Annotated in this window: 44 protein-coding genes; 13 read left to right on the forward strand and 31 right to left on the reverse strand. The window is 53.6% G+C overall.

Annotated features, from left to right (window positions below; genetic code table 11):
* From B5F80_RS09095 to B5F80_RS09105, 3 genes are all read right to left on the reverse strand, one after another.
* A partial coding sequence (locus B5F80_RS09095; RefSeq protein WP_204246381.1) for a malonate decarboxylase subunit alpha occupies positions 1–766 on the reverse strand: 766 nt, incomplete at its 3' end.
* Positions 767–819: 53 nt separating this feature from the next.
* Positions 820–2,235, reverse strand: coding sequence for a GntP family permease (locus B5F80_RS09100; protein ID WP_087478514.1), 1,416 nt, complete (start codon positions 2,233–2,235; stop codon positions 820–822).
* 311 nt (positions 2,236–2,546) lie between these two features.
* The gene (locus tag B5F80_RS09105) at positions 2,547–3,428 is read right to left on the reverse strand and encodes a LysR family transcriptional regulator (protein ID WP_087478515.1); all 882 of its coding nucleotides are present in this window, start codon (positions 3,426–3,428) and stop codon (positions 2,547–2,549) included.
* Between the two features lie 867 nt (positions 3,429–4,295).
* On the opposite strand from B5F80_RS09105, the gene B5F80_RS09110 reads away from it, so the two are divergent.
* The 7 genes from B5F80_RS09110 (at position 4,296) to aroD (ending at position 12,178) form a co-directional block, all read left to right on the forward strand.
* Entirely contained in the window at positions 4,296–5,849 is a 1,554-nt protein-coding gene (locus tag B5F80_RS09110) for a malonate decarboxylase subunit alpha (protein WP_087478516.1), read from the forward strand.
* Between the two features lie 30 nt (positions 5,850–5,879).
* Positions 5,880–6,788, forward strand: a complete 909-nt coding sequence (locus B5F80_RS09115; protein WP_087478517.1) for a VOC family protein — start codon at positions 5,880–5,882, stop codon at positions 6,786–6,788.
* A 27-nt stretch (positions 6,789–6,815) separates the two neighbouring features.
* Positions 6,816–7,592, forward strand: coding sequence for an acyl-CoA dehydratase activase (locus B5F80_RS09120; protein ID WP_087478518.1), 777 nt, complete (start codon positions 6,816–6,818; stop codon positions 7,590–7,592).
* A 16-nt stretch (positions 7,593–7,608) separates the two neighbouring features.
* A complete protein-coding gene (locus B5F80_RS09125) occupies positions 7,609–8,895 on the forward strand; it encodes a 2-hydroxyacyl-CoA dehydratase family protein (RefSeq protein ID WP_087478519.1) in 1,287 nt (428 codons plus the stop codon).
* Entirely contained in the window at positions 8,895–10,016 is a 1,122-nt protein-coding gene (locus tag B5F80_RS09130) for a 2-hydroxyacyl-CoA dehydratase family protein (protein WP_087478520.1), read from the forward strand. Before B5F80_RS09125 ends, B5F80_RS09130 begins: the two co-directional genes overlap by 1 nt.
* Before the next feature lie 105 nt (positions 10,017–10,121).
* Complete coding sequence (locus B5F80_RS09135; RefSeq protein ID WP_087478521.1) at positions 10,122–11,267, forward strand: acyl-CoA dehydrogenase; 1,146 nt, start codon at positions 10,122–10,124, stop codon at positions 11,265–11,267.
* 155 nt (positions 11,268–11,422) lie between these two features.
* Complete coding sequence (aroD, locus tag B5F80_RS09140) at positions 11,423–12,178, forward strand: type I 3-dehydroquinate dehydratase (RefSeq protein WP_087478522.1); 756 nt, start codon at positions 11,423–11,425, stop codon at positions 12,176–12,178.
* Here aroD and B5F80_RS09145 read toward each other — a convergent pair.
* The 5 genes from B5F80_RS09145 to B5F80_RS09165 form a co-directional block, all read right to left on the reverse strand.
* The gene (locus B5F80_RS09145) at positions 12,173–13,483 is read right to left on the reverse strand and encodes an MFS transporter (protein ID WP_087478523.1); all 1,311 of its coding nucleotides are present in this window, start codon (positions 13,481–13,483) and stop codon (positions 12,173–12,175) included. The two genes, aroD and B5F80_RS09145, sit on opposite strands and share 6 nt — an antisense overlap.
* Positions 13,484–13,649: 166 nt before the next feature.
* Positions 13,650–14,873 (reverse strand): MFS transporter, encoded by a 1,224-nt coding sequence (locus B5F80_RS09150; RefSeq protein WP_087478524.1) that lies wholly within the window; start codon positions 14,871–14,873, stop codon positions 13,650–13,652.
* An 84-nt stretch (positions 14,874–14,957) separates the two neighbouring features.
* A complete protein-coding gene (locus B5F80_RS09155; RefSeq protein ID WP_087478525.1) occupies positions 14,958–16,886 on the reverse strand; it encodes an FAD-dependent oxidoreductase in 1,929 nt (642 codons plus the stop codon).
* 22 nt (positions 16,887–16,908) lie between these two features.
* Positions 16,909–17,784: a shikimate dehydrogenase gene (aroE, locus tag B5F80_RS09160; RefSeq protein WP_087478526.1), complete on the reverse strand. Its 876-nt coding sequence runs from the start codon at positions 17,782–17,784 to the stop codon at positions 16,909–16,911.
* A gap of 40 nt (positions 17,785–17,824) precedes the next feature.
* Positions 17,825–18,667, reverse strand: coding sequence for a TIM barrel protein (locus B5F80_RS09165; RefSeq protein ID WP_087478527.1), 843 nt, complete (start codon positions 18,665–18,667; stop codon positions 17,825–17,827).
* Between the two features lie 197 nt (positions 18,668–18,864).
* Between B5F80_RS09165 and B5F80_RS09170 the strand changes: the two genes are divergently transcribed.
* On the forward strand, positions 18,865–19,749 hold the full coding sequence (locus B5F80_RS09170; protein WP_087478528.1) for a LysR family transcriptional regulator: 885 nt from the start codon (positions 18,865–18,867) through the stop codon (positions 19,747–19,749).
* Between the two features lie 302 nt (positions 19,750–20,051).
* Here B5F80_RS09170 and B5F80_RS09175 read toward each other — a convergent pair whose 3' ends face one another.
* From B5F80_RS09175 to aroF, 8 genes are read right to left on the reverse strand one after another with little or no spacing between them, the layout of a single operon-like run.
* On the reverse strand, positions 20,052–20,555 hold the full coding sequence (locus B5F80_RS09175) for a shikimate kinase (RefSeq protein WP_087478529.1): 504 nt from the start codon (positions 20,553–20,555) through the stop codon (positions 20,052–20,054).
* Positions 20,545–21,369 carry a shikimate dehydrogenase gene (gene aroE / locus B5F80_RS09180; RefSeq protein WP_087478530.1) on the reverse strand — a complete coding sequence of 275 codons (825 nt, stop codon included), beginning with the start codon at positions 21,367–21,369 and terminating at the stop codon, positions 20,545–20,547. Before aroE (B5F80_RS09180) ends, B5F80_RS09175 begins: the two co-directional genes overlap by 11 nt.
* Positions 21,347–22,219, reverse strand: coding sequence for a prephenate dehydratase (gene pheA / locus B5F80_RS09185; RefSeq protein WP_204246382.1), 873 nt, complete (start codon positions 22,217–22,219; stop codon positions 21,347–21,349). The genes aroE (B5F80_RS09180) and pheA overlap by 23 nt, the downstream gene beginning before the upstream one ends.
* 6 nt (positions 22,220–22,225) lie before the next feature.
* The gene (gene aroC, locus B5F80_RS09190) at positions 22,226–23,317 is read right to left on the reverse strand and encodes a chorismate synthase (protein ID WP_087478531.1); all 1,092 of its coding nucleotides are present in this window, start codon (positions 23,315–23,317) and stop codon (positions 22,226–22,228) included.
* A 3-nt stretch (positions 23,318–23,320) separates the two neighbouring features.
* On the reverse strand, positions 23,321–24,604 hold the full coding sequence (aroA, locus tag B5F80_RS09195) for a 3-phosphoshikimate 1-carboxyvinyltransferase (protein ID WP_087478532.1): 1,284 nt from the start codon (positions 24,602–24,604) through the stop codon (positions 23,321–23,323).
* 4 nt (positions 24,605–24,608) lie between these two features.
* Positions 24,609–25,676, reverse strand: a complete 1,068-nt coding sequence (gene aroB / locus B5F80_RS09200) for a 3-dehydroquinate synthase (protein WP_087478533.1) — start codon at positions 25,674–25,676, stop codon at positions 24,609–24,611.
* Positions 25,657–26,547 carry a prephenate dehydrogenase gene (locus B5F80_RS09205; RefSeq protein ID WP_239386344.1) on the reverse strand — a complete coding sequence of 297 codons (891 nt, stop codon included), beginning with the start codon at positions 26,545–26,547 and terminating at the stop codon, positions 25,657–25,659. Before B5F80_RS09205 ends, aroB begins: the two co-directional genes overlap by 20 nt.
* 18 nt (positions 26,548–26,565) lie before the next feature.
* A complete protein-coding gene (aroF, locus tag B5F80_RS09210; RefSeq protein WP_087478535.1) occupies positions 26,566–27,582 on the reverse strand; it encodes a 3-deoxy-7-phosphoheptulonate synthase in 1,017 nt (338 codons plus the stop codon).
* Between the two features lie 500 nt (positions 27,583–28,082).
* On the opposite strand from aroF, the gene B5F80_RS09220 reads away from it, so the two are divergent.
* Positions 28,083–29,111, forward strand: a complete 1,029-nt coding sequence (locus B5F80_RS09220; RefSeq protein ID WP_343224286.1) for a 3-deoxy-7-phosphoheptulonate synthase — start codon at positions 28,083–28,085, stop codon at positions 29,109–29,111.
* Positions 29,112–29,177: 66 nt separating this feature from the next.
* Here the strand turns inward: B5F80_RS09220 and B5F80_RS09225 are convergent, their stop codons facing one another.
* The 5 genes from B5F80_RS09225 to B5F80_RS09245 form a co-directional block, all read right to left on the reverse strand.
* Positions 29,178–29,588 (reverse strand): amino acid-binding protein, encoded by a 411-nt coding sequence (locus B5F80_RS09225; protein WP_087478538.1) that lies wholly within the window; start codon positions 29,586–29,588, stop codon positions 29,178–29,180.
* A gap of 329 nt (positions 29,589–29,917) precedes the next feature.
* Positions 29,918–30,805 (reverse strand): polysaccharide deacetylase family protein, encoded by an 888-nt coding sequence (locus tag B5F80_RS09230; protein WP_087478539.1) that lies wholly within the window; start codon positions 30,803–30,805, stop codon positions 29,918–29,920.
* A 20-nt stretch (positions 30,806–30,825) separates the two neighbouring features.
* The gene (gene yqeC / locus B5F80_RS09235) at positions 30,826–31,599 is read right to left on the reverse strand and encodes a selenium cofactor biosynthesis protein YqeC (protein ID WP_087478540.1); all 774 of its coding nucleotides are present in this window, start codon (positions 31,597–31,599) and stop codon (positions 30,826–30,828) included.
* A gap of 30 nt (positions 31,600–31,629) precedes the next feature.
* Positions 31,630–32,448 (reverse strand): FAD binding domain-containing protein, encoded by an 819-nt coding sequence (locus B5F80_RS09240; RefSeq protein ID WP_087478541.1) that lies wholly within the window; start codon positions 32,446–32,448, stop codon positions 31,630–31,632.
* Positions 32,449–32,499: 51 nt separating this feature from the next.
* Complete coding sequence (locus B5F80_RS09245) at positions 32,500–33,222, reverse strand: suppressor of fused domain protein (protein WP_232818766.1); 723 nt, start codon at positions 33,220–33,222, stop codon at positions 32,500–32,502.
* 170 nt (positions 33,223–33,392) lie between these two features.
* Here B5F80_RS09245 and B5F80_RS09250 point away from each other — a divergent pair, with 170 nt between their 5' ends.
* Positions 33,393–34,325 carry a carbon-nitrogen hydrolase family protein gene (locus B5F80_RS09250; protein WP_087478542.1) on the forward strand — a complete coding sequence of 311 codons (933 nt, stop codon included), beginning with the start codon at positions 33,393–33,395 and terminating at the stop codon, positions 34,323–34,325.
* 11 nt (positions 34,326–34,336) lie between these two features.
* Here B5F80_RS09250 and crcB read toward each other — a convergent pair whose 3' ends face one another.
* Positions 34,337–34,717 (reverse strand): fluoride efflux transporter CrcB, encoded by a 381-nt coding sequence (gene crcB / locus B5F80_RS09255; RefSeq protein ID WP_239386345.1) that lies wholly within the window; start codon positions 34,715–34,717, stop codon positions 34,337–34,339.
* A 196-nt stretch (positions 34,718–34,913) separates the two neighbouring features.
* On the opposite strand from crcB, the gene B5F80_RS09260 reads away from it, so the two are divergent.
* Positions 34,914–35,120, forward strand: a complete 207-nt coding sequence (locus B5F80_RS09260) for a hypothetical protein (protein ID WP_143747176.1) — start codon at positions 34,914–34,916, stop codon at positions 35,118–35,120.
* A gap of 109 nt (positions 35,121–35,229) precedes the next feature.
* Complete coding sequence (locus tag B5F80_RS09265; protein ID WP_198947438.1) at positions 35,230–35,835, forward strand: GNAT family N-acetyltransferase; 606 nt, start codon at positions 35,230–35,232, stop codon at positions 35,833–35,835.
* A gap of 100 nt (positions 35,836–35,935) precedes the next feature.
* Here B5F80_RS09265 and sdaAA read toward each other — a convergent pair whose 3' ends face one another.
* The 7 genes from sdaAA to B5F80_RS09300 all read right to left on the reverse strand — a co-directional run bounded on the left by sdaAA (position 35,936) and on the right by B5F80_RS09300 (position 47,833).
* Positions 35,936–36,820: an L-serine ammonia-lyase, iron-sulfur-dependent, subunit alpha gene (sdaAA, locus tag B5F80_RS09270; RefSeq protein WP_087478544.1), complete on the reverse strand. Its 885-nt coding sequence runs from the start codon at positions 36,818–36,820 to the stop codon at positions 35,936–35,938.
* Between the two features lie 11 nt (positions 36,821–36,831).
* Entirely contained in the window at positions 36,832–37,491 is a 660-nt protein-coding gene (gene sdaAB, locus B5F80_RS09275) for an L-serine ammonia-lyase, iron-sulfur-dependent subunit beta (protein ID WP_087478545.1), read from the reverse strand.
* 38 nt (positions 37,492–37,529) lie between these two features.
* Positions 37,530–41,168 carry a helicase-exonuclease AddAB subunit AddA gene (gene addA, locus B5F80_RS09280; RefSeq protein WP_087478546.1) on the reverse strand — a complete coding sequence of 1,213 codons (3,639 nt, stop codon included), beginning with the start codon at positions 41,166–41,168 and terminating at the stop codon, positions 37,530–37,532.
* Positions 41,134–44,562 (reverse strand): PD-(D/E)XK nuclease family protein, encoded by a 3,429-nt coding sequence (locus tag B5F80_RS09285; RefSeq protein ID WP_087478547.1) that lies wholly within the window; start codon positions 44,560–44,562, stop codon positions 41,134–41,136. The genes addA and B5F80_RS09285 overlap by 35 nt, the downstream gene beginning before the upstream one ends.
* Positions 44,563–44,709: 147 nt before the next feature.
* The gene (locus tag B5F80_RS09290; RefSeq protein WP_204246383.1) at positions 44,710–45,681 is read right to left on the reverse strand and encodes a 4Fe-4S cluster-binding domain-containing protein; all 972 of its coding nucleotides are present in this window, start codon (positions 45,679–45,681) and stop codon (positions 44,710–44,712) included.
* Between the two features lie 222 nt (positions 45,682–45,903).
* On the reverse strand, positions 45,904–46,653 hold the full coding sequence (locus tag B5F80_RS09295) for an IclR family transcriptional regulator (RefSeq protein ID WP_087478548.1): 750 nt from the start codon (positions 46,651–46,653) through the stop codon (positions 45,904–45,906).
* Positions 46,654–46,768: 115 nt separating this feature from the next.
* The gene (locus B5F80_RS09300; protein WP_087478549.1) at positions 46,769–47,833 is read right to left on the reverse strand and encodes an ADP-ribosylglycohydrolase family protein; all 1,065 of its coding nucleotides are present in this window, start codon (positions 47,831–47,833) and stop codon (positions 46,769–46,771) included.
* Positions 47,834–48,178: 345 nt separating this feature from the next.
* Between B5F80_RS09300 and B5F80_RS09305 the strand changes: the two genes are divergently transcribed.
* Positions 48,179–48,991 (forward strand): mechanosensitive ion channel domain-containing protein, encoded by an 813-nt coding sequence (locus B5F80_RS09305; RefSeq protein ID WP_233127944.1) that lies wholly within the window; start codon positions 48,179–48,181, stop codon positions 48,989–48,991.
* Between the two features lie 63 nt (positions 48,992–49,054).
* On the opposite strand, the gene argH is transcribed toward B5F80_RS09305, so the two are convergent.
* Positions 49,055–50,488: an argininosuccinate lyase gene (gene argH / locus B5F80_RS09310; protein WP_087478551.1), complete on the reverse strand. Its 1,434-nt coding sequence runs from the start codon at positions 50,486–50,488 to the stop codon at positions 49,055–49,057.
* Between the two features lie 15 nt (positions 50,489–50,503).
* Positions 50,504–51,736, reverse strand: a complete 1,233-nt coding sequence (locus B5F80_RS09315; RefSeq protein ID WP_087478552.1) for an argininosuccinate synthase — start codon at positions 51,734–51,736, stop codon at positions 50,504–50,506.
* Positions 51,737–51,976 lie beyond the last annotated feature (240 nt).

The following is a 51,976-nucleotide window of genomic DNA, read 5'->3' on the forward strand; positions in this document are numbered from 1 at the left end:
GGTTGTACGCATAATCCCAAGTCATCATATGGTCAGCTTCGTCAGCTTTTACGACATAGTCGACGATTACGCCGGGGATCTTAACGTCTCTCGGGTCCAGCGTATTCTTAGCTGCTACATCTTTTACCTGAACGATAACGATGCCGCCGCAGGCTTTAGCTGCTTCAGCGATAGCCAAGGCTTCGCCCGTGCCGATTTCGCCGTCCATCGTAACGTTGCCGTCTTCGTCGGCTGTCGTGCCGCGGATGATAGCTACATCAATTTTGTGCGGATGATACCAGAGCCATTCTTCGCCGCCCAATTCAATAACTTCAACGATATCTTCCTTCGTTACATCGTTGATTTTGCCGCCTTCTACACGGGGATCGACGAAGGTACGGAGACCTACTTTGGTAATCGTGCCGGGACGGCGGCCCGCGATGTCGCGGAACCATTGGGAAATCGTACCCTGCGGCAGGTTGTAGGCTTCTACCTTATTGTTGTTGATCAATTCGCCGAGACGCGGGGACAAGTTGAAATGACCGCCGATAATGCGTTTCATCAAACCTTCTTCGCCGAGGTGGTTCAGGCCGCGTTCGCCGCTGTCGCCCTGACCAGCCGCATATACGATAGACAAATCCTTCGGCGTGCCGTTGGCTTTAAACGAAGCCTGGATTTCCTTCAATACGGCTTCTGCAAGCAAGCCACCGACAAAACCGCTCGTTGCTAACATGGAACCATCTTTAATCTGCTGAACCGCTTCAGCAGCCGTTACAAATTTTGCCATGATGAGCATCTCCTCCCATTCTATACTTCAACAAACGTCTATATATAAATCGTTTAGTGGAGCCCTGTTACAGAGTAGATAAAGATGATGACGAATACAGTGAAGGTCTTCAATACCGTAATCGCAAAGATATCTTTATACGATTCTTTATGGGTCAGGCCGCAAACTGCGAGCAGCGTGATAACCGCGCCATTATGAGGCAAGGTATCCAAACCGCCGGAAGCCATGGAGGCGACGCGGTGAAGGATTTCCGGACCCATGCCGATAGACTGACCCCAAGCGAGCCAATCCTGAGCCATCAGTTCCAAAGCGATAGCCAAACCGCCGGAAGCGGAGCCTGTAATACCGGCCAGTACCGTTACGCTGACAGCTTCAGATACGAGCGGCGTGCCGCCGATATGGATGCCGATGAGGAAGTTAGCAACTTCAGCGAAGCCCGGAAGCTGGGAGATAACGTTACCATAACCAACTTCGGATGCCGTGTTCATAATAGCGAGCAGGGAGCCGATAGCACCGGCGTTGAGGATCTTGGACATGCCGTCGACCGTCTTGATTTCGCGCCAGCCGACAACCAAGGCTACCAAAATACCGCTTACGAGAGCGATGATAAGGGCCCAGATACTAGCTACGTTCTGAACCTTAGCAGCTACGAGGGGAACGCCCTTCATGGAGTGGAAGGGTTCCAAAATAGCCGGGTTCCACGTAACAAATTCCGTAACTGCGAAGTTGACGACCAATACCGTTACCAGCGGCAGGCAGGCAACATACCAGGGGAACAATCTTGCATTCGGATCGATAACCGGTTCGTTTGTCGTGTGGTTGCCGTAGCCTTCGCCCTTGGCAATCGCAGCTTTCAAACGATGGGTTACGTAGACAATACCTAAGCCGTAAATAATAGCCGAGCCGATGAAGCCGGCAAGAGGACCGGCATAGAGGTTCGTGCCGAAATATGTCGTCGGAATAACGTTCTGAATCTGCGGAGTGCCCGGCAAGGCGTCCATCGTAGCCGTAAACGCGCCGAGGGCAATGCAGACCGGGATTAAACGTTTCGGATAATTTGCTTCTTTAAAGAGAGCCGCAGCAAAGGGATATACTGCGAATACAACGACGAACAAGAGAACGCCGCCATAGGTCAGGATCGAACCTGCCAATACGATGGAGAGAATGGCTTTAGCCGGTTCTTTGCCCAAGCCATTGATGATGGCGCTGGCCAAGCCGCGGGCCAATCCAGTTTCTTCCATGACTTTACCAAAAATAGCACCTAACATGAATACCGGGAAGTACGATTTGATGTACGTTACAGCCTTGCCCATGAACAATTCGGTGTACGAAGGCATAACGTCAAGGCCAGTCAAGGTAGCCGCCAAGATAGCCATGATTGGAGCCATCATGATAACGGAGAAGCCACGGTATGCAAAGGTCATCAAGCCAATCAAGCTCAGCAGAATAACGAGAATGTTAAAATCCATATGTCTCTCATCTCCTTTACCAATATAAAGTTTTAAAAAGTGAAAACAGCAACAAATTAAGTCATGACAAATGTACGCTTTACATTTAACGAATGCATTCTATGCTTTCATGATAGCACTTTCTATGAGGCAAAGTAAAACGACGTGTCTTCATTTTTTATATGAAAATCATTCAATAATTCATATTTTCATTCATCTTTCCAGGTTAAACGTTTGATGTTTTGCATATTTGCCTTTTTGTGGCAATAAAATAATGAGTTTTTGTCCAATGAATGCAAATAATGCAATCAGACAAAAACTCATTGACAAGTTTATTTTTTTATAAACGTTTGAATCATGTCTAAAAACAGCTGCATCGGCGTGGAAATGAATTTTTCCTTGCGATAGGCCAGCGTCGGAATCCAGGGAAATTCCGGGTCGGTTAAGTGAATCTGCACGACCTTTCCATCGCAGATCTTATCGATGACCGGCTTGGGCAGAATGGTAATCCCATTGCCGCAGTTTATGGCTTCAATAAGCAGATCCCACTGCCCGCTCTCCATGACGATATTCGGGGAAAAACCAGCTTTATGGCAGTTGTTGATAATGCTGTCATGAAGCATGAACGTATTATTCAGTATATAAAAATCCTCCTGGGCTAGCTGCTTAAAGGAAATCGAATCGTATTCAGCCAGGCGGTGTCCCGGCGGCACGACGCATACGGCTTCGGACTGCAGGAAGGGGATCTGCACGAAGTCATCGTCGACAAAGGGCTGAATCAGGATACCCATATCTACGGCACCGGCTTTGACCATAGAATAGGCCGTCTGCGCCCCTACTTCAGATATCTGAAGATTAATGGCCGGATACATGGATTGATATTGATGCAGAATAGAATATACGACCGTAATGGTAACCGGCGGAACGCCTAAGGTTAGGGTTCCCCGCGCCGATTTCAGCAGCGCCGACAGCACTTCCGTTTCCGATTTATAATTCGACACGATCTTTACGGCACCATGGTAAAAGATTTCGCCGGCAGAGGTTAATTTAAACTTTTTCGCCGTCCGGTCAATTAATTCCGTATCATAGGCTCTTTCCAGCGAACGAATGGCCTTGCTGATCGTCGACTGGCTGATAAACAACGATTCGGCTGCTTTTGTAAAGCTTTGTTTTTTTACGGTTTCGATGAAATAGATAAAATGGTCTATATTCATATGTGTGTCTCCTCTCCGACAGGTTTGTCCCGAATCCTTATCTTCTGGTCACATACAAAAACTTTTACGATTTATTAGAAAAAAGGATTTCACGCCCCGATTCCATACTATATTTTTTATTATGTCATACACCAAATAGCGTTTAAAATGAAATTATATCATTATCAGCACGCTTTCAATTCATTTTGTTGCCTTTTCTGGAATTCCATGGAATTATAAATTAAATTTTTCTTTGCTTTTGGCACGACACGATTCTATTCCAAAATATCCGCCTATTTATCAGAAAAAACATAGGCTCAAAAGCCCAAGCCGCCTATTTATCTTCTTAAATATTATAAACACAGCCTGTCGCAAGCAAATCGATATACTTTTTTCATTCTGACCATTCAAAAAAAGAAAGAAATATAATGCTAGCATACTGGGCGTTCTCATACCGCCGCACCACATATATCCACCAGCAGCGCAGCATATTTGTACAAAATTAATATAATATATAGAAAAGATTCACGTACTACAGAACAACGTTACGAACGCCTTATCCCATCTTTCATACAGGCAAAAAGCAGCGTTATTTCTTTATTCGCCGCTATATTCGTCTTTTCCTTCCCTTCATTGCATATCGTTATTGACTAAAGATTCCATACTTCTCCTTATCTATTCCTTGACGTTATTGATTTTTCCATAGTATAATTCTCTCAAGTAATTAAACATGTGATTTTTTTATCAATTGTTTTCTAACTTTGTTTTTTATAATTCTTATAAAGAATTATATTTTCCAATAAATAGTTCTCTATAAGAATTCTAATATAGCAATAGTTCTGTATTTTATGGGATTTAAGACAAAAAGGGGAAGGGGAATTTTATGTTATGAAAAAAGTGAAAGTTATCACATCATCTCAAGCAGCCGAATTGGTCAAAGATAACGATACCATAACGTCTATCGGCTTCGTCAGCTGCGCTCATCCCGAGGCTTTGACCAAAGCCTTGGAAAAACGATTTTTAGAAACAGGCTCTCCTAAAAATCTGACGTATATGTACGCCGCATCGCAGGGAAAACGCGATGGCCGCGGCGGCGAGCATCTCGCCCACGAAGGATTATTGAAGCGTATTATTATCGGTCACTACCAAACGGTGCCGGCAATCGGCAAATTGGCCGTAGAAAACAAAATCGAAGCGTATAACTGCTCTCAGGGCACGCTGGTTCATTGGTTCCGCGCATTGGCCGGCCACAAAATCGGCGTTTTCACCGATATTGGTCTCGGTACCTTCCTCGATCCTCGTCAAGGCGGCGGCAAGCTCAATGACGTTACAAAGGAAGACATTGTAAAACTGTTGGAAATCGAAGGACAGGAACAGCTTTTCTACCCGACATTCCCAATCAACGTCGCCTTCCTGCGCGGTACATATGCCGACGAATGCGGCAATATTACGATGGAAGAAGAAGTAGCTCCGTTGGAAAATACGTCCGTAGCCCAGGCAGTTCATAACTGCGGCGGTATCGTCGTCGTTCAGGTTAAACAAATTGTCGAACACGGCAACTTGGACCCGCGCCTCGTAAAAATCCCCGGGATTTACGTCGATTACGTTGTAGTCGCCGACGAAGCCGACCATGAACAGGCTTTCGGCTGCGCATACGATCCGACGCTGTGCGGTGAACGTCGCGCCCCCTTAGGCGAAGCCAGCGAAGCGCTTCCTATGAGCGCCAAGAAAATTATCGGTCGCCGCGGCGCCTTGTTCCTGAAGGAAAACGCCATCGTCAATCTCGGCGTAGGCGCACCGGAATATGTCGCTTCCATCGCAGATGAAGAAGGCATCTCCGATACGATTACCTTAACGGTGGAAAACGGAGCCATCGGCGGCGTGCCCCAGGGCGGCGCGCAATTCGGCTCAACGCGAAACGCCGAAGCCATCATCGATCACACCTACCAATTTGATTTCTACGACGGCGGCGGTTTGGATATGGCCTTTTTAGGCTTGGCGCAATGCGATAAAACAGGCAACATCAACGTCAGCAAGTTTGGAACGAACATCGCCGGCTGCGGCGGTTTTCCCGATATTTCCCAGCAGACGCCAAACGTATTCTTCTGCGGTACCTTTACGGCCGGCGGCTTAAAAATCGCCGTAGAAGATGGCAAGGTACACATTGTACAAGAAGGTAAATCAAAGAAGTTTGTCGATGCCGTAGATCAGATTACGTTCAATGGAGCATACGCCGCCCGCCGCGGTCAGCATGTCTTCTATATTACAGAACGATGCGTCTTTGAATTGACCGAAAAAGGGTTAAAACTTATCGAAGTCGCTCCCGGCATTGACGTAGAAAAAGACATCCTCGCCCACATGGACTTTAAACCCATTATCGAAGATTACAAGATCATGGATGCCCGAATTTTCCAGGAGGGTCCGATGGGATTAAAGAATTAATTATTTAAAGATAGTAAGGAGATACTACAAATGAAACCAATGAGATTACACCATGTCGGCATCGTATTGCCGACGCTGCAGAAAGCGCATGACTTCATCGAAGCCAACGGTTTGGAAATCGACTATGCCGGATTCGTCAACGCCTATCACGCCGACTTGATTTTCACCAAAAAGGGCCCGTTCAGCAGCCCCTTGGAAATGATCATCCCTCGCGAAGGCGTGCTGACGAAGTTCAATAACGGCAAAGGCGGCATCGCTCATATCGCTTTTGAAGTCGACGACGTAGAAGCTGTCCGCCAGGAAATGGAAGCTGAATGTCCCGGCTGCATGTTGGAAAAGAAAGCCGTCTTAGGCACCGACGATATTATCGTCAATTTCCGCCGCCCCAGCACCAATCAGGGTATTCTCGTCGAATATGTTCAGACGACGGCTCCTATTACGGGCCGCGGCGTCAATCCCTTCGAATCCATGGGAGAAGATGGCAAGATCAATACGTCGTGGCATCCTATGCGACTCCACCACGTGGGCATCGTCCTCCCGACGATGGAAAAAGCCGAAGCCTTTATCAAAGCCAACGGCCTTGAAGTCGATTACGCCGGCTTCGTCGATGCCTATCACGCCGACCTCATCTTTACGAAGAAGGGCGAATTCAGCACGCCGCTGGAAATGATTATCCCCCGCGAAGGCGTCCTGACGAAATTCAACGACGGTAAAGGCGGCATCGCCCATATCGCCTTTGAAGTCGACGACGTAGAAGCCGTCCGTCAGCATATGGAAAAAGAATGCCCCGGCTGCATGCTGGAAAAGAAAGCCGTATTAGGCACTGACGATATCATCGTCAACTTCCGCCGCCCCAGCACCAATCAGGGCATCCTCGTCGAATATGTTCAGACCATCGCCCCGATCAACCGCAGCAACCCTAATCCCTTTGAAAAATAACAACGCAAGCCAGAAAGGATGAAACCCATGTATACTCTTGGAATCGACGTCGGCTCGTCGTCGTCCAAAGCCGTCATTTTAGAAAATGGAAAACATATCATATCCCACGCTGTCGTGGAAATCGGCACGGGGTCGACAGGGCCGGAACGCGTTCTGGAAGACGTCTTCTCCGGCACGGGCCTTACGATGGACGACATGGCCCATATCATTGCGACGGGCTATGGGCGCTTCAACGTCGACTGCGCCAAAGGCGAAGTCAGCGAAATCACCTGCCACGCCAAGGGAGCCCTCTTCGAATGCCCCGGCACGACGACGATTCTTGACATTGGCGGCCAGGACGTAAAAGCAATAAAACTAAATACACAGGGCCTGGTCATGCAGTTCGCCATGAACGACAAATGCGCCGCCGGCACGGGCCGCTTCCTCGATGTCATGTCCAAGGTATTGGAAATCCCTATGTCCGATATGGGCGACTGGTATTTTAAATCACAAAACCCGGCCCCTGTCAGCAGCACCTGCACGGTCTTCGCCGAATCGGAAGTCATTTCCCTGTTGTCTAAAAACGTCCCGAAGGAAGACATCGTCGCCGGCGTGCACCGCTCTATCGCCAGCAAGGCCAGCGCCTTGGTCCGCCGCGTCGGCGTCGGTCCCGACCTTACCATGACCGGCGGCGGTTCCCGCGACGCCGGCGTCGTAGACGCTATATCCAAAGAATTAGGCATTCCCGTCAATGTAGCCCTGCACCCCCAGGTAGTCGGAGCACTGGGCGCCGCATTGATTGCCTATGATAAAGTCACCAAATAACAAAGGAGAGATCTCAATGAGTGAAGAAAAAACGATTGATATTGAAAGCATGAGCGCTAAAGACGCTCTCGGCTATTTTCTGCCGAAAGTAGACGAAGACGCCCGCATCGCAAAAAAAGAAGGCCGCCTCGTCTGCTGGTCCGCTTCCGTAGCACCTCCCGAATTCTGCACCGCTATGGACATTGCTATCGTATATCCTGAAACCCATGCTGCCGGCATCGGCGCCCGTCACGGCGCGCCGGCTATGCTGGAAGTCGCTGAAAACAAAGGCTACAACCAGGATATCTGTTCGTACTGCCGCGTCAACATGGGCTACATGGAGCTCCTCAAGCAGCAGGCCCTGACAGGCGAAACGCCGGAAGCCCTGAAAAACTCCCCCGCTTCGCCGATCCCCTTGCCGGACGTCATCCTGACCTGCAACAACATCTGCAACACCTTGCTCAAATGGTATGAAAACATGGCCAAGGAACTGAACATTCCCTTAATTACCATCGACGTTCCGTTTAACCACGAATATCCCGTTACCAAACATGCCAAACAGTATATCGTCGGCGAATTCAAGCACGCCATCAAACAGCTCGAAGAATTATGCGGCCGTCCCTTCGACTATGACAAATTCTTCGAAGTACAGAAACAGACACAGCGTTCTATCGCAGCCTGGAACAAAATTGCCACGTATTTGACGTATAAACCGTCTCCCTTAAACGGCTTCGACCTGTTCAACTACATGGGCCTGGCCGTGGCGGCTCGTTCCTTAAATTACTCTGAAATCACCTTCAACAAGCTCATCAAAGAATTAGACGCTAAATTAGCCGCTAAAAAATACGCTTTTGGCGAAAACGAAAAGACCCGCGTAACCTGGGAAGGCATTGCCGTATGGATCGCGTTGGGTCATACGTTCAAAGCCTTGAAGAATCAGGGCGCGTTGATGACCGGCTCGGCATATCCCGGCATGTGGGACGTTTCGTATGAACCGGGCAACCTCGAATCTATGGCCGAAGCCTATACGCGTACGTACATCAACTGCTGTCTCGAACGCCGCGGCGAAGTCTTGGAAAGCGTAGTACGCGACGGCAAATGCGACGGCCTCATCATGCACCAGAACCGCTCCTGCAAGAACATGAGCCTCTTAAACGACGAAGGCGGCAAACGCATCCAGAAGAACCTCGGCGTCCCCTACGTCATTTTCGACGGCGACCAGACGGACCCCCGCAATTTCTCGGAAGCGCAGTTTGACACGCGTGTCGAAGCATTGTGCGAAATGATGAATGAAAAGAAAGCCAACGAAGGAGGCAATCACTAATGAGCCATATTGATGAACTGATCAGCAAATTTCAAGACGTAGCAAACCATCCGAAAAAAACGGTATTAGAATATAAAAAGAACACCGGCAAAGGCCTCGTCGGCATCATGCCTTACTATGCACCGGAAGAAATCGTATACGCCGCAGGCTATCTCCCTGTCGGCCTGTTCGGCGCACAGAAACCGCAGATTTCCGCAGCCCGCACCTATTTGCCGCCTTTCGCCTGCTCCCTCATGCAGGCCGACATGGAATTGCAGCTCAACGGCACCTACGACTGTCTCGACGCCGTTATCTTCTCCGTTCCTTGCGACACGCTCCGCTGCATGAGCCAGAAATGGCACGGCAAAGCGCCGGTCATCGTATTTACGCATCCGCAGAACCGTAAAATCGACGCTGCCGTCGACTTCCTCAAAGGGGAATACGAACACGTCCGCAGCGAATTGGAACGCATCCTGGGCGTAACCATCAGCGACATGGCTTTGCAGGAAGCCATCAAGGTATACAACGAAAACCGCCGCGTCATGCGCGAATTCTGCGACGTCGCCGCCCAGTATCCGCAGATCTTTACGCCGGTAAAACGCCATGACGTCATCAAAGCCCGCTGGTTTATGGATAAAGCCGAACACACGGCCTTAGTCCGTCAGCTCATCGACGCCGTCAAAGCCGAACCGGTACAGCCCTGGAAGGGCAAGAAGATTATTCTGTCCGGCATTATGGCCGAACCGGATGAATTCCTCGATATTTTCAGCGAATTCAACATGGCTGTCGTCGCCGACGATTTGGCTCAAGAATCCCGCCAGTACCGCAACGACGTCCCGGCCGGCATTGATCCGTTGGAACAGCTCGCTAAATGGTGGCAGGACTTTGACGGCTGCCCCCTGGCCATGAACCCGGACAAACCGCGTGGACAAATGCTGATCGACATGGCGAAAAAATACGACGCCGACGCTGTCGTTGTCTGCTTAATGCGCTTCTGCGATCCTGAAGAATTCGATTATCCTATCTACAAAGTCGAATTTGAAGAAGCAGGACTTCGCTATACTGTTCTCGACGTCGATTTGGAATCGCCGTCCTTGGAACAGATGCGCACCCGCATTCAAGCCTTCTCTGAAATGCTCTAATTCTTTCACATCGTTGTATAACGCCAAGGCTTACGCGCCTTCAAGGAGCCGGCCTTGGCGTTTACATATATTTACTTATTTTATATTTAGGAGGAATTACAACTCATGGATTTTAAGCTCACAGAAATGCAGCAAGACATTGCAAACCTCGCGAAAGATTTCGCTGAAAAGAAATTGGCCCCGACGGTCAAGGAACGCGACGAAAAGGAAGTCTTCGACCGCGCTATCCTCGATGAAATGGGCACCCTCGGCCTCCTCGGCATTCCCTGGGAAGAAGAAAACGGCGGCGTTGGCGCCGACTTCCTCAGCCTGGCCGTTGCCTGCGAAGAAGTTGCGAAAGTCGACCCCTCTATCGCCCTGAGCTTCGAAGTTCACACCATGCTCTGCTCCTGGCCTATCTGGAAGTTCGGCACGGCAGAACAGAAGGAAAAATATTTGAAACCCCTGGCAGAAGGCACGAAGCTCGGCGCATTCGGCTTGACCGAACCGAACGCCGGCACGGACGCCCTCAACGGCTCCACAACGGCCGTTAAAGAAGGCGACTACTACGTCCTCAACGGCTCCAAAGTGTTCAACACCAACGGCGGCGAAGCTGACGTAACCATCGTATTCGCAGCTACGGATAAATCCAAAGGCGCGAAAGGCATGAGCGCGTTCATCGTCGAAAAGGGCATGGAAGGCTTCACCTACGGCAAAGAAGAAGTTAAAATGGGTATCCGCGCTTCCGTACAGCGTGAGCTCGTATTCCAGAACGTCAAAGTTCCGGCAGCCAACCTCCTCGGTAAGGAAGGAGAAGGCTTCAAGATCGCTATGATGACCCTCGACGGCGGCCGCGTAGGCGTCGGCGCACAGGCTCTGGGCATCGCTGAAGGCGCATATAACGAAGCTGTTAAATACGCAAAAGAACGCGTTCAGTTCGGCAAGCCGATCGCTACGAAGCAGGCTATCGCCTTCATGCTCGCTGACATGAAGCTCAAGATCGAAACGGCTCGCCTTGCCGTATACAAAGCTGCCTGGAAGATGGGCCAGCCCGACGTGAAGTCCTATTCCATGGACGCAGCTATTGCTAAGAAATACGCTTCCGACATCGCCATGCAGGTCACGACGGACGCCGTACAGGTCTTCGGCGGCTACGGCTTCACCCGCGAATACCCTGTAGAACGGTACATGCGCGACGCCAAGATCACCCAGATCTACGAAGGCACGAACCAGGTACAGCAGATGATTATTTCCGGCTCTATCCTGCGGTAATCGTACTCTCCACACATACAGAGCTTGCCATTTCTGTTCCCCAAAGCATCTCCCGGCAGTTTCCGCCGAGAGATGCTTTTTTCATTGCCCATACGCCGCCAATGCGCTACAATAACATCAAACCCATTCACGCGATATACGCGAAGGAGGATATAATGATCACTATTGGCAACGCAGCCCTCGACAACGGCATGCCCAAAATCTGCGTCCCCATCGTCGGACGCACTGTCGAAGAATTGATACAGGAATGCCGTTACCTGCAAGATAAACCGTACGACGTCGTCGAACTCCGCATCGACTTCTTAGCAGACACCACCCTTCCCGCCGTCGGCGAAGCCCTGGCAGCCGTCCGCAAAGAGCTCCCAGACAGCGCCCTCTTGTTTACCTTCCGCACGAAGGAAGAAGGCGGCGAAACGGCCGTCCCGGAAGCCTATTATTTTGAATTAATCCAGTACGCCGTCGCCAGCGGCAAGGTCGACGCCGTCGATGTAGAATACTTCCGCAATCGGGACAGCATCTGCCAGACCCTAGCCGTCGCCAAGGAACATGGCGTCACCGTCGTCATGAGCAACCACGACTTCGAAAAAACGCCGTCTTTCGACGAAATCACGGGCCGCCTCATCGGCATGAAGCAATTAGGCGCCGACGTAGCCAAATTGGCCTGCATGCCGAATTCGGCTAAAGATGTGCTCACCCTCTTATCGGCTACGGAAGCCGTCAAAGCCCAATATCCGGACGAACCGATCATCACCATGTCCATGGGCAAATTAGGCGTCATCAGCCGTATCAGCGGCGAAACCTTTGGCTCAGCCATGACATTCGGGTCTGCGAAAAAAGCCTCTGCACCAGGACAATTAGATATCACAGCTCTGCACTCCATATTGCATACCCTGCACGGCAGTAAATCATGAATGCTCTGATGCATCAATACGGTGAATATCGCCGACAATACAAAGGAGAGAAAAGACACCAACAGCCGCCACGGCGCTGATAAATACCATAGCCCCGATAAATGAGTCTGTCACATGTACGATAAAGCCAATGACAATAGGCGTAATAATGCCTGCCAAATTGCCGACAAAGCTGAAAACACCGCCGGCAATGCCCATGGATTCGACAGGAGCTATATCGCCGACAGTACTCCAAAGAATAGCCGCCATACCTTGTCCAAAAAAAGAAACGGCCATAATAGCGATAATCACTGTAAGGGAATCGGCGTAATTTGCGGCCATAATCGACATGGAACAGATGAGACCGCAAACAATAGGCGTTTTGCGTGCTTTCGACAAGGAAGAACCGTTGCGCAACATATAATCAGACCAACGTCCGCCCAACAATACGCCGCACAGCGCTCCGGCATAAGGAATAACGGCATAAAACCCGGCCTGAATCATAGGAAGCTGCTTAGCCATCACCAAATACATGGGAAACCAGGTCAGGAAGAAATACATTGTACTCGTATTAGCAAATTGCCCTAAATAAATTCCCAATAACTGGCGATGTTTAAATAGCTCAAGGATCTGCGCTGCTGTAACCTTCTGTGCCGTGCCAGCCTTTTCAGCCAGCCCCCCTCCTTCCCGGATATAAGCTAGTTCGGCTTCATTGACGCCCTTGCAATCTTTAGGGTCGCGATATAAAAGATACCAAAATAAACTGATAATAATGCCGACACAGCCTGTCACATAAAAAATTTCCTGCCAGCCGAAAGCATGCAGAATCCAAAACAGCACCGGTGTCAAAAATGCTAATCCAATAAACTCGGCAGCAGTATAAATCGATGTCGCCGTAGCCCGTTCTCTATCAGGAAACCATGCAGACACGACGCGATTATTCGTCGGAAACGCCGGTGCTTCCGCAGCGCCAATGAGCATCCGTATGATAAATAACGCGGTAAAACTGCTGCCCAATCCCATAATCATCGTAAACAAGGACCAGAAAAACAAGGACAATGCATATGTAATACGCGGTCCAAGTTTTTCCAGTATATATCCGCCAGGAACCTGCATAAACGCATACGCCCAAGCAAACGCCGACAACAGCATGCCCATTGTTACAGCATTGAATCCAAGCTCAGCACTCATACTGGAAGCGGCAACAGCCATGTTAGTCCGATCCAAATAATTAATAGCCGTAAGAACAAAAATAAGCGACAACATAAACCAGCGTTTATTCGTCTTTCGGGGAATAGATTTTTCCACATGTTCCCATCTATTCATTATACTGCTCCTTTCTCTATCTCGGGGCCGTCTTTATTTGTTATATTTTTCACATTCTTAAGTAAAAAGAAAGTTACGCCATACATCCTTACACATATACAACGATATTACCAGAAAATTAACGCAAGAATAATAGTAGGAACTGAAGGCAGTTCCTACTATTATATTATACGTGCCGTTTGCTGGAAATATTGACAAACAAGGCCAATAGTACACTCATCAACGTGACAGCACTATTAAAGAGGATCACATATTCCGGCCCGTCATTTCCGCCCATAGAGGCAATAGAGCCGGCAGCAGATACGCCAACCCATGTTCCTATACTGGACATGACCATTACAACACTGATAATCGTTCCTTTCAAATGGGGAAATAAGTCACTGACAACAGCCGTTACCAGCTGCAGTACACCGCCGGCTGCTGAATATCCAAGTACAAATCCGCCGATAATAGCAATAAGCGGATGATGGACAAAAAGCAAAACAATGAGCATCGTCAAGGCAATAGCCGGATACAGCAGCAATAGGCGAATAGACTTGATATACTTATCAACGACAGCAGCCGTGAGTAATACAGCAGCGACAATGCCAACAGAATAATAAGACTGGATAATCGCCGGATTCTCCATACCTACCCATCGTCCAAATTCCTGATTGCAGTTGACCCATATCTGAAATGTCGCTGTCGTCGTAAAGCCCATGATGATGAGGGCAATGCTGGATGGCGTGAAATGAATCGCCTTTATTTCCTGCCAGAATGAGGGCTGGTCTTTCGGATCTTTGTTCGCTGCAGTCATTGCTGGAAAAGGCATGACAAAGGTCAATATCGTCAATACAGCACATAAAACAGGGAATACATAAAACAACGTCGTGTACGGCATGTGATTCGAGGCGACGAACAAAATCAGCAGCGGTAAAATAAATTGACCGATGGCAACGAAAAGCTTCGTCAAAATGCTGGCGACAGCCGTCTTGCCGACGAAGATTTCCATAACTGCCGGCATCACGCCGCCGTTAGAAAAAGCATTAGCAATCCCGCCAATGAGACCGAATACGTATGCAGCCTGCAAATTAGTCGAAAATACCATGCCCAAAAAGAAAACTGCATAACAAATACTACCGACAGCCGACACAATGCGCCGCCCTATCTTATCTGATAAGGGTCCCGATACGAAACTGCCAATCAGGCATCCTAATCCCAATGAAGCTGACACCCATACGACGCCGCTGGCATCAAAGGCGCCATTCGCCAAAGTCGCCGCGCCCCACTGCGCGGCAAATTCCTGTTTGTACTGTCCCAAAATAGATGCGGCAACACCGAGAACCAGATAGTTAAGATATAAGACGATAGCCGTCGGATATAGTCGTTTATGATTTTGTATAATTTCCATAATGTACCTCCGGTCTATCCGGGCAGCTTTCCTTTTATAGAAAAGCTGCCCGGATAGACCTGTGTATATATACAGTAAAATACGTTAAATAGCTAATGCGGCATCGAATGCTTCACCTGTAGCCAGCATAGCATTGCCCGGAGCCTTGACAGCTTCGCCGATGACGAAGACCTGCGGGATAACAGCGGAAAGCTCTTCTTCTAAGGGATTGTAACTTCGTGAACCCATGGCCAGAACAATCGTGTCAAATCCGCGGATTTCGCCGTCCGTACCATCGGCAGTCGTATAAAAAACGCCGTCAGCAAAGAACTGTTCAACTTTCGCACCAGGAAGGAGCCGCACATCATGCCGTTCAAAATCCTGGAAAATAAATAAACGGTTTTCAGCGCTTACATCACCGGCGATGGTATCCTTCATCTCAATTACAGTAACGTCATGATTGCGCTCCGCAAGGAATTCAGCAGCCTCACATCCAACCATTCCTCCGCCTACGACAAGAGCTTTTTTACCGACATGAACCTTGCCTTCCAGCATATCCTGAGCCGTTACATAGCCGCAGTCGGCAAGTCCGGAAATCGGCACGATAAGCGGCTTAGACCCAGTAGCCAAGATAACGGCATCGGGAGCCATCTCCTTGATAAGCTCTGCCGTCGCTTCCGTATTCATCCGGATTTTTACGCCAGCATCTTCACAGCCGACAATAAAGCTGCGGATAGCGCTCGTCAAGTCACCCTTATCGGCCGGGAATGCCGCAATGTAGAAATTACCGCCCAACGTGCCGTTCTTTTCCAGCAAGGTAACGTCATGGCCGCGAAGAGCGCAAACCTTAGCGGCATATAAGCCGCCGGGACCGCCGCCAACAACGACGACCTTCTTCGGCACTGCAGCTTTCGTCAGCTCACCTTCTCGGCCTACAATCGGATTGACAGCACATGTAATCGGTTCGCCCTTAAACATTTTCGGCACGCAGCCCAACAGACAGCCAATGCACGGAGTGATGAAATCGGAAGCACCGTGTTTCACTTTATTCGGCATATCTGGATCAGCAATGCTCTGACGGCCAAAGGCTACGATATCCGCGCGGCCTTCCCGTACCAGGAGTTCTGCATACTGCGGCTCCGTATATCTGCCCACTGTAATAACAGGTACTTCGACAGCCCGTTTGATTTCCGTAACCAATTCGGCACTAAAGCCCCCATGTACCGCACCGGGAGCCCACATGAATTCATCGTGGAGATGGACGGCGCGGCTGACGTGGAGCGCATCGACGCCACATTCCTCTGCTAAATACACTGCCACTGCGGCTGCGTCCTGCACGGTCTGGCCGCCTTCGACATCATCGCTGCCGTTAATCCGACACAAAATAGGCAATGTACCGTTTGTCTTCTTGCGAATATTTTCAATGATCAGAGAAATGAGCCGCATGCGATTTTCAAAGCAGCCGCCGAATTCGTCAAGGCGATTGTTCGTCCGCGAGGAAATAAACGTGCTGACTAAATAGCCGTGAGCACAATGCACCTCGACCATATCAATGCCGGCGCGCTGAGCTCGGGCTGCTGCGTCTCCGTAGCATTCGACGAGTTTGTAAATTTCTTCTCGGGAAATAGCCTGGGGGATTTCCCGGCCGCTCGACGGCGCAATAGCACTGGCAGCCTTCAGCGGATACCCTGTCAGCTTAGAATTGCCTTCCGGACCAGCATGCTGAAGCTGGATCGAAACTTTTGCGCCGTATTTATGACATTCGTCAGCGACAGCGCGGAAACTATCTACGGTATCGTCGGAATACAGGCAGGGCTTGCGGGGTCCGCCCTTGGCTTCTTTGTATACAACCGTCGATTCTATCGTAATAAGTCCGTAGCCGCCTTTGGCACGGGCACCGTAATATGCAACAGATTTACTGCTCAAGGAACCGTCCGTATTGGCAAAATTATTGCCCATGGGCGGAACAGCAAAGCGGTTGGGAATCGTCACGCTGCCGATTGTAAGCGGCGAAAACATGGCTTTATACTTCATCGTTGTACCCTCTCCTTACCATTTATTCAGCAAAAAATTTTTCTTCTACTTCTTTATAAGGCATGTCTTGGCCCGTATATAATTTAAACGCCGCCACGCCCTGCCACAGCAGCATGCCGATACCGCCGATAGCAGCTTTACATCCTGCCTTCTGCGCTTCTTTGATTAAGATAGTTTCTCGAGGATTATATACCGTATCGGCTACAACCAAATCGGGACGGAGATACTCAGGATGAATCAAGCTGTCATTATCAAGGGGCTTCATGCCCATTTTCGTCGCATTGACGAGAATATCCGCATCTGCAATGGCAGTCTTCAAAGCTTCAGCATTGGCCAAATCATCGACTTCAACATGGCAGGCCGGTACGGCTTCGCTCAACTTAGCGGCAATGTCTTCGGCATTGGCATAAAATTCATCTTTAATATTAAAAATCTTTAAATCAGCAGCCCCATCCAATGCTATCTGTACGGCAATAGCCGTCGCAGCACCGCCGGCTCCTAATAAGACAATCTTTTTTCCTTGTACGCCAACGCCGTGTTCCTGCAGATTTTTGACAAATCCAATGCCGTCCGTATTATAAGCAACGAGCTTGCCTTCTTCTGTAATGACAACAGTATTGCTGGCTCCAATCAATTTCGCAGCCGGCGTAATTTCGTCAACATAGTTCAGAACTTCCCGCTTGCAGGGCATGGTGACGTTAAAACCGCCGACGTTCAGCATTTTGAGAGCTGCAATGCCTTCGCCGACCTTATCGACGGGAATATCAAAGGCCAGGTATGCCGCATCAATACCCAGACGTGCGAAGGAATAATTGTACATAGCCGGCGATCCGGAATGACCTACAGGAGAACCGATCAATGCAAATAAACGAGTATGTCCAGAAATTCTTGTTTCCATGTTATATCACCTTTTATTTTAGAATATATTGTTTTATTCATTATTGAAGAGCTTCAGGCCAAACCGATTCCAATACGTTTTTCGTATGGTCATAATCATGAACAGCCGTGTCGGCAACGCCTTTTGCCAAAATATCATCGCTGATGACTTCAACGCCGATGACAGCGGGTTTAATGCCCTTATCCTTGATCATCTTGACAAAACCTGCCGTGTCGCCATATCCCGTGCCGGGTGCTACGCGGTCATGCATGGACTCATCGCGGAGAATAGCCGCTGCATATGGACGGGCCAGAACATCATTAATCTGAATGGATACGACCTTATCAGCGGGTACATCGGCAAGGATAGATGGATCATACGACTGGTTAGCCCGTACCCAGTGCCATGTATCAAGGATAAGCTTGGCATTATCACAACCAGACAATTTTACTACATCCCAAGCTTTTTTGACATCGGGAAGACCGCTGTACGGCATAGGTTCTATACCGATGACCCATTTGCCGGCACGCTGGCATAATTCTTTCAATTTCTGCGCCGTATGCTCTACAGAATAATTCTCCATAAGACCGCAGTTGATATGCTGTACGCCGAACAATTCGCACATGTGGAAGCAAATTTGTTCTTTATACTTTTGCTCATACGAACGATGACTTTCGGCCCATTGCACGATATATTCTACTTCCGTGACTTTCATATCATATTTTTTCAAAATTGCCAAAATATCTTCATCGTGAAGCCCTTCAGCTAACGCATCGACATACGTTTCAGCACGAAGGCCAATTCCTTCGAAGCCGGCTTCTTTAGCAGCGCGCACGCGTTCTTCAAAAGTGCATTGGTCTCCTAATGACCAGGAACTAATCGTAATAGGGAATTCTTTTGACATCGTATATACATCTCCTTATATGATTTTCGTGAAAATTAGAACTATATATACTGCTCAGATGCTATATGCATCACATGCATCACTAACTCTGTGAACATAGTAACATGTCAGTTCCCTATTAACAAATCAATCATTTTTATTTTTCCATAGATTATATCTATGTACTATGATATACTACAGCTAAGGAGGAATACGCTATGAATTTATCGCAACTTAGATACTTCGTAAAATTGGCTCACGAAAAGCATTATACAAAAGCAGCCGAGCAGCTCTGCATTACGCAGCCCAGCCTGAGCCATGCTATTTCGACGCTGGAAAAAGAATTGGGCATACAGCTATTTGAAAAGAAAAGCCGCAATACCGAGCTGACCTGCTGCGGCCGGCAATTTTTGACCGTTGCCGAGAATACGCTTAACGTACTGGATAACGGCATCCAAATGCTGTCCCGTGTCGCCAAAGGAGAGGGGCTGATTCGCGTCGGCTTTCTGAGAACGCTCGGCATTGAATACATTCCCGATATCATTTCCCACTATCGTGCTGCCCATCTGTCAGATAACGTCGAATTCACCTTTGAAGTCGACTTATCTCCGCAGCTGCTGCAGGATCTGCTGGCCCATAAACTCGATGTCGTCTTCGCCTCCAAGCCGGCAGCCGACACAGCGTTTCACTGCATAGCCATCGAAAAGCAGGACCTCGTCCTCATCGTCCCTAAAAACCATCCTTTAGCCGGCCGTTCTACCATCGACCTGAAAGACACGGCTGACTATCCGTACATTGTCTTCAATAAAAAATCAGGGCTGCGCCTCATCGTCGATACGATGCTGGAAAAAGCCGGCGTCACGCCCCGCATTGCCTATGAAATATCGGAAGATGAAGTCATCGGCGGCATGGTCGCTAAAAACTTTGGAATTGCCGTCGTCCCCTTTATGAATCTGCTCCTGCAGCTCGACGTAAAAATCCTGCCTATTTCCCATCCGCAGTATGAGCGCAAATTTTACATGATAACAAATAAGCAAATTTACCTGCCCCCTGTCGTTCAGCACTTTTGCGATTTTGTCATAGCGCACAGCAAAATTGACTAAAAACAAATATTTCTTTTGCCGAATTATTAAAAAATGTCTATGCCAGTATAGATATTTTAAATAGAATCGACCAGACAATGCGCCTATGCATTGTGAAAAAAACGCCGTAATCATCACCCCTTTATTCCAACACAGCATTATATGAAACAAAAAACCAGGCAGCGCCGTCTGCAAACGACGCTGCCTGGTTTTTGTTTCCCTTATCGCGACTTCCGATGCTGCGAAAGCAAATCTATATCTGTCAATATAAAAAACAACAGTATCTGAATCCACTTCCTATAAAATACTGCATTTTTTTCTATTTATATTACCTTTATCAGATCTTCTAATTCATTCAATACAAAAGAAATTTCTCTATCATTTGCAATAGTATAGTCAGCCGCATTGCGGTATAAAGCAATACGTTCATCATACAAATCATAAATCTTCTGCTTCCCCTCTTTGAGAAGCGGACGGCTGGCTACATCGACGTCGGTAACGATGTCGTCTGGCGAGCGGTCGATAAAAACTACAACTCCCGACTGCTTGAAGATCTGTATATTTACAGGACGCTTAATGACGCCGCCGCCGCAAGCAATAACCAGACCGCGCTTTGCAGCCAAGGCCTCAGCGGCTCTCGTCTCAGCGTCGCGGAAGTAGTCCTCGCTGATAGCAAACATATCCGGAATAGTCTTTCCTTCCAGCGCAACGACAAAATCGTCGGCGTCGATGAATTCCCATCCCAGTCGGTTTGCCAAGGCTTTTCCGAAGGTTGTCTTGCCGCTGCCGGGCATGCCGATGATAACGATGTTTTTATCATTTTTCATATTGCTTTTCCATCTCCTTTGATATCGCTTCAATGACAGCTGAATCAATACGCCGTTCCTGCCATATTTCTTCAGCGCCTACAGCCTGAGCGACAAGCATATACATGCCATTCAGCGTCACTGCGCCATGCTTTGCTCCCCAGGCCAGGAGCTTCGTTGTCTTCGGATTGTAAATCAAATCGACGACGGCTTGGTATCCGACGACAACCGATTCCAAAACCGGCGACTCCTCTACATTCGGATACATCCCGACAGGCGTACAGTTTACCAATATATCGCCACGGTGCTCATCCAATTCATTATAACTAATAAGTTCAGCACGCAGCCCTGCCGCAAATTTTTCAAATTCCGTATCGTCTTGTATCCTCCGCGATACGATAGTCAGAGACGCCGCCTTTTTATCAGCTAAGCACTTCAAAATGGCTCGGGCCGCGCCGCCTGTACCGAGAATGACGCATTTTTTTCCCTGTACATCGATGCCAGCATGATCCAGCGAGCGGCCAAAACCATGATAATCCGTATTATAGCCAAAATCACCCTGACTGGTCATATATATTGTATTGACAGCGCCAATGACATAGGCTTCCCTGGCAATATCATCCAGACACGGCATGACGTCTCGCTTATAGGGAATGGTCACGTTGACTCCTGTATAGCCCTGCCGCTTCAATTCTTCCAAAGCCTGTTCCACGCCGCCGCGCTCTACTTCAATCAAGTCGTACTGCCCATCTATGCCAAGCAGCTCAAATATGCGCTTGTGAATCGCCGGCGACTGGCTGTGCCCCAGCCGTTCACCAATGAGCCCGAGTTTCATGACTGATGCCCTCCTTATCGGACGGATAATTGCCCAAAATTTTAAAATACTTGCACGTCCGTTCCAAGGCCTGCAGCGTGCGGACGACGCCGGGATCCTTCATGCTGCCCATGACGTCGATATGAAAGAAATACTCGAAGGGCCGCCCTTCAATAGGCCGTGATTCCAGATGGGTCATATTCATATCGTTGTAGAAGAAATGCCCCAACACGTGATACAACGTACCCGGCACATGATGAACAGTCAGGACAAGGGTAATCTTATCCGCCAGCCCCGACTCTTCCGAATGGGGGGCTATCACAAAAAAGCGGGTAAAATTCGTCGGATTGTCGTTGACATCGCGCTCTAAAATAGTCAGGCCGTACATATCGGCAGCCGTACTGTTGGCAATGGCGGCAATATCATGACGCCGTTCCTTCTGTACAAATTGGGCGCTCTGCGACGTGCTGTAGTAAGGACACACCGTCCAGTCAGCATGCTTTGTCAAATACTTCCGGCACTGGGCCAATCCCTGCGGATGGGAATATACCGTCCGTATATCTTCTAATTTCGTGTCTCTATACGCCAGGAGATGATGCTCTACCTTCAAATATCGTTCGCCTACAATACGGCAGTCATACTTGTGTATCAAATCGTATACTTCTGTGATACCTCCTGTAGATGAGTTTTCAATAGGCAGGACGCCGTAGCGCACCGTGCCGTCGGCCACGGCCTGCACTAAGTCAGCGAATTGCCCGTAGTATGTCGGCGTTATAGGCTTCCCGTCAAAATGTCCCATCATCGCCCGATAGCTGTATGAACCGGGAGTTCCGAAGCATCCGACAGGAATGGAATACTCGTCTGTCGCCATATATTTTCACATCCTTTTTTCTGTAGAAAGCCATACGTCCAATATCGCCCAGCTTGCCGCCGCCTCGACGACGGGCACGGCGCGCTGGACGATGCAGGGGTCGTGCCGCCCTTTGATTTCCAATGTGCAGTTTTCCTGCGTATCCGTATCTATCGTTTCCTGTTGCCGGCTGATGGACGGTGTCGGCTTGACAGCGACGCGGAACAGGACGGGCATACCGTTGGTAATGCCGCCGTTAATGCCGCCGTTGCGGTTGGTCTTCGTCCTAACAACGGCCCCGTCGTAATAGAAGGCGTCGTTGGCCCCGGAGCCGCGCATGGAAGCCAGGGCAAAGCCGTCGCCGAATTCGATGCCCTTGACGGCCGGCACGGAAAACATCATATGGCTCAGGGCGCTTTCGACGGAATCGAAGAAGGGGTTCCCCAATCCGGCAGGCAAGCCCGTAATCATGCATTCGATGACGCCGCCTACCGAGTCGAGGTCGCCCTTGGCTGCCATGATTTCCCCTTCCATTTCAGATTGCTTCGTCTTGTCCAATACGGGCAAAGTTTCTTGTTTCAGCGATTCAAACAGCGCTTCGTCTTCGCCCAGGGGATGAAAGGACGCGTCGCGGACCGAGCCGATTTGCAGGATATGGGCGCCGACGGCGACGCCGCGCCGCTTCAATATCTGCGAGGCCACTGCGCCGGCAAAGACCAGAGGCGCCGTCAGGCGGCCGGAAAAATGGCCGCCGCCGCGGAAATCGTTATATCCGCCGTAACGGATTTTGCCGCTGTAATCGGCATGACCGGGCCGCATGATATGGCGCAGCTGGTCGTAGTCCTTGGAGCGGTGGTCGCCGTTGCGGATGACGGCGCACAGGGGGGTTCCCGTCGTATAGCCGTTGAAAAAACCGCTCTGCACTTCAAAGGCATCGGCTTCGGAACGAGCCGTCGACATAGCGTTTCGTCCCGGCGCGCGGCGGGCCATTTCCGTCCGCACGGCATCCCAGTCGATGGCTTCTCCTGCCGGCAGGCCATCGAGGACGGCCCCGATAGATACGCCGTGGGATTCGCCGAATATGGTCAGGGCGGCGGACCGCCCGAATGTATTGTTCATGCCTTATTCCTCCACTCTGTATATCCCGCCGAGCTTGGCAAAATCCTGCCAGAAATCAGGATAGGATTTGCGCACGCATTCGGCTCCTTCGATGATCAGCTCGCCGCTGCAGCGCTGCGACGCAATGGCCAGGGCCATGGCGATGCGGTGGTCGTTCCAGCCGCTGACCCGGCCGCCGGTAAGGGCTCCTACACCGCGAATGATGAGGCCGTCCGGCTCTTCTTCTACGCAGCCGCCAATTTTATTGAGCTCCGTCGCAATGGCGTGAAGGCGGTCACACTCTTTCAGCCGCACGCGGGCTCCATGAACAATGTGCGTCGTTCCCTGCCCGCAGGAGGCAGCCACAGCCAAAATCGGCACTAAATCGGGACAATCTTCCACATCGATGACCTGACCCGTCAACTGCGACGGATGCGCCGCGATAGAATCCGCCTGCCCTATGACAGCGCCCATGCGCTGCAAAATGGAGACGATGACTTCGTCGCCCTGAGACGACGAATGGCGCAGGCCCAAGCATTCCACAGGGTGTCCCAGCGTCCCGGCTGCAAGCCAAAACGCCGCCTGCGAATAATCGCCTTCGACGGCGTAGGTCCCGGCCATATACTGCTGATTTCCAGGAATATGAAACAGGCGGCCTCCATCCCATTGAACGTCAACGCCGTGACGGGCCATGCAGTCCAATGTCATGGTAACATAACTCAGCGATTCCAAGGGCGTCGTACTCTCCAGCACCGAGTCTCCGTCCAAAAGGGGAAGCATAACCAGCAGGCCTGTAAAAAACTGGGAGCTTACGTCGCCGGCCAGGGCGTATCGTCCTGGTTGAAGACAGCCTTCCACCGTCAGGGGAAGACCGCCTTCCGTCGGCTCGTAAGACACACCGTGTTCGTCGAATATGCGGTAGTACGGCTCCAAGGGCCGTTTGACAAGCTGGCCCCGTCCCGTATAGACGACGGTATTGCCGCTGTATAAGCCGATGGGAATCAAAAAGCGCAGGGTGGAGCCAGATTCGCCGCAATCAACAGTCAGCGCCTCCCCTTGTTTCGTCAGCCCGCCTTTGACGCGATACGCCGTCCGCCCTTCGTAGGCCGACGGGATTTCTTCAATCGAAGCGCCGAAGGCCTGCAGCAGCCGGCACGTCGCCTCAATATCCTGCGAGACGGAAATATTTTCTACGACGCTCTCTCCCTGAGCCAAGGCGGCACATATGAGCTCGCGATGTCCAATACTTTTCGACGACGGGACGACGACAGAACCGTGAAGACGCGTCGGCGTAATACGTATATTCATGAGGCTACTCTCCCTTGCGTATATATTTCGGCAGTTCGTCGGCCATTACCGGAAGAAGCTCACTTTGGCCGATAGCTTTAAGGATAATCAGCGTCATGCGGTTGCCCCGTTTCTTTTTGTCGTTGCCGATATAACGGAGCAAATCATCTGCCGAAGCCTGCACGTCTGTCGGCAGGCCATATCGGCGCAGCACCTTGCAGAGCCGTTCAGTCGTTCCCGCTTCCGTCAAGCCCATGTGTTCCGTCACGCCGGTCAGCATAGCCATGCCGGCGGCAACGCCTTCGCCATGTGTATAATAGCCGTAGCCATAGCACCGCTCGATGGCGTGACCGATCGTATGACCGAAATTCAAAAGCATCCGTTCGCCCAAATCCAGCACATCTCGTTCAACAATGCGCCCTTTGGCCTCACAGCAGCGGCCGATGATATCTTCCCAATGACCGGATATCGTCTCGTCGTCTAAGGCTTCCAGCAAAGCGAACAGCTCTTCGTCGTGAATACAGCCGTATTTGATCACTTCGCCCATACCGTCGTGGATAAACCGCAGGGGCAGCGTCCGCAGCAATTCCGGATCGACGAGAACGCCTTTGGGCTGGTAGAAGCTGCCGGCCTGGTTTTTGCCGCTGGGCAGGTCGATGCCGACCTTGCCGCCGACGCTGCTGTCTACCTGGGCAATAATCGTCGTCGGAATCTGGATAAAGGGCACGCCCCGCAGGAACGTAGCCGCGGCAAAGCCGCCCAAGTCGCCGACGACGCCGCCGCCGAAGGCGATGATATAGTCGCTGCGCGTAATGCCCGCGTCGGATAATTCCTGGTACAGCTGCAGGAGGGTTTCGGCGCATTTATATTTTTCCCCGGCGGGAAAGACGATGCGGCGCACGTTGTAATGCTCCTTGCGCAGGGCCTGCTCCAGCCGGTCGCCGTACAAGCCGTCGACAGTCGTGTCGCTGATGACGGCGAGGGTCTGCGATTTCGTCAAATTGCGGACGTACTCCCCGGCCCGGTCCAGCAGGCCGTTTTCGATATGAATATCGTAGGAATCCTTTCCTAAATCAAGGTGTATGCTTTTCATGAACTAGTTCCCTTCTCCGCATGGCGGCTTGCTGCAAATACTGCGTAATAGCCGGCGTGTCTTCCCGGCGTAGCATGTCGGCAAAGGTCTGCAGGGCATCGCCGAAGCGGTCGATTTCGTACAAGAGATTTTCTTTATTGGATAAAAACAATTTTGTCCACAGCGGCGCGTTGATATCGGCGACCCGCGTGCCGTCGCGGAAGCTGCCGGCCACGAAAAATTTGGTCATCGGGCTCATGGCCTCGCTGTTGACCAAGGCCGTAGCCAGCACGTGAGGCAGGCTGCTCGTGTAGGCGATGAGCTTGTCGTGCTCCTCCGGCGACACGGTGACGACGTGGGCGCAGCCTAAGGCGTAGGCCATCGCCCGCACTTTGCTGATGTGCTCCGCCTTATTGGCCGGGCTCGGCACGATGATGTAATTCGCGCCGTCAAAGATTTCCGCCTGCGACATGCCGTAGCCCTTGCCTTCCCGGCCGGCCATGGGATGTCCCGATATGAAATCGACGCCGGCCGGCAGCATCCCTTCGATGGTCCGGGCCATGTCGCCCTTGATGCCCGTCACGTCCGTCAGGATTGTGCCGTCTTTGAAATGGGCGGCGTTGCGGCGGATAAACTCCAGCATGGCGTCGGCGGCCATGCAGAAGATAAGCATGTCGGCCTGGGCCAGGAATTCCCCGCCGGCCCGATGGCCTTCGTCGATTACGCCGTCGGCGAGAGCCGCCTGCAGCGCCTCTTCATCGACGTCGACGGCGATGAGCTTCGCCGTGCCCAAACGGCGCAGCCCCTTAGCGTAGGAGCCGCCGATGAGGCCTAAGCCGATAATTCCGATTGTTTGTTCCGTTGCAAAGTTGCAGTCTCCCTGTTCCATCATATCCCCCTCGGTCTGCCGTTATAATTCCCGGCCAACGATAGGCGCCAGCTGGCGCAGCGAATCCATGAGCCGGGCAAACATATCCGGCGTAATGGACTGGGCCCCGTCGCACAAAGCCTTGTCCGGATCATTATGTACTTCGATCATGACGCCGTCCGCTCCGGCGGCAATGGCCGCCTTGGACAGCGCTTCAACCATCCACCGCTTGCCCGTCGCGTGGCTCGGGTCTACGACGATAGGCAGGTGGCTCTTATGCTTGACGGCCAGCACGGCGCTGAGGTCCAGCGTGTTGCGGGTGTACGTTTCAAAGGTGCGGATGCCCCGTTCGCAGAGGATGACGTTGCGGTTGCCGCCGGCCATGATGTATTCCGCCGACATAAGCCATTCTTCGATGGTCGCGCTAAGGCCGCGCTTGAGGAGGACGGGCTTACGCGTCTTGCCGACGGCCTTGAGCAGCTCGAAGTTCTGCATGTTGCGGGCGCCGATCTGGATGATGTCGACGTTGTCTTCCAGGAACAGGTCGATTTTATCGGCCGACATGATTTCCGTTACGACGGGCAGGTGCGCTTTCTTCCCGGCCTGGCAGAGCATGTCCAGTCCCTTGTCCTGGAGGCCCTGGAACGAGTAAGGCGACGTACGGGGCTTGAAGGCGCCGCCGCGCAGCATCGTCGCGCCGGCGGCCTTGATGGCTTGGGCTACGCCTTCGATCTGCTCCGGCGTTTCTACGGAGCAGGGGCCGGCGATGACAGCCAGCTTCTTCCCGCCAATCTGTACGCCGCCGACGTCGATGACCGTATCGGCCGGGTGGAAGGTGCGGCTGGCCCGCTTATACGGCTCTTCTACGCGGATGACCTTGTCCACGAATTCATATCCTGCGATTTGCTCTCTATCGATAACCGATGTATTGCCGACTAATCCCAATATGGTTTTGCGCGCCCCCTTGCTGACGTCAATTTGAACGCCTTTGGCCTTGATGGAACTCATCAGCATATCGACGAATTCCTGCGGAGCATGTTGTTTCAATACGATAATCATAAATAAAAGACCCCCATTTCATCATAAAAAAAACAGGCTCACATGAGCCTGTCTCAAATGCAGTGTCAAAAGGTATGTGCAGGTATCTTATATTCCCCCTGCCGCTAAGCGATACGATTTGCCGAAGTTTCTTCTCATGCGGATGTCATGCCTATTCAATTCGTCGCAGCAAAAATAGCCAGCGCTAAAATAAAAATAGCCCCAGCTAAAGTATGTAAAGACGTATTCAATTGCATGGTTCACGAAGGATAGATTCTTCATGGCGATGCCGCTCCCTTTTGCAATATGCTGTATAATAATGCCATTATATACTCCGAAAAAGCCTCTTGTCAAGACGAGATACCTAATGTTTTTCATCGGACAGGCCGTAAAATTGTCCTTTTGCCCTGAAAATATTTACAAAAGCTAAGTCTATGATATAATATGCTATAATTCGAGTATTAACCGCCAAAAGGCCTGCCCGGCCGAAACTGCTTGCAGGAGGGAATAGTATTATGGCAATGCAAATTGAATTCATCAGAAAACTGCCGTCGCCGCAGGAGCTTATGGAACAGTTCCCCATCGACGACCGCATCCGTAGCATCAAAGCGCAGCGCGACGAGACGATCCGCCGCATCCTGACCGGCGAAGACGACCGCTTCTTGCTCATCATCGGGCCCTGCTCAGCCGACAACGAAGACGCCGTCGTCGACTACGCCCATCGCCTGGCCGCCGTGCAGGAAAAAGTCGCCGACACTATCTTCATCATTCCCCGCGTATACACCAACAAGCCGCGCACCATCGGCGTAGGCTACAAGGGCATGCTCCATCAGCCCGATCCGGAAGGCAAGGAAGACATGCTGGCCGGCATTATCGCCATCCGGGAAATGAACGCCCGCATCGTCCGCGAAACGGGATTCACCTGCGCGGAAGAAATCCTCTACCCGGAAATCTACCGTTACTTGTCTGATCTCCTGTCCTACGCCGCCGTCGGAGCCCGCTCCGTCGAAGACCAGCTCCACCGCATGATCGCCAGCGGCGTCGGCATTCCCGTCGGTATGAAAAACCCGCCTTCCGGCGATATCTCGGTCATGCTCAACTCCATCGCCGCCGCCCAGCACTCCCAGGAATTCCTGTTCCGCGGCTGGGAAGTCCGCACAAAAGGCAACCCCCTAGCTCATGCCATCCTGCGCGGCTACGTCGACAACTTCGGAAACAGCCTGCCGAACTACCATTACGAAGACCTGCACAACCTGCTGGAAGCGTACGCCGAACGGAAGCTGGCGAACCCGGCCGTCGTCATCGACACCAACCACGCCAATTCCGGCAAAAAATATCTGGAACAAATCCGCATTGCCAAAGACGTCATGCACAGCCGTCATATGTGCCCCGACATCCGCACCCTCGTCAAGGGCCTCATGATCGAAAGCTACATCGAAGACGGCAGCCAGAAAATCAGCGAAGGGACATACGGAAAATCCATCACCGACCCCTGCCTGGGCTGGGAAAAGACGGAACGGCTCATCCTCGAGCTGGCCGACCTCGTATAACGTCAGACAGAGAAATCCCCGCAATTCCTCGTATCAGAGGAGCTGCGGGGATTTTTTGCTGGCCTGTTAAATGGAATCGAGAAGGATATATCCCTTGCCGCGCAGAAACGTTTCCGTTTCGGGCTCGCTGGTCTTGAATACGGCTACAGGCGTCGACGTCTGGCGGTTATACGAAATGTATAAGTAGTCGATCGATACGTTCGCTTCCTGCAAGTTCGACAAAATGCCGTCCAGCGTGCCCGGCGCGTCGGACATGTCGATGGCCAGCACCTTGTCCAGGCGGCACTGGTAGCCTGCGTCCTGCAGGGCCTTCAGGGCATTGTCCGGGTCCGTCACGATGAGGCGGATGATGCCGAATTCGGCGCTGTCGTTGGCCAGCATCGTATAAATATTGATGTGGGCCTGAGCCAAGACCGACGTGATGCAGCGCAGGGCGCCCTTCTTATTTTCGGCAAACAATGAAATTTGATTCAGCATGATAAGTCCTCCACTTCTCCACAAAAAAAGCAGGCTGCCATGAGCCTGCTCGAATCCATCTGTATGATGCTATACGCCGCTGAAAACGGGTTCCGCCGTCTTCCCTATGCCCATGTCCCCATTGTCCCTATCGTATTTTTCGTAGCCGAAATAGCCGGCGCTAAAAAAGCTCCAGCTCCAGCTAAAGTACGTAAAGGCAGATGCAATTGTCATAGGCAAAGATGACAAAACCTTCATTTAGATGGTCTCCTTTGTGTAATAATTAAAATTTGTTGGTGCCATTGTATACCTAAACGAAGGTTCTTGTCAAGAAAAATTTAATTTACACCCTACCAGGCTGGCGGCGTCGACGGCGTAACGACGCGGAACGCATAGCCCTGCTGCTTCAGCATGGCGATGATGGGCGGCAGGGCCTTGACCGTCTCTTCATGACCGGCAGCATCGTGCATTAATATGATGAGATGCGTATTTAAATACGGTCTGGCTACCAGCTGGCTCCGCAGGTTTTCCACGGCCTTCGCCGCCGTTTTGCCCGTGCCGTCGGCATCGCCCGTCAAGGCGTTCCAGCCGACGTCGACGTAGCCTATATCCTGAATCGCCTGCCAGTATTCCTTCGTGAAGTGGCCGGCTGTACCGCCCGGCGCCCGGGAAATGACCGGCCGGACGCCGATGATATGGTAAATCATCTCTTCCGTTTTCAGCAGCTCGTCTATATAGGCCTGGGGAGAGCTGTATAATTTTTTGTAGTCGTGGCTGTACGAATGGACGCCTATGCCATGGCCCGACTGATATATGCGGCGCACCACGTCGGGATAGCGGCTTACGTTCCGCCCGGTCAGGAAGAACGTCGCCCGTATATGCTCACGCTCTAAGATATCCAGTATTTTCTCCGTATTCGCCCGGTTCGGCCCGTCATCAAAGGTCAGGTAGGCGACGTGGTCGCCGTAAAAGTAAGAACGCTTCGCGCCGTACGTCTGCGGCAATCCCTTGGCCCGGCGTTCCCGCGTCGTATACCGGTCGTATACGGGCAGGTCGTTGTCCGCCGGCGGCAGGGAAAATGCATCTCCTACGTATACCTCCTTGGCTTGTCGTTCAAAGGGCAGGACGACGGACCGCACCCGGTCGAAGGAATGGCTCATGACGTGCATCGTAAGGCCGGCCGAAGCCAGGATGACGATGAGCACGCAGCCCAAGGCTAATTTCAATTTTGCTATCATATACCGTAAACGCTTTCTTTCTATCTAGGTTCATAGGAAACGTACTGCCGGATAGTGCAGGCTTCTCTGTAGCCGTCGGCCAATACGCTGGCGACCAGTCCGAAATCTTCCATTTCGTCCAGCAAGGCTTCCGTCATGCGGTGCTGCACGGCGTTATACCCCGTGCAGAATAAAATGCGGGCGCAGGGCATGCCGCGGAACATGCCGCGGGGATGCTTGATGAGCTTGGCCAGCATGGCCGGCGTAATGACGGCGCCCTGAGACCGGCCCATGATCATCGTCGCCGTTTCAATGCCTTCTACCTTTTCCGGAAGAAGCGAGTTTCCCAGCATTTGCAGGTTCAGCACGCCGATAATCGTATCGCAGTTTACCGGAACGGGCACGTCGTCGGGGAGAGGCGCTTTCAGCCATTTGCCCTTGGCTCCGTCGCCTTCGATGAGGATATACCAGGCCGGATGCCGTACCTTGAGCTGCTCGATGACCTTCGTCGGCAGGCCTGTGTAGCAGTCGTTGCCATCGAGGCCCCAAAACCAGGCCGGCACGCGGCCGTCGGCAATGCGGGCTGCGCAGAATGCTTCTCCTTTTTCGACGTCGGACGTGCAGATGACGTCGAAGGGCTCTACGTTATCGATGTAAGCGCTGTCCATAGGGACGGTGCTGCTGATCATGATGGGCAGCTTGCTGTTGTGGCCGTATTTCCCCAGCCGTTCCAATACAGTCGTCTTGCCGCCGGCCCCGACGATTGCCGTAATGCCCGGCTTCAGCATGCGCAGCCACCGATTATCTTGATACATAGACGAATCTCCTCCTTTTGATGATGCCCTTTATCTTTTTCCGGCCTTCTGCAGCTGGGCGCTGCGGCCTTTCCACGCTTCCTTAATCAGCTTGCGGACCATGTCGACAGTCAGGCTCCGCCGTTCCTGCTCGGAGCAGGTACCGTAATTGGCAAAGTCCAATTCCTCGCTGGCCAGATGAGCCACGTTCTCCCGTACAGCTATCCCCTTTTCCGTCAGCTCCGCGCTGGCCGTTTCGGCAATGGCGGCGACGCCGGGACGGCCGCCCACGACGACGCGCCATTCATCGTCCAGGGCCGCTACGGCTCCCGTCAGGTACGGTTCGTCCGTCGGCAGCTTGCGATAGGCTGCAAAGGCCGTGTATACCTCTTCCTTCGCAATGACGACCTGCGAAACCATCTCCCGCATAGGCGGGCAGGGAATGTAGTCGGCAAGGTTCATGCGCCCCTTTCCTTCCAGGACGACGTCGACGCGCAGCGACATCAGCACGGGCAGCACGACGGAAAAGGGAGCTTTTACGGCGACGACTCCGCCAATCGTCGCTTTCTTCTCGTCGGAATTCTTGATATCCCGAATACACCGGCATATGGCGCCGCCGGCGATGGCCTGCACGACCGGCGATTTCTCCAAGTCGGCCAGCGTCGTCATGGCTCCGATGGCCACTTCGTCGCCGGCGTCGCGGATATACCGCAGCCCGGCCTTCGATAAGTCGACGATGAGGCCGTAATGGTCTTTCTTGTATTTTAAGCCCTGGGCTCCAGCCAAAAATACGGCGGAAGCGGCGTCGCGGTATACCTGGTACGCCTCTTCCGGGCTCTGCGGTACTGCAATCGTATCACTTGTAACCAAACTGGGTGCATCTCCTTTCTTGTTTATATATATTCGCTTTATCTTGTCTTTTTATTCATATGTGCCGCCGGCAGCCACATTGGCGCGGCGGACATCCAGGGCAAAGGAACCCCTGTTGCTTTCCAGAATTTCATCTATGACGGCGTCGACGCCGATTTCATCGCACAGATCCAGCTCTTCCTTATAGGCCAGGATCGGCATGAGCAGCTCGACCGTCGTGCCGTCGGCCATAGTCAGGGCCCCCAGCTCGCCTTCAAACTGGACGATGATGACGCCGGACAAGTCCGTCATCGGCGAAAAGGGCTCGCACGTCTCCGTATTGGGCAGGATAAACCCATAGGATATCCAGATTTGATGCACGTGGGGAAAGCGCCCCAGCTCCATGAGCATCCAAATCGGCCAGGCCGCGGCGTCGGTCAGGGCGACGTCCTTCCCCTTGCCGAAGGGCCAGTCTGCCGGCAAAATCATGCACAGCTCGCCGTACACCTCGTGGCCCATTTCCAGCCTGCCGGCGGGGTAATGCATGGGAACGGCGCTCATCCCTATCGTATGCAGGAGATAAAAGGGCTCCTCTACGGTCGGGTACAGCATTTCCACGCTGATGGGAATCGGGCTGGCCGTCGTGTCGGAAAAAACCTTCCATTCGCGGTGGGGAAACAGCTTATGAAAGTAGTCCTGCACCTGTTCGCCGTACTCGCCGTGACGAAGCGGCATGGGGCCGGCGTCGTTCATGGCGAAAAATCGCGAAGGTCGTTGTTGTATATCTATGCGCACTGTATCCCTCCTCACCAGTTCAGTCATATTATAGCATAAATGGCGGCTATATCCTATGTATAATATCCACATAGGAACGAGGCAATCGCGTCAAACTCGAAGGCCCCTCTTCGCAAACCGCCGTTTTATTGATACAATCAGATTATATTCATGCAAAGGAGGCCACACCTATGAAAATACTGAAAAAAAATCTGCGCGTCGCCGTCGTGCAGGCGTCGCCGGTCATGTTTGACAAGGACGCGACCCTCGATAAGGTCGTAAGCCAAATCGCCGAAGCAGGAACGCACGGCGCCGAACTCATCGTCTTTCCCGAATCCCTCGTCCCCTGCTATCCCTACGGGCTGACCTTCGGCTTCAACGTCGGCAGCCGGTCCGAAGACGGCCGCAAGGACTGGAAGATATACTACGATAATTCCGTCGTCGTCCCCAGCGCCGACACCGACCGCATCGGCAAGGCCGCCAAAGAAGCCGGCGCCTATGTCAGCATCGGCATTACGGAGCGGGACAGCACAAACTATTCCCTGTACTGCACAAACCTCGTCTTTTCTCCCGACGGCAAGCTCGCCGCAAAGCACCGCAAGATAAAGCCGACGGGAGCGGAACGGTATATTTGGGCCGATTCGCACGACCCCGACACGTATTTTCCCATCACGGACACGCCGTGGGGCCCCATGGGCGCCCTTATCTGCTGGGAAAATTACATGCCCCTGGCTCGCGTCGCCTTGTATCAGCAGGGAGTCTCCCTGTATCTTGCCCCTAATACCAACGACAATCCCGAATGGCAGGACACGATCCGGCACATCGCCATCGAAGGCCACTGCTACGTCATCAACGCCGACCAGTACTTTACGAAGGCCATGTATCCTGACTCGCTGTTGGCGAAAGACGAAATCGCCAGGCTGAAAGACGAAACGTGCATCGGCGGCAGCTGTATTATCGATCCCTACGGCCACTGCGTCACCGAGCCCGTATGGAATCAGGAAGCCATCATCTATGCCGACCTCGACATGGACGCCGTGCCGATGAGCCACATGGAGTTCGACGGCGTCGGCCACTATGCGCGGCCCGATATTTTAGAGCTTACCGTCCGCGACGGGAAATAAATCCGGCTCCCTTACCACAGCGCCGTCCCCGCCGCCAGCCCCAGCCAGCAGAATAAAAACGCGCCGACGACATTCAGGCCGCCGTACAGCAGGGCAAAACCCATCTCGCCGGCCCGAATAAAGGTCAGCAATTCCATATTAAAGGTGGAAAAGGTCGTAAAGCCGCCGAGGACGCCTGTGACGGCAAAGAGCTTCACCGACGGCGGCAAGTCGGCCTGGGCCTGAAAATACATCATGAGCAGGCCGATGAGAAAAGAGCCTACGATATTGACCAAAACAGTCCCATACGGGAAGACGACGCCGCCGTGCGCGTTGGCAAGGAGCGTGACGGCATACCGCAGAGCGGCTCCGATGCCGCCGCCGACGGCCACGGCCAGTATATGCTGCATCATAAAAACCACTTCCTTAGTTTAGCGTATGACGTCCCTATTGTACCACGTTTTACTGCTCCATAAAATAGGAAGGGGCATAACAATACGCTGTGCCCAGCCCATAAATCCCTTGTAAAAGGGCAGGAAATATAGTAAAATGACAATGAATACATACGCCGCAGGCTAATAAAAATTATTTACGCAAAGGGATGACGCTATGAAAACACGATGTGTGGAGCTGAGTCAATTCGAATCTGAATTGCTTATCGCTTTTATGAACCAGCCTAAGGATACGCCGATTTCAGCAGGCTTGTGCCGTACGATTTACCGCCGCCTGGAAGGCCATCCGGCCTTCGCCCAGAGCCGCGTAAACGTATATGAAAAAAGCGGCGGCGCCGTTCGCGCCGCAATGGCTCAAAAATAAGTATACCCACGCTCATTCCCCCTCTGACGAGCTGCTGCACGTACGCCTTTGGCTGCTGCGGCAGCTCGTCTTATATTTAGATACCCCTTCAACAACACGGGAGGCCTTCATGAACCAAGACGACATCATCATCCGCGCGGCTTCGCCTGAAGACGGCGCAGCCCTTCTGGCGATTTACGCGCCTTATGTGCAGCATACCGCCATTACCTTCGAATACGCCGTTCCCAGCCTGGAAGAATTTACGGGCAGAATCGCCGCGACGCTGACTAAATATCCCTATCTCGTCGCCGAGCATCAGGGATGCCCTGCAGGCTACGCCTACACCGGGCCCTTTTCCGGCCGCGCCGCCTACGACTGGTCCGCCGAAACGTCGCTGTACATACGCCGGGACTGTCGCCGCCAAGGAATCGGCCGAAAGCTGTATGAAGCGCTCGAAGCCGTCTCGAAGGCGCAGCACATCGTCAATTTGAACGCCTGCATCACCTGTCCCGACGCCGACGACGAATACGTAACGCGAAACAGCGTCCAGTTCCACGCTCATATGGGATACGCCATGGTCGGGATCTTTCACAGCTGCGGCTACAAATTCAGCCGCTGGTACCACGTCGCCTGGATGGAAAAGTTTCTCAGCGACCATCCGGCCGTTCCCGAACCGGTCATCCCCTTTCCCGTCCTCCGTCCCAGGCTGCGCCGCATCCTGAACGGGCAAGAATAAAAAAAATCGTCCCTGCGCGATGGGCTTTCTCCTTGCCGGAATACCCAGTAAGGAAAAAACCTATCGCCGCGAGGACGATTTTTTTTATATCTCTATGCCGTTATTCGGCCATGGACCGTTCCAAGCGTTCGGCAATGGCCTTGCCTGTCGCCGTCTTAGCCAGGCCGCCGTCGGACGTTTCCTTCAATGCAACGGGCATCATCCGGCCGATTTCGTTCATCGCTTCGATGACTTCGTCAGGCGGAATGACGCTGCGCACGCCGGCCAGGGCCATTTCGGCCGCCGTAATCGCCAGGATAGCGTAGCAGGCGTTGCGCTTGACGCAGGGAACTTCGACCAGCCCGGCTACGGGGTCGCAGGCCAGCCCCAGCGTATTTTTCATGCAGAGGGCGAAGGCCTGCAGTATCTGATCGTTCGTCCCGCCGGCCATTTCAGCAGCTGCGGCGGCAGCCATAGCGGCAGCCGTACCGCATTCGGCCTGACAGCCGCCGACAGCGCCGGCCACGGAGGCGTTGCGCGATACGACGGCGCCGACGCCGGCAGCCGTAAACAGGGCGTTGACGCTCGTTTCCGTATCGACGTCCAGCTCTTCGGCTACGGCTGTCATGACGGCCGGCACGATGCCGCAGGACCCTGCCGTCGGGCAGGCGACGATTTTAAACATCTTGGCGTTGGCTTCGCTGACCGCCAGGGCGTAGACGGCTGCTTTCTTCGCCAGCGGCCCCAGCAGCTTCGGCGCCGCTTTCAGGAGCTTGTCGGCATCGCCGCCGACGAGGCCGCTTACGGATTTTTCCGTATCGCTCAAGCCGGCGTCGATAGATTCCTTAAATACGGCCAGCCGGCCTTCCATGCGGCTGCGTACGGCTTCTTCCGTCTGTTCCGACGTTTCCATTTCGTGGCGCACGACGACTTCCGACAAAGACAGGTTGTGTGTTGTCGCCGCATCCATCAGTTCGTGAAGGGTTTTATATTCGTACTGGTACATATCCTATCCTCCTATAACGGCAGCAGCGTGACGACGCTTTCAATTCCGGAAATATTCTGAATCATGCTGACCATTTCCTGCGGAACCGGGCTGTCCGTGCAGACAATCATAACGGCCGACGCATTTTTAGCGCTGCGGAATACGCGCATGTTCGATACGTTGATGTGACCGATAGCCAAAATCGTCGTGGCCTGGGCGATGACGCCGGGCTTATCGCGATGCACCGTAATCAGCGTATGCTCTTCGCCGCTGAGCAGGACGCCGGCGCCGTTGATCTCGCGGATTTCCATTTTGCCGCCGCCGAGGGACACGCCCAGCACTTCCATCTTCTTTCCCGTCTTGCCCGTCATGGCGATGCGCACCGTGTTGGGATGGTCTACCTCCGCTTCCGAGCGCTGAAATACGACGTTCATCCCCTGCTGGGCTGCCAGGTCAAAGGACGTGCGCAGGCGGACGTCGTCGGCTGAAAAGCCTAGTAATCCGGCGACCAGAGCCTTATCCGTGCCGTGGCCCTTATATGTCTTGGCAAAAGAGCCGTATAAGGTAATCACAGCTTCTACAGGCTCATCTTTCAGGATTTCCCGGGCCATGAGGCCGATACGGGCCGCGCCGGCGGTGTGAGAACTGGACGGACCGATCATGACCGGGCCGACTACATCAAAAACTCCCATACTATACCTCCTTGTACTCTTACCTATATGGATAAAATTTAAAATGGAAAGGCAATTTCTCTATCTAAATAAAAGCTGTATATGTACGCGCTGCCGACGGGAGCGCCGAGGACCTGCAAGGCAGCCTGGCGGTACAATGCCAGCTGCACGGCGTAGCGCCGCCGAAAGGCCTCTTCATCGGGCAGGCGGTCCGTCTTATAGTCGACGAGGACCCATTGGCCGTCCTGCCAAAACAGGCAGTCGACGACCCCCTGCACGAGGATTCGTTCCCCCTCTTCCAGGGCCGGCAAATACCCGCCGCCGGGCAGGAGCACGCTGAAAGGATATTCGCACCGCACGTCGGAAGACAAGGCCATGCGCCGCCCCAGAGGGGAACTGCAGAAGCGCTGCACAGACGGCACGAAGACGAGCCGCAGCTCTTCTTCGGAAAACAGCCCGTCAGCCTGCCACGACGCCATCTGCCGCCGTATATCCCCGTCGGTCATATCCGGCGTCAGCTGAATATACTGCATGACCTTATGCATAACCGTTCCTCGCCATGCGCCGCCGGCGCTGCCGTCTTGTTCCACAAGCCAGGGCGGCGTCGGGCCGAAGGCATCTTCGTCCTCGGCGATGCCGGCCAGTGGGGAAGCCGGCGGCTGTTCTTCCTCCACCGCTTCGGCGTAACGGAGATTGTACTGCCGCTTGATTTCTGATACGGAAAATTTAGCCGCCGTCTCCGTCGCCGCCGGGTAGCCGTAAGTCCACGTCAGGGCTTGTTCCATCCACAGGGGCGCCGCCGTTCCCGTCGGCAGCCCCTCCTTCAGCCGGGCCAGGCGCGGTTCTTCCGCCTGCTCCCCTGCATCGGCCGCAGCCGCGCCGACACGGCTATGAATCGTTACCTGCCACAGACCGCTCTGCCACGACGGAGCGCCGCCCAGGAGCCAGGCCTCGCTTTCCGGCCGCGACGCGACGCCGGGGAGCACCCAGTCGAAATACGAACGGGCCCGGGCCGGATTGACCTGGCCGCGCCAGCGCTGCCAGTCCCGCTCCAAGTGAGACGTATGGCCCGTAAGGATTAATTTATCCCTGGCCCTCGTCATGGCTACGTAGAGAACCCGTTCTTCCTCAGCCGTGCTTTCCCAGCCGATCTGCGCGCAGATGCCGTTCCATAAAAGCGTCGGATAGGCCATGCGCCACTGGACGTCGTACTGCTTCAGGCCGATTCCCAGGGTATTGTGAAACAAGATGAGGGAATGCATGTCCTGGCGGTTGAAGGCCTTGCCCATATCGGCGGCAATGACGACGGGAAATTCCAGTCCCTTGCTCTTGTGGATGCTCATGACGCGCACGACGTCTTCCCGCTCGCTCAGCACCTTGGCCGGAGCCAGATCCAGCCCGTCTTCCTTCATCTTGTCGATGAGGCGCAGGTAGCGGAATATCCCGCGGAAGCCCGAAGCTTCATACTGCCGCGCCCTGTCGTACAGGGCCTGCAGATTGGCCTGCCGGACGGCGCCGCCGGGCATGCCGCCGACGTAGTCGTAGTAGCCTGTATCACGATACAATTCCTGCAGCGTTTCCGCCACGCCGTGCCGGCGGCTGTACGTCCGCCAGGCCTGCAGCTTGGCGCAGAAGCCCAGCAATCGTTCCTTTTCCTCTCCCTCTTCCAAGGATGCGGCGTATGCCGGCAGGTTCCGCCACAGGGACTGCTCGCCGGCCAGGCGCAGCTCAGCCAGCGACGGCTCGTCCATCGCCGCGATGGGAGAGCGCAGGACCGCCGCCATGGGCAAATCCTGTTCGGGATTGTCGATGCAGCGCAGAAGCGACAAGACGGTCTGTACCTCTATGGCCGCAAAATAGCCGCCGTTCTGTTCCGCATAGGCCGGAATGCCATAAGCCTGGAGGACGCGGAGCAGCACGTCCGCCTTCCCGGCCATGGATCGCAGGAGCACGACGATATGACGATAGGCCAGAGGCTCCAGCGTGCCGTCCTTGCGGGCGGCCATCTTTCCCTGTTCCTTCAGCCGGCAAATCGATTCGGCGATGACCTGGCATTCCTGCTCAAAGGCCGTCATGTCCCGTTCCGGCGTCTCTTCATCTGCCGGCGAGTCGTCCCGCGCCGTATCGACGATATGCACCTCGACAGGGCCGCCGACCCAGCGTTCGTCTTCCGGGGCGGTTCGTCCGGCATAGAGCCGTTCCCGTTCGCCATAGCCCATGCCGGCGGCTTCTTCGGTCATCGTCCTGGCGAACACTTCGTTGACGGCGTCGAGGATATTCGGAGCGCTGCGGAAGTTCCTTCCCAAGTCGATACAGCGCTGCACGGCGTCGGCATCGCGGCTGAAAGACCTGTATTTTTCCAGAAACAGCGTTGGGTCCGCCAGGCGGAAGCGATAGATGCTCTGCTTGATATCGCCGACCATGAAGCGGTTGTCGCCGCGGGAAATCAAGGCCGTAATCAGTTCCTGCACGCCGTTCGTATCCTGATATTCGTCGATGAGCACTTCCTTATAGGTCTGGCGCAGTTCTTCCGCTGCCGCCGAAGGCACGGGATGATCCGGCTCCGACTGCGGCGACAGGAGAATCTGAAGGCAGAAATGTTCCAAATCGCTGAAATCGATCCAGCCCTTTTCCTTTTTTGCCGACCCGTAGGCCTCGGCGAAATCAGTCGTCAGCCGCACCAGCCCTTTCATGACCGGCGCCATCGCTCTCACGCCGTCCAGCCAGACGTCGGATGCAACGGAAAAATAAGGCGTCTGAAGGCCTTCGGCAATTTCCTTTTTCACGTCGCTGCGCACGGCCTTGCACTGTTCCCAGAAAACCTTATCTTCGTCAGACAGCTTGCGCAGCCCCTTTAAGCGGGGAAATTCTACGGCCATGACGGCTTTCCGCATATCGTCCCAGGCGGTGCGCTCCAGCACGCGCCGCAGTGAATCGGCTTCGGCGGCGAAATCGGCGTACGGGCCGGCAAAGGCCGGACGAGCCTTCATCTCGCCCAAGAGGCCTTCGTACCGTCCGAGCTGTTCCTCTACGCTGCTCCGCACCAGCTTTTTGACGGGATCGCACCAGGCCATTTCGTCGATAGACGCGCCGTCAGGCACGTCATAGGCTTCGGCCGCATCGTCCAGCCATTTCCAGGGCCAGGGCATGCTGCGCGAATAGTCGTACATGCGGCTGACCGTATCCATGAGCGCGTCGTCCCCCCGGTCATTGCCGAACATATCTGCCAGCGGATAGAGAAAGGGCGCTTTTTCTTCGTCTTCATAATACGATAAAAACACGGCTTCCAGCACGCCCTTGCGCAGCAGGCGCAGCTCTTCCTCGCCGGCAATCGTCACGCGCGGGTCGATATCGATGGTATAGAAATACTTGCGTATGACGTCCTGGCAGAAGGAATGAAGCGTCGATATGTGGGCCGACGGCAGCAGCGCCAGCTGGCGCTCTACGGCCGCGTCGCCCGTATCGGCCAATACCTGGGCCAGGGCCGCGCCTACACGTTCCCGCATTTCCGCCGCCGCCGCCTTCGTAAACGTCACGACCAGCAGCTCCGTAATGTCGACAGGATCGTCCTTGTCGAGGAGCCGGCGGATAATGCGCTCTACGAGAACGGCCGTCTTGCCCGATCCGGCCGCGGCAGACAGCAGCAGCGTCTGCCCCCGGCTGTCAATGGCCGCCTGTTGTTCCGGTGTCCAGGCCATGTTCGCTCCCTCCTTCGTCCAGTTTTTCCAGCAGATCCTCTTTCCGTATCGTCACGACGTCGTAGCCGTTGTCGGGCAGCTGCGCGTCAAACCGGCAGACGGCGTGATAGGGGCAATAGCGGCACGGGCTGGCCTGCCCCAATAAAATAGGCCGCACGGCGATGTCGCCGCTGTCTATGCGGCCGGCGATTTCGCGAATTCGCGCAACGGCCAGCGTCAGCAGCTTCTGCCATCCCGCTTCATCGTACATCGTATGGGATACGTTGCTCAGGGTGCCGTCCTTTTTTAACCGCAAATTTAAAAATTCCGAATAGCCTTCCATCGACGTATCCAAGGCAGTCATGACCTGGCTGTCGTCGAGATAATATCCGCTGAGGCGGCTTTTTTTATCGTATAAGGTCTTCTTTTCCTCTTCGTCGGCTACGTGGTCCAGGGACGTCTTGTCGTTGCGGACGTAGCAGTACAAAATAGCCGCCGGCACGGCGTCTTCGCCCATGTTCAGAAGCGCCACGTACATGTACGTCAGGAGCTGCAGCTCCAGGCCCACGAATACCTGGCTCAAATCGAGCTGCTTCCGCCCCGATTTGTAGTCGATGACGACGACGTACTTGGCGTCGCCGTCCCGCATGGAATCGACGCGGTCGATCTGCCCGGTGACGACGACTTCCAAGCCGTCGGGCAAGGTAAAGCGCAGAGCCTCCCACGGGCTGCCCTTGCGGCCGAAGGCCTTTTCTAATCCTTCCATATGAAACTGGGACGACTCGCTGAACTGGCAAAGGCGCCGCACTGTCCGGGCCAGGGTTTGAATGAGTCGTTCCTTGATCTGCGCGAAATAGGCGTTGGACATGAGGATGTCGTGCTGTATATACGGAGCAAGCCGTTCCGTAGCCTGGCGGCACGCGGCCGGAATGTCTTCCGCTCGGAGGTCGCGCCACTGCTTGTGTTCGCGAAGCAGGTCCTCGCCTAAGATGCGCAGCGCACCGTGGACGAGCATGCCCAGATCGGGGGCGGAAAAGTGATACATTTGCCGTTCTTCCAACAGCAGGCCGTAGCGGGCAAAATAAGCGAAAGGACAGCTGCGGTACTGCTCAAATTTCGTGACGGAGCCCCGCAGGACGCCGTCAGGCGCGTACAGCCGCTTGACGAGCGTCGCCGGCAGCCGCAGGGGCTGATTGCGGTGAAACAATCCCTGCACGGCCTGCGCCGCCCGCTCTTTCCAGCCGTGGCTGCAGGCCCAGTCGTACAAGGCCCACCAAACGTCGTCCGTCTCTTTGCCCTCTGCCGCAGGCCGCAGCATGACAGGCAGCCACGACAGGGCCGCCGGAAGGGACGTAATGAACTCGGCCTCACGTCCCCCTTCAATCGTCCCCGTTTCATGGCCGACGGCATCGACGTAGCCCTTTTCTTCTATCTGCCGAATCCACGACGAAGGCTCCATCGCCCCGCCGTCGTCGCCGGCCAGAATATACGACAAGTGCAGCTGCTCTCCGGCCCGGCCGGCAGCCAGATAAAAGAGGAATTTTTCCTGGAACGAACGGAACCGGCTGTCCGGGCCGAGCCGGACGCCCAGGGCCTCCAGCTTCCGCCGTTCGGCGTCGTTCAGCATGCCTTCTTCGCTCGTGCGCTGGGGGAACACGCCGTCGTTCAGGCCGCATAGGAAGACGACGCGGGCCTGCATGGTGTATCCCCGTTCGACCGACGTAAACGTAACGTGGTCCAGCGTCGGCGGAATCAAGCTGAATTTCAGCTGCTCCAGCCCGTCCTTTACGATCTGGGAAAACTCCTGCAGCGGCACGACGTCGTCGCCGCACACGCGGACGATTTCATGAAGGAAGGCGACGATGCGCTTCCAGACCTGCTCGTGTTCCTTTCCTTCGGCAGCCCGTCCGGCTCCTTCGTCATCGCGTTTCCACTGCTGCAGGGACTGGGGAACGCCCAGGTCGTACAGCCATCGGTACAGCAGCGTGCACCAGTCTGCTAGGGAATGGTCTTCCTGCGCCTCTTCCCAGCACGGCCGCAGGGCCTCCCATACGGCGCGGCGGATGCCATTGACATGCCGTATCGTTTCTTCTTCGCCTTCGTCTACGCCATGGCCTTCCTCGATATAGCGGCTTCTTCCGTACTGCCAGTCTTCGCCGGCCAGCCAATGATAGCCCCGGATACCGTAAGCCAGGCAATAGTTTTCCAAATCGTCGGCATCGCACCGACTGATAGGGAACAAGTCCGTCTTCAGCAGCTGAAACAACGGCTCGTGAGCCCATCGGGACGTAAACACGTCCAGCAGGGAGGAAATGGCCTCCGCCGCAGGATGGGACGTCATGGGACGCCGGTAATCGCTGAAAAAAGGAATGCCGTATTTGGCGAATATCTCCTCGGCAATATGGTAATACGCCTCGCCGGTCCGCGCTAAAATAAGAAAATCGCGGTAACGGTATCCCCGGCGGCACAAGGCCTGAATGCGGCGGGCCGCCGCGTCGAGCTCCAGTATCCTGTTTCCGCATTCCGTCAGTATCAAGCCCTTTACGGCCTCAGCCTGTACCGGCGGCACGGGACGGAAAAATTCATTCAAAAATACGGCCAGGCCCCCTTCGTCAGTCCCGGCGACGCGCCGTACCTCCAGGTGCGGGAATATGCGGCGCAGCTCCTGGTACACGGCATAGGGCCGGTGGAACAGGGCTGTTTCCCGACGCTGCGCCTCGACGCGGTCCGGGTCCATCGTCAGGGTAATCGTCACCTGCGCCGCCGTCTGTTCGATGGCCTGCAGCACTTCCAGCTGCCGCGGCGTAAACCACTGGAACCCGTCAACCCATACGTGAGCGCCCTGCAAAAAGGAATACGAAGGAATTTCCCTTGCCAGTACGGTCATCGTATCGTCGGCGCTGCCGAACCGTTCCTCTAAATAGGCCGTATACCCCTGATACAGCAGCGCGATATCCATGAGCTTGCGGCTCAAGGTCTGGCTGCCCAGCAGGGACGCGGCATGGCGCAGCATGTCAGGGCCAATGCAGAAGGAACGGCACTCGCCGATAAACCGGCCGGCCGTTTCTACGAAATTATCCTGCCGCGCCGCCGTCTGCAGCACCGTAAACTCGTCGGCGTGCCGCCGCAGCAGCCGCTGCAAGATGAGCTTCTGCGCCAATTCCGATACGAAGGCGCAGTCCTTGCCCTTTTCCTGAAATACGCGGTAGGCCAGCCGCGAAAACCCGACGATCTGCGTCCCCATAAAGCCCTTTTCCGGCAGCGACTCAGCAAACCGCCGCTCCGCGTTATACGACGCCTGATCGGGCACGATGAGCAGCGTGCGGCGGCCCTGGGCCGCTTCGGCCTTCATCTGCGAAAAGCAATATTCCGTTTTTCCGCTTCGGCCCTTGCCAAACAAAACAGTCAGCGCCACGGCAACTCCTCCCTTCCACTGTGCACTCTGAAATTACATTTTCAATTATTGTATCATATTTTCTGCACGCATAAAACCGAAATGCCCATGCAAAAAAAGTCCGGCAAAGCGATTCGCCTCTGCCGGATCTTCCAGTTTGTTATGCAATTATATAGCTGCGCAGGCCGATTTCAGAAACGGCGCGCGCCGCCGTTCTTCCCGATAGAGCCACTTCAAATCGTACGGTTCAAACACGACACGGCGGTATGCGTCTACGTCCATCATCGTTCCGTCCCAATCGGAGTGGATGTCGCCATTCTGCTTGATCAGGATATCGTACAGGATATCGTAGGTCACGCCGTCCCTTTCATCCCGTTCCACAATAGTGCTGTACGGAAGGGTCTTGTGATAGGTCAGTTCCATCCCCTTGTAATCGAAATGGAAGCCACAGCGCATACGGCAGCCGTCCAGCCCCGTATAGCGGGCGATGTACTTCAAATCGTGAAGGATCTTATCGTTCTTTTCGTCGTACAGGTTTTCCGGCGTCGTTTCCGTATAGTCGAAACGGAATTGGATTGACGCGCCGGGAATGGCATGGAATCGTTCCAAATAGGGGATTAAATCGCGGGCCGGATAGTTTTTATACAGCACGCAGTTGATTCGGAACGGCACGGCCAGGCGCCCCAGCAATTCGTCGTTCGATTCTACGACATAATGCTGCATGTGGCGCGACACGTTGATGCAGGTAATCTTGTCCTTATTGCGCTGCGTAAAGGCGATGATATCGTCTTCGGTCTGAAACTCCGACACGGGCAGCGTCGTATTGATATACACCTTGTGCGTACGGGGAATGCAGTCGAGCATATGCTGCAGCGAATCCAGGTCTGCGAAGGGCTCGCCCCCGGTAAACACAAAATCGCAGTACGGCGTGATAGCGTCCATGCGGGCAATGCTTTCGCAGATTTTTTCCGCCGAAAACCCCGTCATATCGGAATATTCTTCTTTATTAATGCAGAACGGGCAGTGATTGCGGCAGTTATACGGCACAAATACCGTCACCGTCGCCCCGCCTTCTCTTGTCTTATACGGATTCCTGACGCGAACTGCCGGCTCCGCTGCTTCATGTATCATGCTGTTCATGTCTCTTTCGCCTCAACTCTTGAGCAGTCGCCGTCAATATGCTCCCACACCGCTTTGCCGCCGTAAGAATAAAAGGATTTTCATACGGCTCAAAACAGACACACTGGCGCGGCTGCCCCCTTATCCACACTCCATTCTACCATAAAATTTCATTTCGTCCAATACATATTGCGTATTCTTTTATGGCATACATCGTATAGCAAATAATTCACATAACACATATTAGTGCAGGGCCTGGGTAATCTCAGCGGCCGTCTTCTTGACGGCCTGAATAATCTGCTCCTGCATGTCTTCCGTCACGCGGGATACCGGGCCGGACACGCTGATGGCGGCTATGATTTCGTGATTTGAAAAAATAGGCGCGGCAATGCAGGTCATGCCCAGTTCGACTTCTTCCCGCTCGATGGCGTAGCCGTTGCGCCGAATGGCTTCCAGCTCCTTCAGCAGCTCGTCCCAGTCGGTAATCGTATACTCCGTAAACTTCTTCAACTTGCATCCTGCGTACCGGCGGCAGTATGATTCGGAAAAGGCCAGCAGGCATTTTCCCGACGCCGCGCAGTAACTGGGTCGGATCGCGCCGATAGGCGGAGCCATGTCGACGGTCTGCGGCGATTTGATCTTTTCCAGGATGACGTGCTGCGGATACGGCGCGTCGGACTGGACGAAGGTCGTCATGTGGACGCTTTCCTTGCATTGAAGCGCCAGGGCCTTCGCATAGGGGTAGGCGACCTTTTGAAAGGATTCCTTTTCGCGGAACAGCATGCCCAGGGAGTACACCTGAAGGCCCAGCCAATACAGACCCGTTTCGCCGTCGCGGCGCACGAAGTCCCGCCCCTCCAGCGTATCCAGGGTCCGGCTCACAGTGCTCTTGTGCATTCCCATCTTCTTGCTGATCTGCGTAAGGCTCAGAGGCGCTTCTTCCTGTAAAAAGAGTTGAAGGATTGCCAGCGCCCGGTCAATTGATTCTATCATACGTTCCGCTCCTTCCTGCCAACAGCGTGCAGTTCCCGCCAACGCAATGATTGTTGCGTCGGCGCAGTCTTACGTTTCATTATACGTACATTGGGAAGGATGTCAATATGTACGTTTACTCGTCCGTTTCCTTAGCTTCTGCCGCCGCAGAGCCGACGCCCTGTTCGTATAATCCCTTCGCCAGCCCCTGCAGGAGATCCAGGCATTCCATGTGGGTCAGCCAGTTCTTAGGCACGTCTTTCGCGCCGTACAACGCACCGGCGATGCTGCCGCTGACGGCGCCGCACGTATCGCTGTCGCCGTCCTGATTGCAGGCCATGATGACGGCGTCCTTCAGAGAGGTCGTCTTCATGACGCAGTATAAGGACAAGGCCAGCGCTTCGTCGGCATTCCAGCCCAGGCCGAGCTTCTTCATGGACCGCACGGGGTTTCTGTCGCTCATAGCTTCGTCGACGGCTGCCTGCAAGGTCTTCCATAGTTCGACGCCGCCTTCTTCCTGCTGCAGACGCTCGAAAGCGCCAACAACGGCCTGCCCCAGCGTCTTTCCGGCGGCCAGCAGCGAAATGATGGCGCTGAACGTTCCCGCCGCTAAATAAGCCGTCGCGCCGCCGTGCGTCAGCAACGCCGCCCGGCAGCCCACGGCAAAGGCCGCGTCGGCATCGCCGGCATAAAACAATCCGACGGGCCCGGTCCGCAGGGCGGCGCTGCTCTTGCAGGCATTGGCCTTTTTCTCCTTCGTAAAGCGCAGCCCCGACGCCAGGGCAATCAAGCAGGCCTTGCCGGGGGCCCGGCGGGCAAACAGCAGCGGTTCGCCCATGAGGTCGTATCCCAACGATTCTTCATGGGCCTGCTTTTTCATCCACCGCGCATGCTCGGGCCGGATAATCCGCTCGGTCTGGGTATAATACCAGCGCATGTAAGACCGGTACAGCCCTTCCTCCGGCGCAAGGCCGTCGTGCTTAGCCCAGAGCAGTCCATCGGCCGTAAACAAGGCCAGCTGCGTATCGTCGGAAATGATGCCCCGCTTGCCGTTCGCTTCCAATTTCAATACGGTCCGCAGCCCATAAGGGCCGTATTTCTTATGAATCGTCTTCAAATCGACATATTCGATGAGATACCCTAACGCATCACCTGCCGCGCCGCCCAACATGCATCCTACAAACCGTTCCGCTCCGTCCATGGCTATACCTCCAAAAAAATCAAAAAAGACATTTACATTATCGCCATTATTAGATATAATATTAGTTTTACACATATACAGTATACCAGATACTAGCGGTCATACGCAAATGATATCTTGACATAGACAGGCATCTCACTCGTACTTGCCTATTTTCGTATGATATATACCCCCACGGGATTACAAAAATCAGGCGAATCCTGTATAATGAACCGTAACGGCGTACTGCGGCGCCGTCAAAGGACTTTTGTTTTAAGAAAGGATCAGACTATGAATACATCTACTGCTACCGCGACGGCTGCCGTCGCCCAAGACGTAAAGGAACAGGTCGCCCAGGGCGTGACCATGCTGGACCGCATTACAAATCTGCTGATTGACCGCGGGCCGGACATTCTATTTGCTATCGTCATCTTCATCATTGGCCGGTATATCGCCAAGCTGCTGAAAAACATCGCCGTGCGCATGATGACCCACGCCAACTACGACCACACCGTCATCACCTTCGTTAGCCAGATCATTTATTACGCCGTCATGGCCCTCGTCGTCCTGTCCGCCGTCAACAAGCTCGGCGTGCCGACGACGTCCTTTATCGCCGTCTTCGGCGCCTTCGGCTTAGCCGTAGGCCTGGCCCTGCAGAACAACCTGTCAAACTTCGCCTCAGGCCTGCTCATCCTCATTTTTAAGCCCTTTAAGGCCGGGGACTGGGTCAATATCGGCGGCGTCGAAGGCAGCATCAAGGCCATTCAGGTATTGAACACGGCCATCATCACCAAAGACAACAAAACCGTATTCATCCCCAACTCGCTCATTACCTCTTCCCAGGTCACGAACAGCTCCTACCTGGACGAACGGTTTATTCCCTTCCTCTTCGATATCAGCTACAATAACGACCATCACAAGGCCATCGCCGTCCTGAAGGATATATTCGCCAAAGACCCGCGCATCCTCAACAACGATACGATGGAAATCGGCATTAAAGAATTCGCCGACAACTCCGTCCGCATCGCCGCCTATCCCAAGGTGCGGCGCCAGGACGTCATCCCCACAACGTACGACATCATGTCGGCCGTAAAAGACGCCTTCGACGCTAACGGCATCGAAATCCCCTACCCGCAGCGCGTCGTATACGTACAAAAAGCGGAACAAAAAGACAACTGACATTCGCCGCACAGCAAAAAGGCCACCGCACCAAGCGATGGCCTTTTGTCATATCCTGTTTTACTATTTTAACAACTCGTACACCGAGGCTACCGTATCGTTCCACAGCGCGGCTGTTTCTCCCTCGGCGGCGATGGCTCCGCGGCCGGCTTCGCACTGGCGCTTTACCGAGGCCGGCGACGTGCCGTTATACGTGTTGCGCTGGTTTACGCACGTTTCGATGTCCAGGAAGTGGTGAATATCTTCGGCAAAGAGGGGGCTTATGGACTGCAGTTCGTCCAGCGTGAGCTGCTGCAGCACCTTTCCCTGCTCGATGCAGTAGTGGACGGCCTTGCCGACGACGGCATGGGCTTCGCGGAAGGGCAGTCCCTTTTTGGCCAAATAGTCGGCCATGTCCGTCGCATTGGAAAAATCGCTTTCCAATACGTCGCGCATATGCTGCCCGTTAACCGTCATCTTGTCGATCATGGCGGCGTAAATCGTAAGGGCAAATTTCAAGTTGTCGACGGCGTCAAACAGACCTTCCTTATCTTCCTGCATGTCTTTGTCGTAGGCCATGGGAATGCCCTTCATCATCGTCAGCACGCCCATGAGATGGCCGTAGAACCGGCCCGTCTTGCCGCGGACGAGCTCGCAGATATCGGGGTTCTTCTTCTGCGGCATAATGGAGGAGCCTGTGCAGTGGGAATCGTCCAATTCAATGAACTTGAATTCCGACGACGACCAAAGGATGAATTCTTCCGACAACCGGCTCAAGTGCATCATGAGCTGGGCCGCAAATTCCAGAAAGGCGATGATATAGTCCCGGTCGCTGACGGCGTCGAGGCTGTTGTCGTAAATCTTGCCAAAATGGAGCGTCCGGGCCACGAAGGGCTGATCCAAGGGATAGGTCGTGCCGGCCAGCGCGCCTGCGCCGAGAGGCATCATATCGGCCATATCCCAGGCGTATTTCAAATGAGCGAAATCACGGGACAGCATGGAGAAATAGGCCATCAGGTGATGACTGAACAAGATGGGCTGGGCCCGCTGCAGATGGGTATAGCCCGGCATGATGACGTCGCCGTACTTCTCCGCCGCTTTGACGATGGATTCCTGCAGCTGGATCATCAACTTCGCAATCGCGGCGATTTCCCGGCGCGCGTACATATGCGTATCCAGCGCCACCTGGTCGTTGCGGCTCCGGCCCGTATGAAGCCGTTTTCCCGCTTCGCCGATGGCGTCGGTCAGGCGCTTTTCGATATTCATATGAATATCTTCCAGCTCGACGGAAAATTCAAATTCACCCTGTTCAATCTGCTCGTAGATGGCTTTCAGCCCGGCTACGATCGCATCCTTATCTGCCGAAGAAATAATGCCCTGCCGTTCCAGCATCGTCGCGTGGGCAATGCTGCCGCAAATATCTTCCGCATACATGCGGCAGTCAAACTGGATGGAGGCGTTAAACTCTTCTACGCTTTTATCCGTGGCCTTCGTAAACCGGCCGCCCCATAATTTCATAGTACTAGTCTCTCCTTATTTTCCTGCTTTTTCTGCGTGCTGCTTCATGAGGGCCCGCATCTTGAGCGGCAGGCCGAAGAGGTTGATGAAGCCTTCCGCGTCGGTCTGATCGTATACGTCGTCTTCGCCGAAGGTGACGTATTCTTCGCTGTACAGGGAATACGGCGACGTAGAGCCGGCGCTCATGATGTTGCCCTTATAAAGTTTCAATTTAACCGTGCCTGTAACGGTTTTCTGCGTTTCGTTGACGAAAGCGTCCAGCGCTTCCCGCAGCGGCGAGAACCATTTGCCGTCGTATACGAGTTCGGCGTATTCGTTGGCGACCTTTTCTTTATAGTGATACGTATCCCGGTCTAAGCACAGGTATTCCAATTCTCTGTGCGCGTACATGATAATCGCTCCGCCGGGGTTTTCATAAATACCGCGGCTCTTCATGCCGACCAGTCTGTTTTCTACGATATCGACGATGCCGACGCCATTTTTCGCGCCGATTGCGTTGAGTTCCGTCAAGAGTTCGACGGCGCCCATCTTCTGGCCGTTGACGGCGACGGGAACGCCCTGTTCGAAATCAATCGTAACGTATTCGGGAACGTCGGGAGCTTTTTCCGGCGGCGTCGTGACCATATATACCATATCCTTCGGAGCGTTGGCCGGATTTTCCAAATCGTCGCCTTCGTGGCTCAGATGCCAGATATTCCAGTCCATGCTGTACGGATAGGGATTTTCTTCCGATTTATAATCGATGGGCACGCCGTGTTTTTCAGCGTAAACCAATTCGTCTTCACGGGATTTCATATCCCACATTCTCCAAGGAGCGATGAGCTTGATTTCCGGAGCCAAGGCCTTTACGGTCAATTCGAACCGAACCTGGTCGTTGCCCTTGCCGGTCGCACCGTGAGCGATGGCGTCGGCGCCTTCCTGCTTAGCGATTTCGACGAGCTTCTTGGAAATGAGGGGCCGGGCGAAGGACGTGCCTAACAGATATTTGCCTTCATATACGGCACCGGCTTTTACCGTCGGCCAAACATATTCTTCCAGGAATTCCTTTTTAATATCCATGATGTATACTTTGGAAGCGCCGGAAGCGTAGGCTTTCTTTTCGATGGCTTCAAAGTCGTCGGGCTGACCTACGTCAGCGCAGGCCGCGATGACTTCCGCGCCGGCATAATTTTCTTTCAGCCAGGGAATAATAACGGACGTATCCAAACCGCCGGAATAGGCTAAGACAATTTTTTTGATTTCACTCATGATAACTTCCTCCTCTATGCAACATACATGCTGTAACTGGTATTCTTGTCTACGGGTGTTAGTATACACCTATTTGAAATAATATGCAAGTATATTGCATAAATTTTTGTGAGATATTTAAAAAAAGAGCCGCAAGCCAATGCTTGCAGCTCTTTCTATGTCTTAATCTGCCCGTAATCTTACGGCGAATTACGCTTCGATTTCAGATACGACGCCTGCGCCTACCGTACGGCCGCCTTC

This window comes from Megasphaera sp. An286 (assembly GCF_002163455.1).
GTDB classification, from domain to species: domain Bacteria; phylum Bacillota; class Negativicutes; order Veillonellales; family Megasphaeraceae; genus Megasphaera; species Megasphaera stantonii.

Excerpts from the sequence above, each read along its gene's own strand:
- B5F80_RS09130 (WP_087478520.1), top strand. The coding sequence starts at position 8,895 with ATGAGCCATATTGATGAACTGATCAGCAAATTTCAAGACGTAGCAAAC.
- B5F80_RS09145 (WP_087478523.1), bottom strand. The coding sequence starts at position 13,483 with ATGAATAGATGGGAACATGTGGAAAAATCTATTCCCCGAAAGACGAAT.
- B5F80_RS09165 (WP_087478527.1), bottom strand. The coding sequence starts at position 18,667 with ATGTCAAAAGAATTCCCTATTACGATTAGTTCCTGGTCATTAGGAGAC.
- sdaAB (WP_087478545.1), bottom strand. The coding sequence starts at position 37,491 with ATGGGAGTTTTTGATGTAGTCGGCCCGGTCATGATCGGTCCGTCCAGT.
- B5F80_RS09150 (WP_087478524.1), bottom strand. The coding sequence starts at position 14,873 with ATGGAAATTATACAAAATCATAAACGACTATATCCGACGGCTATCGTC.
- aroE (WP_087478530.1), bottom strand. The coding sequence starts at position 21,369 with ATGAAACTCGGGCTCATTGGTGAACGGCTGGGGCACAGCCAGTCGCCG.
- aroE (WP_087478526.1), bottom strand. The coding sequence starts at position 17,784 with ATGGAAACAAGAATTTCTGGACATACTCGTTTATTTGCATTGATCGGT.
- aroB (WP_087478533.1), bottom strand. The coding sequence starts at position 25,676 with ATGAAAAGCATACACCTTGATTTAGGAAAGGATTCCTACGATATTCAT.
- B5F80_RS09290 (WP_204246383.1), bottom strand. The coding sequence starts at position 45,681 with ATGAACAGCATGATACATGAAGCAGCGGAGCCGGCAGTTCGCGTCAGG.
- aroF (WP_087478535.1), bottom strand. The coding sequence starts at position 27,582 with ATGATTATCGTATTGAAACAACATGCTCCGCAGGAATTCGTCGATATG.
- B5F80_RS09125 (WP_087478519.1), top strand. The coding sequence starts at position 7,609 with ATGAGTGAAGAAAAAACGATTGATATTGAAAGCATGAGCGCTAAAGAC.
- B5F80_RS09260 (WP_143747176.1), top strand. The coding sequence starts at position 34,914 with ATGAAAACACGATGTGTGGAGCTGAGTCAATTCGAATCTGAATTGCTT.
- B5F80_RS09170 (WP_087478528.1), top strand. The coding sequence starts at position 18,865 with ATGAATTTATCGCAACTTAGATACTTCGTAAAATTGGCTCACGAAAAG.
- argH (WP_087478551.1), bottom strand. The coding sequence starts at position 50,488 with ATGAAATTATGGGGCGGCCGGTTTACGAAGGCCACGGATAAAAGCGTA.
- B5F80_RS09315 (WP_087478552.1), bottom strand. The coding sequence starts at position 51,736 with ATGAGTGAAATCAAAAAAATTGTCTTAGCCTATTCCGGCGGTTTGGAT.
- B5F80_RS09295 (WP_087478548.1), bottom strand. The coding sequence starts at position 46,653 with ATGATAGAATCAATTGACCGGGCGCTGGCAATCCTTCAACTCTTTTTA.
- B5F80_RS09220 (WP_343224286.1), top strand. The coding sequence starts at position 28,083 with ATGCAAATTGAATTCATCAGAAAACTGCCGTCGCCGCAGGAGCTTATG.
- sdaAA (WP_087478544.1), bottom strand. The coding sequence starts at position 36,820 with ATGTACCAGTACGAATATAAAACCCTTCACGAACTGATGGATGCGGCG.
- B5F80_RS09110 (WP_087478516.1), top strand. The coding sequence starts at position 4,296 with ATGAAAAAAGTGAAAGTTATCACATCATCTCAAGCAGCCGAATTGGTC.
- B5F80_RS09155 (WP_087478525.1), bottom strand. The coding sequence starts at position 16,886 with ATGAAGTATAAAGCCATGTTTTCGCCGCTTACAATCGGCAGCGTGACG.
- B5F80_RS09100 (WP_087478514.1), bottom strand. The coding sequence starts at position 2,235 with ATGGATTTTAACATTCTCGTTATTCTGCTGAGCTTGATTGGCTTGATG.
- B5F80_RS09105 (WP_087478515.1), bottom strand. The coding sequence starts at position 3,428 with ATGAATATAGACCATTTTATCTATTTCATCGAAACCGTAAAAAAACAA.
- addA (WP_087478546.1), bottom strand. The coding sequence starts at position 41,168 with ATGGCCTGGACACCGGAACAACAGGCGGCCATTGACAGCCGGGGGCAG.
- B5F80_RS09225 (WP_087478538.1), bottom strand. The coding sequence starts at position 29,588 with ATGCTGAATCAAATTTCATTGTTTGCCGAAAATAAGAAGGGCGCCCTG.
- aroA (WP_087478532.1), bottom strand. The coding sequence starts at position 24,604 with ATGAATATACGTATTACGCCGACGCGTCTTCACGGTTCTGTCGTCGTC.
- B5F80_RS09175 (WP_087478529.1), bottom strand. The coding sequence starts at position 20,555 with ATGAAAAATGATAAAAACATCGTTATCATCGGCATGCCCGGCAGCGGC.
- B5F80_RS09115 (WP_087478517.1), top strand. The coding sequence starts at position 5,880 with ATGAAACCAATGAGATTACACCATGTCGGCATCGTATTGCCGACGCTG.
- pheA (WP_204246382.1), bottom strand. The coding sequence starts at position 22,219 with ATGGCGACAGACGAGTATTCCATTCCTGTCGGATGCTTCGGAACTCCC.
- aroC (WP_087478531.1), bottom strand. The coding sequence starts at position 23,317 with ATGAACAATACATTCGGGCGGTCCGCCGCCCTGACCATATTCGGCGAA.
- B5F80_RS09265 (WP_198947438.1), top strand. The coding sequence starts at position 35,230 with ATGAACCAAGACGACATCATCATCCGCGCGGCTTCGCCTGAAGACGGC.
- B5F80_RS09120 (WP_087478518.1), top strand. The coding sequence starts at position 6,816 with ATGTATACTCTTGGAATCGACGTCGGCTCGTCGTCGTCCAAAGCCGTC.
- yqeC (WP_087478540.1), bottom strand. The coding sequence starts at position 31,599 with ATGTATCAAGATAATCGGTGGCTGCGCATGCTGAAGCCGGGCATTACG.
- crcB (WP_239386345.1), bottom strand. The coding sequence starts at position 34,717 with ATGATGCAGCATATACTGGCCGTGGCCGTCGGCGGCGGCATCGGAGCC.
- B5F80_RS09135 (WP_087478521.1), top strand. The coding sequence starts at position 10,122 with ATGGATTTTAAGCTCACAGAAATGCAGCAAGACATTGCAAACCTCGCG.
- B5F80_RS09230 (WP_087478539.1), bottom strand. The coding sequence starts at position 30,805 with ATGATAGCAAAATTGAAATTAGCCTTGGGCTGCGTGCTCATCGTCATC.
- B5F80_RS09305 (WP_233127944.1), top strand. The coding sequence starts at position 48,179 with ATGCTGGACCGCATTACAAATCTGCTGATTGACCGCGGGCCGGACATT.
- B5F80_RS09300 (WP_087478549.1), bottom strand. The coding sequence starts at position 47,833 with ATGGACGGAGCGGAACGGTTTGTAGGATGCATGTTGGGCGGCGCGGCA.
- aroD (WP_087478522.1), top strand. The coding sequence starts at position 11,423 with ATGATCACTATTGGCAACGCAGCCCTCGACAACGGCATGCCCAAAATC.
- B5F80_RS09205 (WP_239386344.1), bottom strand. The coding sequence starts at position 26,547 with ATGATGGAACAGGGAGACTGCAACTTTGCAACGGAACAAACAATCGGA.
- B5F80_RS09250 (WP_087478542.1), top strand. The coding sequence starts at position 33,393 with ATGAAAATACTGAAAAAAAATCTGCGCGTCGCCGTCGTGCAGGCGTCG.